The organism is Corynebacterium tuberculostearicum SK141 (assembly GCF_000175635.1).
GTDB lineage: Bacteria > Actinomycetota > Actinomycetes > Mycobacteriales > Mycobacteriaceae > Corynebacterium > Corynebacterium tuberculostearicum_C.
Map to the genome: position 1 here is coordinate 1 of NZ_ACVP01000008.1, position 56,506 is coordinate 56,506.

At 60.6% G+C, this 56,506-nt stretch carries 53 protein-coding genes, 4 tRNA genes and 1 pseudogene (1 of these 58 cut by a window edge); 19 read left to right on the forward strand and 39 right to left on the reverse strand.

What is annotated here, in order from left to right; genetic code table 11:
- Window positions 1–72: 72 nt before the first annotated feature.
- Window positions 73–546, reverse strand: a complete 474-nt coding sequence (locus tag CORTU0001_RS02865) for a ribose-5-phosphate isomerase (RefSeq protein WP_005327249.1) — start codon at window positions 544–546, stop codon at window positions 73–75.
- Between the two features lie 116 nt (window positions 547–662).
- Here CORTU0001_RS02865 and CORTU0001_RS02870 point away from each other — a divergent pair, with 116 nt between their 5' ends.
- Complete coding sequence (locus tag CORTU0001_RS02870) at window positions 663–1,070, forward strand: hypothetical protein (protein ID WP_005327250.1); 408 nt, start codon at window positions 663–665, stop codon at window positions 1,068–1,070.
- 188 nt (window positions 1,071–1,258) lie between these two features.
- Here CORTU0001_RS02870 and CORTU0001_RS11695 read toward each other — a convergent pair whose 3' ends face one another.
- Window positions 1,259–1,420 (reverse strand): hypothetical protein, encoded by a 162-nt coding sequence (locus CORTU0001_RS11695; RefSeq protein WP_005327251.1) that lies wholly within the window; start codon window positions 1,418–1,420, stop codon window positions 1,259–1,261.
- 256 nt (window positions 1,421–1,676) lie between these two features.
- Between CORTU0001_RS11695 and CORTU0001_RS12045 the strand changes: the two genes are divergently transcribed.
- The gene (locus CORTU0001_RS12045) at window positions 1,677–1,868 is read left to right on the forward strand and encodes an excalibur calcium-binding domain-containing protein (RefSeq protein ID WP_005327252.1); all 192 of its coding nucleotides are present in this window, start codon (window positions 1,677–1,679) and stop codon (window positions 1,866–1,868) included.
- Window positions 1,869–2,113: 245 nt separating this feature from the next.
- Here CORTU0001_RS12045 and CORTU0001_RS02875 read toward each other — a convergent pair whose 3' ends face one another.
- Window positions 2,114–2,737 (reverse strand): mycothiol-dependent nitroreductase Rv2466c family protein, encoded by a 624-nt coding sequence (locus CORTU0001_RS02875; RefSeq protein ID WP_005327253.1) that lies wholly within the window; start codon window positions 2,735–2,737, stop codon window positions 2,114–2,116.
- A 97-nt stretch (window positions 2,738–2,834) separates the two neighbouring features.
- Here CORTU0001_RS02875 and pepN point away from each other — a divergent pair, with 97 nt between their 5' ends.
- The gene (gene pepN, locus CORTU0001_RS02880) at window positions 2,835–5,351 is read left to right on the forward strand and encodes an aminopeptidase N (RefSeq protein ID WP_005327254.1); all 2,517 of its coding nucleotides are present in this window, start codon (window positions 2,835–2,837) and stop codon (window positions 5,349–5,351) included.
- Here the strand turns inward: pepN and CORTU0001_RS02885 are convergent.
- From CORTU0001_RS02885 to CORTU0001_RS02915, 7 genes are all read right to left on the reverse strand, one after another.
- Window positions 5,348–6,127 (reverse strand): GntR family transcriptional regulator, encoded by a 780-nt coding sequence (locus CORTU0001_RS02885; RefSeq protein WP_005327256.1) that lies wholly within the window; start codon window positions 6,125–6,127, stop codon window positions 5,348–5,350. The genes pepN and CORTU0001_RS02885 overlap by 4 nt on opposite strands.
- A 75-nt stretch (window positions 6,128–6,202) precedes the next feature.
- Window positions 6,203–6,919 (reverse strand): SDR family oxidoreductase, encoded by a 717-nt coding sequence (locus CORTU0001_RS02890; protein WP_005327260.1) that lies wholly within the window; start codon window positions 6,917–6,919, stop codon window positions 6,203–6,205.
- Between the two features lie 65 nt (window positions 6,920–6,984).
- Window positions 6,985–8,199 (reverse strand): alkylhydroperoxidase domain protein, encoded by a 1,215-nt coding sequence (locus tag CORTU0001_RS02895; protein WP_005327262.1) that lies wholly within the window; start codon window positions 8,197–8,199, stop codon window positions 6,985–6,987.
- Between the two features lie 29 nt (window positions 8,200–8,228).
- A complete protein-coding gene (locus CORTU0001_RS02900; RefSeq protein WP_005327264.1) occupies window positions 8,229–9,851 on the reverse strand; it encodes a dipeptide ABC transporter ATP-binding protein in 1,623 nt (540 codons plus the stop codon).
- On the reverse strand, window positions 9,851–10,663 hold the full coding sequence (locus CORTU0001_RS02905) for an ABC transporter permease (RefSeq protein ID WP_005327265.1): 813 nt from the start codon (window positions 10,661–10,663) through the stop codon (window positions 9,851–9,853). The genes CORTU0001_RS02900 and CORTU0001_RS02905 overlap by 1 nt, the downstream gene beginning before the upstream one ends.
- Entirely contained in the window at window positions 10,660–11,673 is a 1,014-nt protein-coding gene (locus CORTU0001_RS02910; protein ID WP_005327266.1) for an ABC transporter permease, read from the reverse strand. Before CORTU0001_RS02910 ends, CORTU0001_RS02905 begins: the two co-directional genes overlap by 4 nt.
- Before the next feature lie 3 nt (window positions 11,674–11,676).
- On the reverse strand, window positions 11,677–13,332 hold the full coding sequence (locus CORTU0001_RS02915) for a TIGR04028 family ABC transporter substrate-binding protein (protein WP_005327267.1): 1,656 nt from the start codon (window positions 13,330–13,332) through the stop codon (window positions 11,677–11,679).
- A 203-nt stretch (window positions 13,333–13,535) separates the two neighbouring features.
- On the opposite strand from CORTU0001_RS02915, the gene CORTU0001_RS02920 reads away from it, so the two are divergent.
- Window positions 13,536–15,404, forward strand: a complete 1,869-nt coding sequence (locus CORTU0001_RS02920) for an FAD/NAD(P)-binding protein (RefSeq protein ID WP_005327268.1) — start codon at window positions 13,536–13,538, stop codon at window positions 15,402–15,404.
- A gap of 35 nt (window positions 15,405–15,439) precedes the next feature.
- Here CORTU0001_RS02920 and CORTU0001_RS02925 read toward each other — a convergent pair whose 3' ends face one another.
- A complete protein-coding gene (locus tag CORTU0001_RS02925) occupies window positions 15,440–16,597 on the reverse strand; it encodes a cystathionine gamma-synthase (RefSeq protein WP_005327269.1) in 1,158 nt (385 codons plus the stop codon).
- A gap of 144 nt (window positions 16,598–16,741) precedes the next feature.
- Here CORTU0001_RS02925 and CORTU0001_RS02930 point away from each other — a divergent pair, with 144 nt between their 5' ends.
- Together CORTU0001_RS02930 and CORTU0001_RS02935 are read left to right on the forward strand one after the other, a co-directional pair.
- Window positions 16,742–17,752, forward strand: a complete 1,011-nt coding sequence (locus tag CORTU0001_RS02930) for a mechanosensitive ion channel family protein (protein ID WP_034668054.1) — start codon at window positions 16,742–16,744, stop codon at window positions 17,750–17,752.
- The gene (locus tag CORTU0001_RS02935; RefSeq protein WP_005327271.1) at window positions 17,753–18,136 is read left to right on the forward strand and encodes a globin; all 384 of its coding nucleotides are present in this window, start codon (window positions 17,753–17,755) and stop codon (window positions 18,134–18,136) included. It begins immediately after the preceding gene.
- Window positions 18,137–18,246: 110 nt separating this feature from the next.
- Here the strand turns inward: CORTU0001_RS02935 and ald are convergent, their stop codons facing one another.
- From ald to CORTU0001_RS02965, 6 genes are all read right to left on the reverse strand, one after another.
- On the reverse strand, window positions 18,247–19,338 hold the full coding sequence (gene ald, locus CORTU0001_RS02940; protein WP_005324009.1) for an alanine dehydrogenase: 1,092 nt from the start codon (window positions 19,336–19,338) through the stop codon (window positions 18,247–18,249).
- A gap of 275 nt (window positions 19,339–19,613) precedes the next feature.
- Window positions 19,614–20,252, reverse strand: a complete 639-nt coding sequence (locus tag CORTU0001_RS02945; RefSeq protein WP_005327272.1) for a DUF8185 domain-containing protein — start codon at window positions 20,250–20,252, stop codon at window positions 19,614–19,616.
- 42 nt (window positions 20,253–20,294) lie between these two features.
- The gene (locus CORTU0001_RS02950; protein WP_005324005.1) at window positions 20,295–20,711 is read right to left on the reverse strand and encodes an acyl-CoA thioesterase; all 417 of its coding nucleotides are present in this window, start codon (window positions 20,709–20,711) and stop codon (window positions 20,295–20,297) included.
- 25 nt (window positions 20,712–20,736) lie between these two features.
- Window positions 20,737–22,407: an energy-dependent translational throttle protein EttA gene (ettA, locus tag CORTU0001_RS02955; protein WP_005327274.1), complete on the reverse strand. Its 1,671-nt coding sequence runs from the start codon at window positions 22,405–22,407 to the stop codon at window positions 20,737–20,739.
- Window positions 22,408–22,526: 119 nt separating this feature from the next.
- Entirely contained in the window at window positions 22,527–23,171 is a 645-nt protein-coding gene (locus CORTU0001_RS02960) for a single-stranded DNA-binding protein (protein ID WP_005327275.1), read from the reverse strand.
- A 182-nt stretch (window positions 23,172–23,353) separates the two neighbouring features.
- Complete coding sequence (locus CORTU0001_RS02965; RefSeq protein WP_005327276.1) at window positions 23,354–25,405, reverse strand: bifunctional copper resistance protein CopD/cytochrome c oxidase assembly protein; 2,052 nt, start codon at window positions 25,403–25,405, stop codon at window positions 23,354–23,356.
- A 66-nt stretch (window positions 25,406–25,471) separates the two neighbouring features.
- Between CORTU0001_RS02965 and CORTU0001_RS02970 the strand changes: the two genes are divergently transcribed.
- The 3 genes from CORTU0001_RS02970 (at window position 25,472) to cmrA (ending at window position 27,398) form a co-directional block, all read left to right on the forward strand.
- Window positions 25,472–26,389 carry a LysR family transcriptional regulator gene (locus CORTU0001_RS02970; protein ID WP_005327277.1) on the forward strand — a complete coding sequence of 306 codons (918 nt, stop codon included), beginning with the start codon at window positions 25,472–25,474 and terminating at the stop codon, window positions 26,387–26,389.
- A gap of 39 nt (window positions 26,390–26,428) precedes the next feature.
- Window positions 26,429–26,502 (forward strand) — tRNA-Arg (locus CORTU0001_RS02975).
- A gap of 95 nt (window positions 26,503–26,597) precedes the next feature.
- Complete coding sequence (gene cmrA / locus CORTU0001_RS02980) at window positions 26,598–27,398, forward strand: mycolate reductase (RefSeq protein WP_005327278.1); 801 nt, start codon at window positions 26,598–26,600, stop codon at window positions 27,396–27,398.
- Here cmrA and CORTU0001_RS02985 read toward each other — a convergent pair.
- Window positions 27,395–28,942, reverse strand: a complete 1,548-nt coding sequence (locus tag CORTU0001_RS02985; RefSeq protein ID WP_005327279.1) for an alanine/glycine:cation symporter family protein — start codon at window positions 28,940–28,942, stop codon at window positions 27,395–27,397. The genes cmrA and CORTU0001_RS02985 overlap by 4 nt on opposite strands.
- Window positions 28,943–29,153: 211 nt before the next feature.
- Here CORTU0001_RS02985 and orn point away from each other — a divergent pair, with 211 nt between their 5' ends.
- The gene (orn, locus tag CORTU0001_RS02990) at window positions 29,154–29,801 is read left to right on the forward strand and encodes an oligoribonuclease (protein WP_005327280.1); all 648 of its coding nucleotides are present in this window, start codon (window positions 29,154–29,156) and stop codon (window positions 29,799–29,801) included.
- Window positions 29,802–29,850: 49 nt separating this feature from the next.
- Window positions 29,851–29,926, forward strand: a tRNA-His gene (locus tag CORTU0001_RS02995).
- Window positions 29,927–29,954: 28 nt separating this feature from the next.
- Here CORTU0001_RS02995 and CORTU0001_RS03000 read toward each other — a convergent pair.
- Complete coding sequence (locus CORTU0001_RS03000) at window positions 29,955–30,911, reverse strand: MsnO8 family LLM class oxidoreductase (RefSeq protein ID WP_005327281.1); 957 nt, start codon at window positions 30,909–30,911, stop codon at window positions 29,955–29,957.
- Window positions 30,912–30,940: 29 nt separating this feature from the next.
- Window positions 30,941–32,170 (reverse strand): L,D-transpeptidase, encoded by a 1,230-nt coding sequence (locus CORTU0001_RS03005; RefSeq protein ID WP_034668075.1) that lies wholly within the window; start codon window positions 32,168–32,170, stop codon window positions 30,941–30,943.
- Between the two features lie 212 nt (window positions 32,171–32,382).
- On the opposite strand from CORTU0001_RS03005, the gene CORTU0001_RS03010 reads away from it, so the two are divergent.
- Window positions 32,383–32,458, forward strand: a tRNA-Lys gene (locus tag CORTU0001_RS03010).
- Between the two features lie 51 nt (window positions 32,459–32,509).
- On the opposite strand, the gene CORTU0001_RS03015 is transcribed toward CORTU0001_RS03010, so the two are convergent.
- From CORTU0001_RS03015 to CORTU0001_RS03035, 5 genes are all read right to left on the reverse strand, one after another.
- The gene (locus tag CORTU0001_RS03015; RefSeq protein ID WP_005327283.1) at window positions 32,510–33,271 is read right to left on the reverse strand and encodes an ABC transporter ATP-binding protein; all 762 of its coding nucleotides are present in this window, start codon (window positions 33,269–33,271) and stop codon (window positions 32,510–32,512) included.
- Window positions 33,262–34,317, reverse strand: coding sequence for a FecCD family ABC transporter permease (locus CORTU0001_RS03020; RefSeq protein ID WP_005327284.1), 1,056 nt, complete (start codon window positions 34,315–34,317; stop codon window positions 33,262–33,264). Before CORTU0001_RS03020 ends, CORTU0001_RS03015 begins: the two co-directional genes overlap by 10 nt.
- The gene (locus tag CORTU0001_RS03025) at window positions 34,317–35,480 is read right to left on the reverse strand and encodes an ABC transporter substrate-binding protein (RefSeq protein ID WP_005327285.1); all 1,164 of its coding nucleotides are present in this window, start codon (window positions 35,478–35,480) and stop codon (window positions 34,317–34,319) included. Before CORTU0001_RS03025 ends, CORTU0001_RS03020 begins: the two co-directional genes overlap by 1 nt.
- A 90-nt stretch (window positions 35,481–35,570) precedes the next feature.
- Window positions 35,571–36,848, reverse strand: a complete 1,278-nt coding sequence (locus tag CORTU0001_RS03030) for a glutaminase (RefSeq protein WP_005327286.1) — start codon at window positions 36,846–36,848, stop codon at window positions 35,571–35,573.
- A gap of 50 nt (window positions 36,849–36,898) precedes the next feature.
- The gene (locus tag CORTU0001_RS03035; protein ID WP_005323988.1) at window positions 36,899–37,177 is read right to left on the reverse strand and encodes a DUF3618 domain-containing protein; all 279 of its coding nucleotides are present in this window, start codon (window positions 37,175–37,177) and stop codon (window positions 36,899–36,901) included.
- Window positions 37,178–37,273: 96 nt separating this feature from the next.
- Here CORTU0001_RS03035 and bcp point away from each other — a divergent pair, with 96 nt between their 5' ends.
- The 3 genes from bcp (at window position 37,274) to CORTU0001_RS03050 (ending at window position 39,433) form a co-directional block, all read left to right on the forward strand.
- Window positions 37,274–37,741, forward strand: coding sequence for a thioredoxin-dependent thiol peroxidase (bcp, locus tag CORTU0001_RS03040; protein WP_005327287.1), 468 nt, complete (start codon window positions 37,274–37,276; stop codon window positions 37,739–37,741).
- Between the two features lie 3 nt (window positions 37,742–37,744).
- The gene (locus CORTU0001_RS03045) at window positions 37,745–38,371 is read left to right on the forward strand and encodes a TetR/AcrR family transcriptional regulator (RefSeq protein ID WP_005327288.1); all 627 of its coding nucleotides are present in this window, start codon (window positions 37,745–37,747) and stop codon (window positions 38,369–38,371) included.
- Between the two features lie 75 nt (window positions 38,372–38,446).
- On the forward strand, window positions 38,447–39,433 hold the full coding sequence (locus CORTU0001_RS03050; RefSeq protein ID WP_005327289.1) for an HNH endonuclease signature motif containing protein: 987 nt from the start codon (window positions 38,447–38,449) through the stop codon (window positions 39,431–39,433).
- Window positions 39,434–39,454: 21 nt separating this feature from the next.
- Here the strand turns inward: CORTU0001_RS03050 and bioD are convergent, their stop codons facing one another.
- Complete coding sequence (bioD, locus tag CORTU0001_RS03055) at window positions 39,455–40,114, reverse strand: dethiobiotin synthase (protein ID WP_005323982.1); 660 nt, start codon at window positions 40,112–40,114, stop codon at window positions 39,455–39,457.
- A complete protein-coding gene (locus CORTU0001_RS03060; protein ID WP_005323980.1) occupies window positions 40,111–41,382 on the reverse strand; it encodes an adenosylmethionine--8-amino-7-oxononanoate transaminase in 1,272 nt (423 codons plus the stop codon). Before CORTU0001_RS03060 ends, bioD begins: the two co-directional genes overlap by 4 nt.
- 43 nt (window positions 41,383–41,425) lie before the next feature.
- On the opposite strand from CORTU0001_RS03060, the gene CORTU0001_RS03065 reads away from it, so the two are divergent.
- The gene (locus tag CORTU0001_RS03065; protein ID WP_034668059.1) at window positions 41,426–42,856 is read left to right on the forward strand and encodes a peptide MFS transporter; all 1,431 of its coding nucleotides are present in this window, start codon (window positions 41,426–41,428) and stop codon (window positions 42,854–42,856) included.
- Between the two features lie 131 nt (window positions 42,857–42,987).
- Here CORTU0001_RS03065 and CORTU0001_RS03070 read toward each other — a convergent pair whose 3' ends face one another.
- The 4 genes and pseudogenes from CORTU0001_RS03070 to pflB all read right to left on the reverse strand — a co-directional run bounded on the left by CORTU0001_RS03070 (window position 42,988) and on the right by pflB (window position 48,699).
- Window positions 42,988–44,136 (reverse strand): SPFH domain-containing protein, encoded by a 1,149-nt coding sequence (locus tag CORTU0001_RS03070; protein WP_005327291.1) that lies wholly within the window; start codon window positions 44,134–44,136, stop codon window positions 42,988–42,990.
- Window positions 44,137–44,195: 59 nt separating this feature from the next.
- Window positions 44,196–45,434: an alpha/beta fold hydrolase gene (locus CORTU0001_RS03075; RefSeq protein ID WP_005327292.1), complete on the reverse strand. Its 1,239-nt coding sequence runs from the start codon at window positions 45,432–45,434 to the stop codon at window positions 44,196–44,198.
- An 11-nt stretch (window positions 45,435–45,445) separates the two neighbouring features.
- Window positions 45,446–46,315, reverse strand: coding sequence for a pyruvate formate-lyase-activating protein (gene pflA / locus CORTU0001_RS03080; protein WP_005327293.1), 870 nt, complete (start codon window positions 46,313–46,315; stop codon window positions 45,446–45,448).
- Window positions 46,316–46,317: 2 nt separating this feature from the next.
- A pseudogene (pflB, locus tag CORTU0001_RS03090) lies at window positions 46,318–48,699 on the reverse strand (formate C-acetyltransferase).
- Between the two features lie 316 nt (window positions 48,700–49,015).
- Here pflB and CORTU0001_RS03095 point away from each other — a divergent pair.
- Entirely contained in the window at window positions 49,016–50,926 is a 1,911-nt protein-coding gene (locus CORTU0001_RS03095; RefSeq protein WP_005327297.1) for a solute carrier family 23 protein, read from the forward strand.
- Here the strand turns inward: CORTU0001_RS03095 and CORTU0001_RS03100 are convergent, their stop codons facing one another.
- Window positions 50,927–51,517, reverse strand: a complete 591-nt coding sequence (locus CORTU0001_RS03100) for a hypothetical protein (protein WP_234447241.1) — start codon at window positions 51,515–51,517, stop codon at window positions 50,927–50,929.
- A gap of 78 nt (window positions 51,518–51,595) precedes the next feature.
- Window positions 51,596–51,677: transfer RNA gene (locus tag CORTU0001_RS03105), tRNA-Leu, on the reverse strand.
- 90 nt (window positions 51,678–51,767) lie between these two features.
- Between CORTU0001_RS03105 and CORTU0001_RS03110 the strand changes: the two genes are divergently transcribed.
- Together CORTU0001_RS03110 and CORTU0001_RS03115 are read left to right on the forward strand one after the other, a co-directional pair.
- On the forward strand, window positions 51,768–52,190 hold the full coding sequence (locus tag CORTU0001_RS03110; RefSeq protein WP_005327298.1) for a hypothetical protein: 423 nt from the start codon (window positions 51,768–51,770) through the stop codon (window positions 52,188–52,190).
- Window positions 52,191–52,192: 2 nt separating this feature from the next.
- The gene (locus CORTU0001_RS03115; protein WP_005327299.1) at window positions 52,193–52,537 is read left to right on the forward strand and encodes a DUF3817 domain-containing protein; all 345 of its coding nucleotides are present in this window, start codon (window positions 52,193–52,195) and stop codon (window positions 52,535–52,537) included.
- Here the strand turns inward: CORTU0001_RS03115 and rdgB are convergent.
- The 6 genes from rdgB to CORTU0001_RS03145 all read right to left on the reverse strand — a co-directional run.
- A complete protein-coding gene (rdgB, locus tag CORTU0001_RS03120) occupies window positions 52,534–53,142 on the reverse strand; it encodes an RdgB/HAM1 family non-canonical purine NTP pyrophosphatase (RefSeq protein ID WP_005327300.1) in 609 nt (202 codons plus the stop codon). The genes CORTU0001_RS03115 and rdgB overlap by 4 nt on opposite strands.
- Window positions 53,136–53,864: a ribonuclease PH gene (rph, locus tag CORTU0001_RS03125; RefSeq protein ID WP_005327301.1), complete on the reverse strand. Its 729-nt coding sequence runs from the start codon at window positions 53,862–53,864 to the stop codon at window positions 53,136–53,138. Before rph ends, rdgB begins: the two co-directional genes overlap by 7 nt.
- Window positions 53,865–53,879: 15 nt before the next feature.
- A complete protein-coding gene (locus tag CORTU0001_RS03130) occupies window positions 53,880–54,641 on the reverse strand; it encodes an MBL fold metallo-hydrolase (RefSeq protein ID WP_005327302.1) in 762 nt (253 codons plus the stop codon).
- Window positions 54,642–54,712: 71 nt separating this feature from the next.
- Window positions 54,713–55,492, reverse strand: a complete 780-nt coding sequence (gene murI, locus CORTU0001_RS03135; RefSeq protein WP_005327303.1) for a glutamate racemase — start codon at window positions 55,490–55,492, stop codon at window positions 54,713–54,715.
- A complete protein-coding gene (locus CORTU0001_RS03140) occupies window positions 55,492–56,145 on the reverse strand; it encodes a rhomboid family intramembrane serine protease (protein WP_005327304.1) in 654 nt (217 codons plus the stop codon). The genes murI and CORTU0001_RS03140 overlap by 1 nt, the downstream gene beginning before the upstream one ends.
- Window positions 56,146–56,158: 13 nt before the next feature.
- Window positions 56,159–56,506: the end of a P1 family peptidase gene (locus CORTU0001_RS03145; RefSeq protein WP_005327311.1), read on the reverse strand. The gene runs 579 nt beyond the window's last position; 348 of the gene's 927 nt are visible here — the last part of the coding sequence; its start codon lies beyond the right edge, outside the window; it ends in the stop codon at window positions 56,159–56,161.

The following is a 56,506-nucleotide window of genomic DNA, read 5'->3' on the forward strand; positions in this document are numbered from 1 at the left end:
GCCGAACCGGCCGAACCACACGAAGAAACGCCGCGGAACCAGTTTTGGTCCGCGGCGTTTATTCTGCGTGGCTTAGGCCTCCGGCAGCTCCGGGGCAATGCCGGTGCGCTCGTATTCCGCCAAGATGTCGATGCGGCGCTGGTGGCGCTCCGCGCGGGACCATTCTTGGTCTAGGAAGGCGTCGACGATTTCCAGCGCCTGCTCCTCGGTGTGCATGCGGCCACCGATGCCGATGAGCTGGGCATTGTTGTGCTCGCGGGCAAGGCGCGCGGTCTCTGCGGACCACGCCAGTGCGCAGCGAGCACCCTTGACCTTATTGGCGGCAATCTGCTCACCATTGCCAGAACCGCCTAGCACGATGCCCAGGGAACCCGGATCGTTGACGGTGCGTTGTGCCGCTTCGATGCAAAATGCCGGGTAATCATCCTCGGCATCGTAGGTATGGGCGCCACAGTCAATGACTTCGTGGCCCTGCTTGGTGAGGTGTTCAGCGATCAGGTTCTTGGTTTCGAAACCTGCGTGGTCTGCTCCTAGATATACGCGCATGGCCCACATCCTACCGGCCCGGCGCGCCTTGAGGAGGCTTAGCGCCCACCCTGTTTCGTATTACATTGTCCTGATAAGCTCGCGGGCAACCACTATCGCTATAAAGGAGGAAAGCCATGCCTATAACCAAACCAGTCCTCGCGCTCTACGGCGGGAGCCTTCTCGCCTGCATCATTATGCTTGGTGTTCAGGTTTCCGGCAGCGGGGGCTTCCTCCTCCCGCTTATCGCGAGCATTCTCGCCACTTTGGCTCACCTGGGCCTGGGAGTCTGGTGGATTGCGCAGAAGGTGCGCGGGAATCCGCGGGCCAACGGGGGCGCAATTGCGGCCGGCATTATCGCGCTTCTTGCCGGTGCCTCGTGGGCATCCTGGGCACTGGTCGCGTGGGACGACTTTCGGGCTGGCATGGAACTTCCCTCTATCAATATCGCAGGTCTGCCGGCATTCATCTTGACCCCGCTAACCATCGCACTGTGCGTCGGCGCTGCGATTCAGCTGCGCCGGCGCGAAAAGAGCGCCCAGTAGCTCCAAGAAACAGATTTTTGGGTGGAAACTCTTTCTTTGCCTTTAGGCTGCCGGCAAAGATCAGCTCCGGCACCACTTACCGTCGCTTCAAATCTAGAAATCAGACGATTCATATCCAGAACAGGACAGGAAATGGCTAAGAACCGAGTAGCCTCTTAGTAAGAGTCTGAAACTCTCCCCCCAAAGGACTAGAGCATGAAAAAACTACTACCTATTCTCGTCACAACCACGCTTTTGATATCAGCATGTAGCGATTCAGGTGAAAGCTCCGAGACCACTTCGAGCACGACCAGCAGCAGTCCGTCGAGCACCACCACGTCCTCTACGACTAGCTCGACAAGTAGCGCCACTACCTCCTCATCTAGCGAGGTTACGCCTCCATCAGAGGTCGAAGAACCTGGCGAAGAGGATGAGCACGACGATGACGATCTCCACGTACACGATAACCCGAACGCTGCATTAGGCGACTCAGATGAGGAAGAACAAGCTGAGCAAGCTCCTGCAGAGAAGACCGTTTCCTCTTGTGGAGACCCCTCAATTCATGAACGCGGCACAACGTTCTTCTCGGACGGCACCTCCGGTTGGACTCAACAATGCTCAGATGAAATGGCGCCACAGGTTGCACAGCAATTCGTAGCACCGCCGGCCGAGCAACAAAACGACCCAGCACCAGCCGGTGGTGGATCTGGTCGAACCTGCGCCGAAATTGGGCACAAAGTCTATCCTGGCGACCCTGATTACTCGCCAGCACGAGATGAGGACGGGGACGGTGTGGGCTGCGAATCCTATCCGGGATAATGCATTCCCCGATTTATGCGGAGAATTAAAGACTCAGTAGAGGCAATCAAGGAAAACACGCCCTGCCTTCCGGCATCCTTTAGCTTCTCCGCTTACCGCTGCTGAGTTCTCCTTGCAAAACCATTTCGGTCCCGCAAATCCAGCAGCAAGAGTGCGCAATTTAGCCCCATGCCCCTACGTCAGAAGGGTTTGACTCACCAGCGCCTTCTACTGGAGCGTGAGGTGAGTAATGATCCTCGTTTGGCTTAGTTCTCCTCCACCTGGGGCATCTCGGTGCGGGAGCGCTTGAGCTCGAAGAAGTAGGGGTACTGGGCAAGGCGCAGGGAGGCGTCGAAAAGCTCGCCTGCCTCTTCACCGTTAGGAATGCGGGTAATGACTGGGCCGAAGAAGGCGGTCTCGCCCAGCTTGATAACCGGGGTGCCTACCTCATCGCCCACAGCGGAAATGCCGTTGTGGTGGTACTCCCGCAGCTTCTCGTCATAGTCCTCGGTATTGGCTACCTCGGCGAACTCGGCTGGGAGGTCCACCTCCGCTAGGGCCTGAGCGATGATGTCATCATAAGCGCCAAAGCCGGTGCGCCCGCCATTGCCCTTGGCGTGAACCAGGGTGCCCATCGCAGTGTAGAGCTCGTCTACCTTCTCAGGGCGCTCGGCCTTGACCTTGGCAAAGACGCGGGCTGGGCCCCAGTTAGCCTTCATCATGTCCATGTAGGTGGAGTCAAGATCGCGGCCATCATTGAGGACGGACAGGGACATTGGCTCGAACTCGACCTCAATGTCGCGCACCTTTTCTACCTCTTTAATCCAGCGCGAGGTGGCCCACGCGAAGGGGCAGGATACGTCGAACCAGAACTTTACTGCGTCAGCCATGAATACTCCTTTGATTGAAAAAGTTTGCCCCACCAGCCTAGGTGCACGACTACTGTGGATGCAGAACTATTTTCGGCTTAGAAGGAGAATATAGGCCATGACCTCTATAAACCTGACTCGCGAGGAAGCGGTTCAGCGCTCCCGAATGATCGAGGTGGACCACTACGATGTCACTTTAGACCTCAAGTATTCGGATACCCACTTCCTGTCCACCACGAAGGTGAGCTTCACCTCGCAGGAGATCGGCTCCACCTTTATTGATCTGCGCGCCGAGGAAATCCAGGAGGTACGCCTCAACGGCAATCCCCTGCCCACTGAGTCCTATAACCCCACCTATGGCATTCCCCTGTCTGGCCTCCAGGTAGCCGATTACACGCTAGAAGTCACCGCCAAAATCCCGTACTCCCGCACCGGTGAGGGCCTGCACCGCTTTGTGGACCCCGCCGATGACAAGGTCTACCTTTATACCCAGTTTGAAACCGCCGATGCCAAGCGCGTCTTCGCCTGCTTTGACCAGCCGGATATGAAGGCCACCTATGCGCTGCATTTCAAGGCGCCCGAAGAGTGGACCATCATTAGCAATGGCCCGGTGAGCTGGGAGGGCGATGTGGCCAGCACGACCATTGACTACCCGTTGTCCACCTACCTGGTAGCCCTGTGCGCCGGCCCGTACCACGAGGTCACCGATACCTGGCGCGGGGAGCTGACCGCACACCCAGAGGGCAAGCCGGCCCAAAAGCTCGAGGTGCCACTCGGCATCTACTGCCGCGCTTCGCTCGCCCACGCACTGGATGCCGAGCGCCTATTTACTGAGACCAAGCAGGGCTTTGATTTCTACCACCGCAACTTCGGCTTCCCCTACCCCTTTGGCAAGTATGACCAAATTTTCGTGCCGGAGTTCAACGCCGGCGCGATGGAAAATGCCGGCTGCGTCACCATCCGCGATGAGTACGTCTTTACTTCCCAGGCCACGCACTATAAATATGAGCGCCGCGCCGATACCGTCCTGCACGAGTTGGCCCATATGTGGTTCGGTGACTTGGTCACCATGCAGTGGTGGGACGATCTGTGGCTCAATGAGTCCTTCGCCACCTGGTCCGCCGCCATCTCCCAGGCGGAGGAAACCGAATACGATACCGCGTGGGTCACCTTTGCCAATGTGGAAAAATCCTGGGCATATCAGCAGGATCAGCTGCCGACCACCCACCCGATTTCCACCGATGCCAGCGATATCGAAACGGTGGAGCAAAACTTCGATGGCATCACTTACGCCAAGGGCGCTTCGGTGCTCAAGCAGCTGCAGGCTTATGTCGGCCGCGACAACTTCCTGGCCGGTGTGCGCCGCCACTTCGCCGCCCATGCATGGGGAAATGCCACCTTTGATGATCTGTTGCGCCACCTGGAAGAGGCCTCCGGCCGCGACCTTTCCTTCTGGGCGCAACAGTGGCTCAAGACCTCCGGCATCAATACGCTCAGCGTGGCGCTCAATGCGGATGAGTCCGGCACGATTACCCATGCTTACCTCACCCAGGGCGGCGATACCCTGCGCACCCACCGCGTGGCGGTAGGCCTGTATAACCTGCAGGACGGCAAGGTGGTGCGCACCGATCGCATCGAGATGGATATCGATGGCGCTTCCACCGAGATTCCAGAGCTCATCGGCCGCCAGTTGGCAGACATTGACTTCCTGCTACCCAATGACGATGACCTGACCTATTGCCTCATCGAGCTGGACGCGGGTTCCCTGCAATTCCTGCTGGACAATATTGATAAGTTCGCCGATCCCATGGCCCGCACCCTGTGCTGGTCTACTGCTTGGGAGATGACCCGCGCCGGTATTATGCGCGCCCGCGATTTCATCCAGCTGGTTGCCCGCGGCATGCAGGCGGAGACGGAGCTCGCCGTCCTCGAACGCATTGTCCTGCAGGCCTCTAGCGCGCTGAAGAACTATGCCGATCCACAGTGGGCGGCTCAGAGCACCCTGCTTGCCGACGCCCTCCTCGACGGCGCCCACAGCCCCGATGCCCAGCGCTCCATCATCTGCACCCAGGCACTGGCGAAGATTCGCCTGCACGATAGTGCGCGCGACTATCTGCGCGGCGTGCTCGAGTCCTCCGCGGATGCAGGGCTGCGCTGGTCCGCGCTGGCGGCACTTGCCGCCGATGGCGCGGTAGAAGACGTCCCCGCTGCCGCGGATGCGCAACTCGAGCGCGATAACTCCGCCACCGGCTACTACTCTTCCCTGCGTGCCCGCGCAGCCGTGGCAACTGCGGAGAACAAGCGCGCGGTATGGGAAGAAATCGTGGCGGGAAATCTCACCAACCGCGAGCTCACCTCCAAGCTGGAAGGCCTGCTCTACCCGCATAGCGATGAGTTCCTACCCACCGCGGAATTCTTCGATATCGCGGAAAAGGTATGGTCTTCCCAGTCCTCCGAGGTAGCACTGACTACCGTGACGGGCCTCTTCCCTTCCTGGGATATCACGCACAAGGGCCTAGACCGCGCCGATGCTTTCTTGAAGAAGGATCTGCCGGGTGGTCTGCGCCGTACGGTCACCGAGCAGCGTGACCGCGTGGCCCGCGCGCTGCGCAACCGCCAGGTAGACGCTAGCTAAGCCGGCTTTCCCGCGCCGTTGCCCTTGCCCGGTAGGGGTTGCGGCGCGGGATCCTCACCCAGGACCACCTCGACGTTGGCGATATCAGAGCGCAGCGACTCTTCAATATAGGCAAAGACCGCGCCCGATTTAGTCTTTAACAGCCGCACGAACCGAAGCAGCGGATGCGATCGGCTCACGTGCAAAAGTTTCTGCTCTTCGGTGCGGGCGGTAGCGGCGCGCATGCTCTCGCGCTTAAAGACGGGCTTGAGGTTGTAGCCAGCCAGGATTTCCATAATCGGCTCGCGCAGATCGTGCTGATTGAGATCGGGAGCCAAATCTACCGGGATGGTGTAGCGCGAGAGGATGACGGGCTTGCCATCGACGGTATAGACGCTCTTGATATCCCACGCAAAGGTGGAATCGCTAACATCCAGGACCGCTGCCACATGCTTGGGCACGTGGGCCTTGTTAACGGAGACCACGCGCACGGCGGTGTCGTGCCCGCGCTCGCGCAGCTGGGTGACGATATTGTCCTTGTTGGTCAGGCTCAGTGTAGGGGGAACCGTGCGCACGTAGGTGCCACCACTGCGCCCGCGGCGTCGGTCAATGAGGCCTTCTACTTCCAGGATGTCTAAAGCATGGCGCACGGTCATGCGCGCAACATGAAATTCCCGGACCAATTCGCGTTCGGTAGGAAATTTCTGACCGGGTTCTAATTCATTGCGTTCGATCTTGTCGCGTAGGGCATCCGAGATACGGAGATAGGCGGGCCGCTTTCGGCTTTGGGAAGTCACAGCCCCCGAGTGTAATGAACACCCCTGGAAGCCAACCCCATTAACGTGTGATGTCCATTACCGCTACTTCCGTTCCTACTTGCGCAGATGTAACTCGATTCGCGGCCTGACCTGGATTTCCGTCAGCTGGGTGGTGGGGCCTGCCTCTACCACGGTACGAATGGCACGAGCCACCTCGGCCGGGGCAATGACCTGGGAGGGATCATAATCCTGCAGCCCCTTAAGCATCGGGGTATCGGTAGGCCCCGGAGCCACGGTGGATACGCGGATTCCCGGCTCAGAGATGCGCAGTCCATCGGCGAGTGCATACAACGCGTGCTTGGTTGCCGCGTAGATGACGTTATCGCCGTAGCTGTGGCGTCCAGCGCCAGAGTTGATAAAGACCACGGTGCCTTCCGCTTTGCGCAGCTGCGGCAGCAAGGCGCGTGTCAGCTCTGCAGGGGCATGCACGTTGAGGTCCATGTGTGCGCGCCAATTTTCCGGCGTGGCTTCTTCCACGGAGTACTTGGTAGCTCGTGCAGCAGCGTGGACGAGCACGTCCACGCGGTCTAGCTCCGGCAGCTTCATGCCTTCATCGAGGCCGTCGACGAGGTCGATGGCTACCGGCGTAATGGAGTCCGATTCGGGCAGTTCCGCCGCGCTCCGGCCCAGTGCATACACGTGGTAATCACCGGCCAGGTCAGCGATGATTTCGCGGCCCATGCCGCCGGTAGCGCCGGTGATGACGGCGACCTTCTGTGGGGTTTCGCTCTCCGAGTGTGCTGGTGCGGTGGCATTCTTGGTATCAGTCATGCCGCCCCATCATAGGGATCCTTCGCCTTAAGCGCCGCACCGGAGCGGTCGCCGCCGGTAGGCAGTTAGCGGAAGCGTTTAGGAACGTCCGGTTGCCCCAAGGTGAGCATCAAACGATTAGCCCAGTTGAAGAAGGAGGAAGCGTAGATGAGGTCCAGGATGGATTGATCATCGAATCCGGCCGCACGCAGGTCCGCGCAAAGTGCCGCATCGAAGGCGAAGGGGGTTTCTGTCAGCGCCACGGCGGCACGACGGATAAGATCCCATTCCTTTGAGCCAAGGTCGGCATCGATGCCCTCGTCCAAGAGGCGGTTCACGATTTCACGGTCGCCACCCTCCTGGACGCACCGCGCCTGGTGTACGGAGGCACAGTACTCGCAGCCGTTGTAGCGCGAGGCCACAGTAGCGGCGAGCTCGCGGTCCGCACGGGAGAGGCCGCCCTCGGTGTTATAGAAAATGTCCAGGTCAGTCAGCGTGCGCGCCTTCAAGGCCGCAGGGTCGCGGGCGAGCAAGCGGAAGTACTCGGAATCGATGCGCTCTGGCTTAATGAGGGCATCGGTATGCACCGCGGTGAAATCCTCCTTCGCCAGCGCCTCCACCCAGGGCTTCCAGCCCAGGGAGTGGTTGACAAAGTGGTCCGGCAGCACAGTATCGGGCTGCAACGTAGTAGCGGTAGCCTCCCAGCCCGGATCGGCCACGCCGGCGGCGCGCTCGGCTGCGGGGTGGGATGCGGGATCCTCGCCAGAAAGTACGCGCAGGCCGTGGACCACGCGCAGCTGGAAGGCCAAAAATGCCACCAGCTGGGACAGGCTGACGATGTCCGTGGCGGACCATCCTGCGGCATCGAGGTGTCCGATCGCCTGTGGGGAGGCATCCTTGGGGTGGAAAGCCAGAAGGTGCGCCCAATCAAAGGCCGCAGCTAGGCGCGTGCCCAGCGCGGCTTCCGCGGCGGTATCGCCGAAGATAAGGAAATCACCCTGGTGATACGGGCCGGTGGACACACCGCGCTGGCTCGCGGCACGCACGGCGGCAACAAGATCCTCATCGGCCTCATCGCCCAGCAAGTCAAAGTAGAAATCCGCAGCCTCGCTCGCCTGGTAGATTGCAGCGGTAAAAGCCGCTACGGCATAGCGCTCCGTATAGGAGAACTCGCCTGGCTCTGCCGGCTCGAGCAAAGCGCTAAAGCTCAGCTGCGCATTGTCCTGTGCATCGTGGCGCGCACGGCGCAGCTGTTGCACCTCGGCGCTGGCGTGGGAGAGCTCATTAATAATGTCGGTCATATTTTCAGTCCAACCTTTCTGGGACGCGGTTATAGCCCCAAGTTTAGGTCTCCGGCACGATAGCGGGAGCCTGGGATGGCGTCAATTAGCTGGCGCGTGTACTCGGTTTCTGGATGCGCAAAGACCTGCGCGGTAGGTCCGGATTCCACCTGCGTGCCGTGGGAGAGCACGGAAACGGTATCGGAGATTTGGTTAACTACCGCCAGATCGTGGGAGATGAAGATATAGGTAAGCTCCAGCTCGCGCTGCAGCTCGTCGAGCAAGCGCAGGATCTGCGCCTGCACGGTGACGTCGAGCGCGGACACGGCCTCATCGAGCACCACGAGATCGGGCTCGATGATCATGGCGCGGGCGATGGCCACGCGCTGGCGCTGGCCACCGGAGAGTTCACGGGGACGGCGGGACGCCATGGAAGAATCCAAGGCCACGAGGTCGAGGAACTCTCGTGCCTTCGCGCGGGCATCACGCTTGGAAGCGCCGGTGAAATTGCGCACCGGTTCGGCGATGGTATCGCCGATGCTCAAGCGCGGATCCAGCGAGCCAAAGGGATTTTGGTAAACCATCTGGATCGAACGGCGCAGCTCGCGACGGCGCTTGCCACGGGCGGAGCTAATGTCTTCCCCGCCTAGGCGAATGCTGCCGGAGGTAGGCGTGCTCAACAAGGAAATGGCGCGGCCGGTGGTGGTCTTACCGGAGCCGGACTCCCCCACCAATGCATGGGTGGTGCCGCGGGCCACGGAAAAGTTGATGTCCTCCACCGCGGTGAAATCCCCGAAGCGTTGGCTCAGCCCTTCCACCTCGAGCAAGGTTTCGCGGTGCGCAGGCGCGGCGGCCCGCACAGGAGATGCGGCCTGGGAGGAAGTGGGGGCGGTGAGCGAGGGGGCGTCGGCAAGCAGGCGCTTGGAGTAGGCGTGCTGGGGGTCGGTGAGGACGCGGGCAGCAACGCCGGACTCGCGGACGGTGCCCTTTTCCATCACCACGATGTTATTGGCGCGGTCGCCCGCCACGGCCAGATCATGGGTAATGAAAAGGATGCCCATGGTGAGCTCTTCGCGCATCTCATCCAGGAGGTCCAGGATGATTTTCTGCACGGTGACATCGAGCGCGGAGGTAGGCTCATCGGCGATGATGAGCTCCGGCTCCAATGCCACGGCCGCGGCGATAAGCACGCGTTGCTTCATGCCGCCGGATAGCTCATGCGGGTACTGGTCATAGCGGCGCTGCGGATCATCAATGCCCACGCGCTCCAAAAGCTCCAGTGCACGCTTCTTCCGGGAGGCCTTATCGCCCTGCCCGTGGATGGCCATGCCCTCTTCCACCGAGGCACCGATGGTCTTGAGCGGGTTAAGCGAGTTATTGGGATCCTGCGGAATAAGTCCAATACGGCGACCGCGCAGCTCCCGCCACTGCTTTTGGGAATACTGGGTAACGTCGCGGCCGTCGAAAGTAATGGTGCCGGAGACAATCGAAGCATTGTCTGGCAGCAGGCCAATAGCGGCCATGGCGGAGGTGGACTTGCCGGAACCGGACTCGCCAACGATGGCGGTCATCTCGCCAGGGTTTACCTCGAGCTCAATGCCGCTTACCGCTTCTACCTCACCGTGCGCGGTGCGGTAGGTAATGGATAGATCACTAATGCTAAGCAGGGACATTAGGCCGCCTTTCGCAGTTTCTGGCTGAGGTGGTTGGCCGCGAGGACCACGGCGACGATCACAATGCCCGGGGCGATGGTCAACCAGCCGGCCGTGGCGATGTAATCGCGCGATTCAGAGATGAGAAGACCCCATTCCGGGGTTGGGGGCGGTGCGCCATAGCCCAAGAAGCCTAGGGTGGCTAGCTGCAAAATGGCCAGGCCAAATTGCAAGGCTGCTACAGCGAAGACCGCGGTGAGTGAATTGGGAAGAATATGGCGCACGAGTACCTGGAAGGAAGAACCGCCGGAGCCATAGGCGGCCTCGACGAAATCGGAGCCGGCAACGCTAAGCACCTGGGAGCGTGCCAGGCGCGCAAAGGTGGCCACGGAGGTGATGCCTACGGCGATGGCGGCATTGAAAATGCCGTGTCCGAGCACGATGATGACGGACAGGGAGAGCAAGAGTCCGGGGATGGACAGCAGCACGTCTACGATGCACATGATGACGGCATCGACCCAGCCGCGGCGCACGCCGGCGATAATGCCCAAGATGGTGCCGACGATGAGGCCGAAAAGGACTGCCAGCAGCGCGCCGAGTAGGGATTGGCGCGCGCCATAGACCACGCGGGTGTAGAGATCACGGCCGACGGCATCGGTGCCGAACCAGTGCTGGAAACTGGGTTGCAATAGCGCCGTGGTATCCCCGCCCTGGTTAGGGTCCTGGGAAGTAAATAGTTGGGGGAACAGCGCGCAGAGCACCGCCAGGCCCAGCACAATCAGCGAGATGATGGTGCCCGGGGTGAGCTTCAGCTGTGTGGATTTAAGCTTCATGCTTGGACCTTCTTCTCGTTCGTTGCGGTGGTATCGGCGGTGGTGGCAGCGGTGGCGGAGCTAGATGAAGTCGCGTGCTCGCGCTCGCGCAGGCGCACGTCAAGCACTGGGTAGAGCAGGTCCACAATGAGATTGATAAGGACAAAGACAGCGGCGGCGAGTACCACGATGGCCAGCAGCACCGAGGTATCGCGGTTAGCCACCGCATCTACGGTCAGCGCACCGATGCCGTGGCGGGCGAAGACCGCCTCCGTCACCACGGAGCCGCCGACGAGCTCACCAAAGGTAAGGCCGGCCATGGTCAGCGCCGGCAGCAGCGCGTTGCGCAGGACGTTGCGCCACAACAACCAGGCACCGCTAGCACCCTTGGCGCGCACTACCTGCACGAAGGACATATCCATTACCTCATCGATGGAGCGCAGCAGCACCTGCGCCAGCGGTGCGGCCACGAAGATGGCCAGGGTGATTACCGGCAGGATGAGGTTTTGGGCGTCGCTCGCGCCGATGACCGGCACCCAGCCCAAGCCAAAGGAGAAAATCTGGATCAAGATGATGCCGATCCAGAAGGTGGGCAGGGAAACCATCACGGAAGGCAGGCTGCGGAAGAAACTGCGCAACCAGGAAAATGGGCCGAAGGTGGAGACAATAGCCACCAGGAAGGCCAGGACCACGCCTACGAGGAAGGCGAAGACTGCCAGCGCCAGCGTGGAGGGAAGGGCATCTGCCAGCATCTCCGATACGGCGGTACCGGTGGCGACGGAAAAGCCGAAATCACCGGTGAGGAATCCGCCGAGCGCGCTGAAGTAGCGGCTTAAGATCGGCTCATCGGCGCCATAAACCTCGCGGATGGCGGCCAGCTGTTCGGCGTTGAGCCCCAAGTTGGGGTTGTCATAGCGGGTCGCGACGGCGTCACCAGGCAGTGCTGCCAGGAGGATGAAAGAAAGGGTGAAGGTTGCCCAGATAACAAGCACGGCTTGGCCGATGCGCAGGGCAATAGTTTTCAGGCTCATGGTTTAGTCCTCCCCTTCTGTGGGGTTGATGTCTACCGCATAGAACGATGGGCGGCCGATGGCCTCGGTGCTAAAGCCCTCGATATAGGGCTGGAAGCCATAGACCTGCGGCTCTTCAAACATGGGCAGGATATAGGCCTGTTCGGACAGGTAGTCCTGCATGCGGCCGGTCATGGCGAGGCGCTCCTTCTCACTGCTGAGGTTGAAGTAGTCCTCCACCAGTTTCTGCAGTTTCTCATCGCCAAAGCTATCGGTCTCCTCGTCATAGTTGAGGAAAGAATTGCGCCCGGTGCCATCTAGCCACGTGGCCAAGGTGTCCACATTGGCGCGGCCGGTCATGGTGTGGCGTACCTGCACGGTGTCTTGGTCCTTCATGGCCTTTTGCTGCGCAGAGCGGTCACCTGGGTTGAGGTTGGCCTCGATGCCGACGTTCTTGAGCATCTCCTGGGCCTTGGTGAACATCTCTTTAGAGCGCGGCTGTGGGACGGCCTCATTGAAGGTCACGGACAGGCGCTTGCCGTCCTTTTCGCGAATGCCATCCTCACCTGGGCGCCAACCGGCCTCATCGAGCAGGCGCTTAGATTCTTCTGGATCGAAGGCATAGTTCGCGGACTGATCCTTATAGCCAATAGCCGTCTTGGCCAGGATCGACGTGCCCTTGGGGTAGGAATCAGAAAAGAGGGTGTCCAGGATATTATCGCGGTCAATGGCGTGGATGATGGCCTGGCGCACGCGCTTGTTTTCCAAGAGTGGATGGCGGAAGTGGAAGTGGAAGCTATTGTTCACGCCACGAGTGGGGGCGGCGAAAATCTGCAGGTTTTGATCCTTCAGGTGCTTCTCATCGGGGGCTTCGATCTGGCGCGCGACATCGGACTGGCCGGCTACAAGCGAGCCCACGCGCACGGAGTCTTCGGCCGCGAGCACGATATTGATGCCCTCAATATCGGCCGGACCCTGGTGGTCCTTGCGGGCCGGGGGCGCCCAGTCATAGTCCTCGCGCTTCTTGAGCACCAGCTTGGTGCCCAGCTCTTCTTCTTCGATGACGAAGGGGCCAGAACCGGAAATTGCGGTGGCGTTGCCCGGCGCGAAGCCGGTGTCATCCAAATCCAGGGTGGCATTAGAAAGCAGGCCCTGGTTCATCACGGAGGTGGACTGCGGGAAGCCTGGGGAAGGCTCACTGAAGTAGAACTTCACCGTGTAGTCATCGATGACCTCGGATTTTTCATAGTTGGGCAGCTGCTCCGATGGAGTGAGCATGCGGTCCTCATCGCCTAAGGCGTAGAGGTCATAGTTCTTCTTCACGTTCGCGGCATCCAGGCGGGAGCCATCAGAGTAGGTCACGCCCTTGCGAATCTTAAAGGTGAATTCGGTGTTGTCCTTATTTGCCTTGGGCATCTCCTCCGCAATCCACGGGTGCAGCTCGAGGGTATCCGGGTCCTGCCAGAGCAGGCGGTCCGTAATGTTATTGAGCACACCACCATTGGGGTAATAGCCGCCGGAGGGCGGATAGAGGTTATTGAACATATTGGGCTCGACATAGGTGACCATGCCATCTTCCGCGGCGTGGGAAGTAGAGGCGCACGAGGTAAGCGAGAGAGCTAGCGCGCCACTGGCCAGGACCGCGGCCACGGGCCGCAGGAGCCGAGAAAATTGCTTCATAAAAGCTCGAGTTCCTTTAAGTCTTAAGTAGTACTCGCCCCATTAGACCACACCCATACTCCCAAATACAAGACCGAGCGGTCTACTTGTCCACCTGCTAAAACGGCGACTCAAAAAGAATACGGTAGACCATCCAGTCTACTTTAGGCCAACTGCCAGGTCCGATGATACTGAAAGGGCCTGAATGTGGCACGATAGAAGGTATGTCTACTCCAGCAATCGCGATCGTCGGCATGGGCCCGCGCGGCATTTCCATCTTGGAACGCCTCTCCGCCCGCATGGACGATTCCAGCGACCCCATTACTGTCCACCTCATCGATGACGCCCAACATGGCGCCGGCCGTATCTGGGAAACAGACCAAACTAAGACGCTGTGCATGAATACTCGCGCTGGCGCGGTCACCCTCTTTACTGAGCCTGGCTCCACCGTGGATGCCCCTGTGCTCGAGGGCCCCATTCAGTACGAGTGGATCCAGCTGCTGCGCGGCGATGGCGAGAATATTTCCTCCGCCAAGCGCGAGCTTTTTGAGCAGCACCCACCGGCCGCAAATATTGCCCAGGACTACCGCGAGGAACTCGCGGCTACCCGCCCCGAATCCAACCCTTCGCGTGCACTGTATGGCGAGTACCTGCGCTGGGTCTATGACGTGGTCATTGCACGTCTGCCCAAGAGTATTTCCACCGTGAATCACTTCAGCCGGTTGGAGACCATTAAAGAGGACGGTCACCAAGACGTCCTCCACCTATCTGATGGCTCCGAGGTGCGCGCCGATGCCACGGTACTGGCCTATGGCTGGATGATTCCGGAATATAACGAGCAAGAAAAGCAGTTGGCCGCTTCCGGTTTGAACTGGATCGCCCCCAATAACCCGGTAGAGCAGGACTACGCCGCTATCCCCGCCGGCGAGGACGTGCTGGTGCGCGGGCTGGGCATGGGCTTTTATGACATTATGGCGCTGACCACCATCGAGCGCGGGGGCACATTCGTGGAGGATAATTCCGCGCGCTCCGGCCTGCGCTATGAGCCTTGCGGGCAGGAGCCCAACTTCATCATTTCCTCCGGCCGCGGCTACCCCTACCACCCCAAGTCCGAGTACGGCGAGCTGCCGCCTACCATGCCGCGCCGCCGCCTGAAGAAGGTCATTGCGGAGCTCAGTGGCACCCAGGACATCGACTTTGACGCCCAGGTTTGGCCCGCCATCGCGCGCGATAGCTACGAGGCTTATATCACCACCTTGGAGCGCGTGCGCCCGGATTCCCTCCTGCGCCCGCGCGCAGAGATTCTCGAGGCCATCGATGCCACCGCCCCCGATGAGCTGGGCGCGGCCATTGCGCCCATGGTCACCGAGCCATGGGACATGAACGATCTCATGTACCAGATTGCCGGGTTTACCGGGGACATCGCTGAGCTCACCGAGCACATTGCCCAGTCCATGGAAGCCGATATTCGGGAGGCCGCCGCCGGCTATGACTCCCCCATCAAGGCCGCGCTGTGGTCGCTCTCGCAATCGCGCAAGCCGGCCTCCATCCTCGGCGCAGAGGGCCGCTACACCCGCGAGTCCCGCACCGGCCGCTACGGCCAGGTCATGTCCTTTGGCCAGATGATCGGCTCCGGCCCGCCGCTCTTCCGCGTGCGCCAGTTGCTCGCGCTCGTCGACGCCGGCCTGGCCCACTTCTTAGGCGATCACCCCACCGTGTCCATCGAGGCCGATCACTTCACCTTAACCTCCGGCCCGCGCTCGGCTTCGGCGCCCACGCTTGTCGACGCCTTTATGCACCGCCCCGATATCCGCACCGCCGGCGATGCCATGACGCGCTGCTTGGTGGATTCCGCCCGCGTGCGCCCCTTCCCCGATCACGGCCAGCCCACTGGTTCGCCGGAAACGGATGGGGCCACCCGCCGCACCGTTCACCCGGACGGTGAGTTGGATGCGCGCCTGCACATCGTGGGCATCCCCACCTATTCCCAGTGGCCGGACACCACCATTTCCCCCATGCCGGGCACGGACCCGCTCATGCTGCAGGAAACCGACAAAGCCGCCGGTTCCCTCCTTGCCGTGGTGCGCTCCTAGCCACCGCACCTGCGCTATGAACCCAGTGCCGCGGCCTATAGCGCGTCGAGGGCCTGCTCCAAGTCCGCGAGCAGGTCATCGATGTCCTCGATACCGATGGAGATGCGCACCAAATCCTCCGGCGGCACCAGCTCGGACCCTTCCGCGGATACGTGCGTCATATTCTTTGGATGCTCGATGAGCGATTCCACCCCGCCCAGCGATTCTGCCAGGCAGATAAGCCGCGTATTGAGGCAGATCTGCTTGGCATGCTCCGCGCTGTGGAAGCGCACGGACATCATGCCACCGAAGCCACGCATCTGCTGTGCCGCCAGTTCATGCCCTGGGTGCTCCTTGAGCCCCGGGTAGAGCACCTGCTTGACCTCGGGTCGCGCCTGCAAGAATTCCGCTACTCGCTGCGCATTCGCGCAGTGGCGGTCCATGCGCACGGACAGCGTCTTAATACCGCGGGCGGTTAAGTAGGCGTCGAAAGGCGAGCTCACCGCGCCCACATTGCCCTGGAAGTAGAGCAGGCGCTCGTCCACGTGGGCGTCATTAGTAACTACCGCGCCACCGAGCACATCGGAATGCCCGCCTAGGTACTTGGTGGTCGAGTGCAGCACGTGGTCGGCGCCGAGTTCCAGCGGGTTCTGCAGGTAGGGCGTGGCAAAAGTATTGTCCACCAACACCTGCGCGTTGCCCTTAATCTTGGCCACCGCGGCAATATCGGTGATATTTAGCGCCGGATTAGTGGGCGTTTCTAGCCAGATGAGCTTGGTATTTTCTTGAACCGCGGCCGCAACCGCTGCGGTATCGCTGGTGTTCACGATGGACATCTCCACGCCCCACTCGGTGAAATCATTGAGCAGGCGGTAGGAACCACCGTAGGCATCATTGCCCAAAATGACGTGGTCCCCTGGGCGCACCAGGATGCGGATCAGCGTATCGGCGGCGGCCATGCCGGAAGAAAACACGCGCGCATACTCCGCGCCTTCCAGTGCCGCTAGGGTGCGCTCCAGCGAGCGCACGGTTGGATTGGCCACGCGGCCGTATTCGAATCCGCCGCGCAGCTGCGCCAAGCCGTCTTGCGCAAACGTGGTCGAGGCATAGATGGGCACGTTGATAGAGCCCATGTGCGGATCCGGGTGATAGCCGCCATGGATGGAACGGGACGTAAAGCCTTGAGCGAGGTTCTGCGTGCTGCGTTCAGTCATAGCACCACAGTCTAGACCAAGCTGTTCATTTCCAACCGAGAGATGGGTATTTATTTTCACACTCTCAGACACCCACGACTCATCGCACTTTCAGCCTCTGCCCTTACAATGGGCGCAGTTCATATTGTCCTCGACTAAGAAAGAATGATGAATACGCAATTCTTAGCATCCGCCGCTTCCACCACGGACTCGGCCATCGAGTCCGTGTCCAGTTTTTGGAATGACGAGAAGGTGCAAAGCTGGCTTATCGAGCGCCCCATTCGCATCGCCATCATCCTTATCCTGGCCATAATCGTCCACTGGCTGCTCCACCGCATCATCAACAAGGTGGCTGACAACAGCATCAAATCCACTGGCCTGGATAAGCAGCGCTTCCGCGAGAAATTTAAGGGACGGTCCCACCACCCCGAGCTAAGCCAGCAAGAAGAGGCCATGCGCCAAACCCGCGAGACCCGGCGCGCCTCCCGCATCAAGACACTTGCCGGCGTAGCCCGTTCCGCCGCCGCCATCTTCGTCTGGGTGTGGGCCGTTATCGCCATCCTGGATGAGTTAGAAGTTAACGTAGCACCGCTTATCGCTTCCGCCGGTGTCATCGGCGTTGCCCTCGGCTTTGGTGCGCAGGCGCTGGTGAAGGACTTCCTTTCTGGCATCTTCATGCTCATTGAGGACCAGTACGGCATTGGTGACGTGGTTGATTTGGGCAATGGCGTCTTTGGCGATGTCGAGTCCATTTCCCTGCGCATCACCACGGTCCGCGATATCGATGGCGCCCTCTGGTACGTGCGCAACGGTGAGATTCTCCAGGTGGCCAACCACTCCGATGAGTACTCTGTTGCCCGCATCCAGGTTCCGGTAGGCCTTTCTAATGACCCAGAGGTTGCTGGCGAAATCATTGAGGACGCGGTGAAAGAAGCCGCACAGGACGAAAAGGTGCGCAAGCTCATCCTAAGCACGCCCCGGGTGGACGGCATGTCTGGCTTTGAGCCGGATTATGTATCCTTCCGCGTCTCGACCAAGACCCTGCCAGGAAAGCAGTGGGATGTGCAGCGTTTCTTGCAGTCTCGCGTGCTCAATGTCATGCACACTAAAGGTATTACCACCCCCTACCCGCACGGTATCGGCATTGCCGATCCCCGCAAGGAAGAAGAAGAGTAAATGGATTCTGTTTATGAGGCCATCGGTGGCATGGAGACCTTTGAGCGCCTCGTCCACGGCTTTTATTCCCAGGTCAAAGAGGACGATGTCATTGGCCCGATGTACCCCGATGACGACTGGGAAGGCGCCGAACAGCGCCTTACCTGGTTCTTGGCACAATATTGGGGCGGCCCGCAGCTATTTTCTGAAAACCGTGGGCACCCGCGCCTGCGCATGCGCCACGCCCCCTACCCCATCGATATCACCGCGCACGACCGGTGGCTTGAGCTTATGGGCAACTCCCTCGCGGACATCGACGAGGAAACCATCCCACCCGCCTACCGCGAGATGATTTGGGATCACATGCAGCGCGTGGCCGCCATGATGATTAACAAGGCCCCGTAACCACGCCAACCCCTTCAGCGCAGATAACTAGATAACTCAAGCCCGGGCCCCGTTTCTAGCGGGGGCGCCGGGCTTGTGGTGTATCTAGCGCTGACTACGCCGGGTGATGACTAGTCTTCCCAGTCAAAGGCCTTGCGCACAGGCTCGGAAACCAGACGGCCACCGCGAGTCATGACGCCGCCTTCCAGACCTGGGAAGCGCTTGATCGCGGCATCCAGGCTGTCGTTGGCCACCGCGCGGATGTACGGCAGGGTCGCAGAAGACAACGCGCGGGTGGAGGTATTGGCCACCGCACCCGGCATATTCGCCACGCAGTAGAACAGGGTGTCATGCACCTTGAAGGTGGGGTCATCGTGGGAGGTCTTCTTGGAGTTTTCGAAGCAACCGCCCTGGTCGATGGCTACGTCGACGAGCACCGCGCCCTTCTTCATCTTCTTTACGGTCTCCTCACGCACCAACTTCGGCGCGGCGGCACCCGGGATAAGGACGGCGCCGATGACGAGGTCGGCCTCCTGCAGTTCCTTATCGATGGTGGCTGGATCGGAGATCAGGGTGCGCACGCCACCGGCGTACTGGTCATCGAAGCGCTGCAGGACGTGCGGATCGAGGTCCAGCACCGTCACTTCGGCGCGCAGACCGTGGGCCATAGCTACAGCGGACGCGCCAACCTGGCCGCCGCCGATAACTACGACGCGTGCCGGCTGGGTGCCCGGAACACCGGAGACCAGCAGGCCACGGCCGCCCTGAGTGGACAACAGGTGGTGGGTGCCTTCGATGGCAGCAAGGCGGCCAGCTACCTGGGACATCGGGGTGAGAAGCGGCAGGGTGCCGTGGCGGTCGGTGACCGTCTCATAGGCGATGGCGGTGGTATTGGCGTCGACAAGTGCCTCAGTCAGCGGACGATCTGCCGCAAGGTGCAGGTACGTGAAGACGGTGAGGTCTGGGCGCAGGTACTGGTACTCAGCTTCGAGCGGCTCCTTCACCTTCAGCAGCAGCTCTGCTTGTGCCCAGGTATCTTCCGCAGTGCCAACGATGCTGGCACCCGCGGCCTCGTACTCGGAGTCCGGGAAGGAAGCGCCTTCACCGGCACCAGTCTCAATGAGGACCTCATGGCCATCCTGAACGAGGGTCTGCGCGCCGCTCGGGGTAAGAGCCACGCGATTCTCGTTATTCATGATTTCTTTTGGCACAGCAATACGCATTACATAGTCTCCTTGTGGGTGCAGGAAATTACATCGACCATGTAAGAGTAACGCAGGACACGTTTGCGCGCGGCGCTCTGCTAGCTAATTCACACTGCGGGGGTAGCGTTACGCTAACGACCCGATTAAACGCGCTGTTCACAAGGTTTCGGGCGGCACGACCCAAGGATCCCCCTACCCCTAAGGCAGACTACTTTTCGGGCAATGTCGCCCATTATGGGGCGGTGGTACGCCGAGATTGTTGAACACCAGGGTGTGCGCCCTGGCGGCGAAAGCTAGAACAAGGACAAGCGGGTGGAACGGTAAATGCTGCCAAAGGGGGCGTCGAGTCGCACCCACCGACCCAGCTGAGCCACCCGCAGGTGCCGCGGCACGTCCATCGGGGCGGAAAATCCAGGAATAAGCCCCAGGTTGGTGCAGGCAAAGATCATGCGCATGGGGATTTCGACCGTGGCGCCATCGCCTTCCACCGTGACAACGGTTTGATTCAACAAGCTGGACGGCGGGCCCATCGGGCCAGAAAATTGCCGGGTTAGCTGTTGGCCTTTATCGGATAGATCGCGCACCACGGTAACCGGCAAGGTATCGACCACGCTGTAACCCGTGGCCGGCGGCAAGGCTCCCGGCCAGGATGGATCGCGGGCAGGACCCAAATCTAAGGTGCCGCTAGATTCATGCTCTTTGAGTTGCTCGGCGAGCGTGGCAGCAGAAACCACAGCTCCATCGCGAGACGCGACGCCTTGGACGCGGCGAGAGGCAACCACCTCGAAGGGGGTGGTGACAAAGACATCGACGACGTCGTCAGTCAGCTGGCGCAGCCGCACCGACGCGCCCGCGTCCAAGCCAACCGCGCGCGTGACAAGGGCCCGAAGGCCAGGTCCACCGCTTCCAATTTCTAGAGTCTCGGTGACCATGCCTTCGGGCCCTGCCTTTCTCATCTGTGCTCTGCCCCGCTGCTAGTTGGCAGCGGTATTGTGCAGAATATCCTTTTCCTGGTCCGTCAATGGACGCGGGGTCTGCTGCTGACGGTCAATGACTACCTGCACGCAATCCACGGTTGCCGCGACCTCGCCCTGGGCGTTCTTCACTTGCTGAGTGGTGGTAAACGAGGTGGTACCAATCTGGGAAATGGTAGTTTCCACCTCCACCGTAGTGGTGTCCTTAAACTCCATCGGGCGCTGGAAGTCCACATCGAGGTGGCGCACGAACGCCACGAAGTCGAGGCCTTTGGAATAGATATGTTCCTTCGCAAAGGCCAGGCGCGCTTCCTGGGCGAGCTCGATGTAGTTTGCGTTCATCATGTGGCCGTACATATCAAAATCCGACCAGCGGGTTTGAATACGGTACGTGTGCACGCTTGGGGTTGCCATCATTCTCCTCAGTTAAGGCGTTAGCTACTTAGCGGGTCAGCTTGCGGTGGGTCACGCGGGAAGGACGGGCTGCCTCTTCACCGAGGCGGTCGACCTTGTTCTTCTCGTAATCGCCGAAGTTACCCTCGAACCAGAACCACTGGCCTTCTTCCACATTGCCTTCCCAGGCCAAGATGTGGGTACAGGTGCGGTCCAGGAACCAGCGGTCGTGGGAAATGACCACGGCGCAGCCCGGGAACTTCTCCAGCGCGTTTTCCAGTGAGCCGAGGGTTTCCACGTCCAAGTCGTTGGTCGGCTCGTCAAGGAGGATCAGGTTGCCGCCCTCCTTCAGGGTCAGCGCCAAGTTCAGGCGGTTGCGCTCACCACCGGAAAGCACCTTGGATGGCTTCTGCTGATCCGGGCCCTTGAAGCCGAACGCGGACAGGTAAGCACGCGACGGCATCTCGTTTTGACCAACGTGAATGTAATCTAGGCCGCCGGAGACAACCTCCCAAACGGTTGCCTCGGGGTCGATGTTCTCACGGTTCTGGTCCACGTAGGACAGCTTGACGGTATCGCCCACCTCGACGGAACCGGCATCCGGCTGCTCCAGGCCAACGATGGTCTTAAACAGGGTGGTCTTACCCACACCGTTCGGGCCGATAACGCCCACGATGCCGTTGCGCGGCAGGGTGAAGGAGAGGTCCTTAATCAGGACGCGGTCATCGAAGCCCTTCTGCAGGTCCTTGACTTCCACAACCTTATTGCCCAAGCGCGGCGGGGTAGGAATCTGGATCTCTTCGAAGTCGAGCTTCTTGTACTTCTCGGCCTCGGCAGCCATCTCCTCGTAGCGCTCCAGACGAGCCTTGTTCTTGGCCTGGCGGGCCTTCGAGCCGGAGCGTACCCACTCCAGCTCGTCCTTCAGGCGCTTGCGCAGCTTCGCATCCTTCTTGCCAGCAACCTCCAAGCGCTCCTGCTTCTTATCCAGGTAGGTGGAGTAGTTGCCCTCGTACGGGTAGAGCTTGCCGCGGTCAACCTCACAGATCCAGCCCGCGACGTGGTCAAGGAAGTAGCGGTCGTGGGTCACGGCCAAGACAGCACCCGGGTAATCGGCCAGGTGCTTCTCCAGCCACTGCACGGACTCGGCGTCCAGGTGGTTCGTAGGCTCGTCGAGCAGCAGCAGGTCCGGCTCGGTGAGCAGGAGTTTAGCCAGCGCTACACGACGGCGCTCGCCACCAGAAAGGTTGGTCACTGGGGCGTCGGAAGGCGGGCAGCGCAAAGCTTCCATGGCCTGCTCGATCTTGGAATCAACCTCCCAAGCATCGGCGGCGTCCAGCTCTTCTTGCAGCTTGCCCATTTCTTCCATGAGCTCGTCGCTGTAGTTGGTGGCCATTTCCTCGGCGATCTGCTCGAAGCGCTGCTTCTTTTCAAAGATATCGCCCAAGCCCTCTTCGACGTTGCCGCGTACGGTCTTCTCGTCATTGAGCGGCGGCTCCTGCTGCAGGATGCCCACGGTGGCACCCGGATCCAAGAAGGCCTCGCCGTTGGAAGGCTGATCCAGGCCGGCCATAATCTTCAGAATGGAGGACTTACCGGCACCGTTAGGGCCGACCACACCAATCTTGGCACCTGGGTAGAACGCCATTGTTACATCGTCAAGGATGACTTTATCGCCAATTGCCTTGCGCACGTTTTTCATCGTGTAGATGAATTCGCCCACTTTTACCCCTTTGCAAAAATTTGGGAGACGTATTTATCTACACAAACACTACATCAGAACCACCGCCCAAGTGCCTCGGGTCAGGTACACCCGAGGCGATCAAGCCGGTGGGGAAACGCTTATGCGTTTACTGGGGCGGATTCTGCCTCGGCAGCTTCCTCTTCCACCTCGGCGTCGTCGAAGGAATCTTCTTCCCCACCGCGTGCGGCTACGGCGCGCTCGGCTAGATAGCGGTCGGCCGCGGTATCGACAGCGGTATCTCCCTGCCCTGCCTGCTGCGGCGGCAGGCTGTGGTCCACGTCCGGTTCGATGGCGTTGTCCCCCAGTTCTGGGACCGCAATATTTTCCTGGTTGTACTGCGGAGCGAGCCGCTTGGTACCGATAACGTGGCGGTTCAGATCCAGGCCCACGTACTGCGCTTTAATGAATGTGCGGAAGTGATCGGTGCCCTGGTCATCGCGCCATTGTTCTGTAACTAAGGAGCCCACGATGACCAGCGGCATGCCTTTAGCCAGGGATTTGCGCACATTGATGGCGAATTGATTCCACATTTCGACGTCGATGTAGAGGTGGTCCACGTCGCGCCACTGCGGGGCCTTGGGGTTGTTGCCTTCCGGATCATTGGCGCCGGCATCGACCTGACGGTCCGGAATTCGGCGGGAAGAAGCGACGCGCAGCTTAGCCTTATAGGCCCCAGTTGAGGTCTTGGTCAGGATGGGATCGCGAGTAAGGCGACCGGTCAAAGTAATTGGGTATTGGGACATGGTGCTAGAAAATCCTTTGCTGGATAGTTGGATAGGCGAGTTCGGTTTTCCTCGCTCGCTTCCACATCCTGATGCCGGCGCGCAAGCCGCACCATGCCGGCAGCCCCTACCCTGTGAATAACTTGTTGTACCCGTCAACAAAACTCGGGTTTGGGGGCGATTTCGGGCCGGTTATCCACAGGCTAGCGCCCGCGGAAGCTCGATTCATCGCCGTGGCCCATATCCTGGAGCATCGCGTTATAGCGTTCCAATTCGGCATCATCGTCCGCATCCGCCTGCATATCGTGGCGGCGAGCCGTAGCGCGATCATCGCTGAGCCAATCCAGGAAGAGCTTGCCAAAGACGATAACCAGTGGGAACTGACCAAAGCCCCACGCGATGCCGCCGCCCACACGTTGGTCTTGGAGCAGATCCTGATCCCAGGGCAGCTCCAAATACTGGTAGAAGTCTGCACCCAACACGCTTTGCAGCTGCATCAGGTACACACCGGCAAAGAGGTGGAAAGGCATGGAAAGGAACAGCACGGCCAACCGGAACGGGGTGGAGTGGCGCTTGGGAAGTGGATCCGGCCCGATGATTTCCCAGAAATAGAAGCAGCCGGAGATGATGAACGTGAAGTTCATAATGAGGTGACCTGCATGTTCCGAGATAGCGAATTGATACAGACTCGGGAACAAGTACAGCACATAGAGGAAAAATAGGTACTGCACGAGGTTGACAAACGGATTGGTAATAAACGCGACGATCTTGGACTGAGTGGCCGCCAGAGCATAGTCGTGCAGGCTGGGCTTCCCCTTCGGTCCTGCCTCAAAGGCCTCCATGAGCAGGGTCAGTGGCGCTCCCAAGACGAGCAGGAGCGGGACCGCCATCGACAAAATCATGTGCACCAACATGTGCATGGAGTACATCGCCGGCATGTACAGGCCTAGGCCGGTAGACATCACAAGGGTCAGGCCCAGCGCACCGCACATAAACCATGCGGTGCGCCCCTTGCTCCAGGTCAGGCCGCGCTTGTGTACGCGGTAAACGCAGTAGCCATAGGCCGCAGCCAACAGCAGGCCAATGGTGCCAAACATGATGTCAAAGCGGAACATGGTCCACACGTTGAGCACCGTGGGCTTTTCAAACAGCTCATAGCCCATGAGAATCTGCATCGAGTTGAGGTTGGGATCGCGCGGCGCCGGGGGCACAGTGCGGCCCAGCGTGATGGCTACGCCAATGGTGGCGGCCATGACCGCTACTTCCACGATGGCAATACGAATAAAAAGGCGCGGGTTCTTGCCCAGCTGCGGGATGGTGAGCTCGCGATGAGCGAGGCCGAAAATGCCCAGCAAAATCGTAAACACGAACTTGGTAATCAGAATGATTCCGTACGCGGAATCCACCAGATCGGAGATATTCATGCGGATGAGCGTGTTAATCAAGCCCGAGACAGCAAGCACCACAATGGCCATAAAGGCGATGCCGGAGTAGCGCTTCACCGCAAAGGCGAGGTTAGGGCCGAGGCGCCGACCATGGGCGATAAGCGCCATAAGCCCGCCTACCCAAAGCATGACGAAGACCAAGTGCCACAGGAGCGAATTGGTGCCGTAATCATGGTCGCCGCCTGCCGCGGAATGGCCTTCCATGCCAATGGGCACGACCTGCATTATGGACAAGAAAAGCAGAACTGGCTGCATAGACCAGCCACGGCCCACGAGCCCGAGAATGCCCACTACCAGGGCAATGACCACAGAGATTGCCCACACAATGGTGGTGGAAATTTCCGTCAGAGCCATCTTCATAATGGAAGGATTGAATACCTGAGAAAAGGGCGCGCCGGTAAGGTCGGACATAATGAGCGGGATTTCCACGAGCCCCACGGCCGCCATGCCAAAGGAAGCCCACGTACCGGTGCGGGCGGCGATGTGGCCGTCGACGGACAAGGGGGCATCGATAAGCGCGGCATTGTCCCCGCGCGGAGCGATGAGGAACGACGAGGCTAAGAATGAGCCCACGGACAAAGCCATGAGAATCCACGCCACACCTCGAAAGAGCGGCAGGCCAAAGGTGGTTATGCGGCCGGGGTCCGGAATGCCCAGCGCCGCCAGGGAATCAGCCAGGAGGAACAGGGAAATAAAACCGGCAAGCAGGCCGGCAATAAGCATCGCTGCGATATAAATTCCCCAGGAAGAGCGGGGCTTCTTACCCGCCGCATTCACACTATTAACCTGCTCATTTGCCATAGTGCGCATTGTATAGCGCCACCTAGTTTCTCACCTAACACACATTTTGTCTTTACATGTGTCATTATGGAGCTTATGGACACCCGTCAACTTCTTTATTTTCGCGCCGTTGTAGACAATGGCTCCTTCACGCACGCTGCCGAATCCCTCGATATGACCCAGCCATCTCTGAGCCTTTCCATCCGGAAGCTAGAAAAGGAGCTCAACGCCCAGCTGCTCTCGCGCGGTCGCTCCGGTGTCTCCACCACTGAGGCTGGCGATTATGTCTACGAAACGGCCGTTAAGGTTGATGCCCTGCTGAGCGAAACCCAGCGCCATATCAGCGAAATCACCGGCGACAAGGCCAGCACCGTATCCCTCGCCTCCGGCGCCATCTTGAACTGGGAATTTACCCCTGCCGCCCTGGCTGAGCTCAAGCGGATTTACCCCACCGCCAATATCTCGTTGGATGACGCCGAGCCGGCCACCGCTATCAAGCACCTGCTGGATGGCCAGGTGGACCTAGCGCTCTTGCCGACGTCCGATCCGAAGGCCTTCATTCGCCGCTACTCCCCCGAGCTCACCGTCCACCAGGTGGCCACGTTCGATTATTCCGTCGCCCTTCCCCAGCGCCTCGCCGAGTTGGAATCCCCCGTCTCCCTCGCCGAGCTAAAGAAGGAAACTTGGCTTGTCCCACCGCGCAGCCGCGAACTTCCCGAACTGGCCGAGTTCTATCACGACCTCTGGAATAGCCGCCCGGGCCTCAAGCCGGAAAAGACCCAGGAGGTCGCCAGCCTCAATAGCGCAATTCCCATGGTCTCCAGCGGACTGGGTGTTAGCATCGTGCCCAATTGCGCACCTACTGTGCAGCCGCACGGCATTATCACTCGCCCCATTGCTGATGACCTGCCGCGCTACTACGCCATCGTGGCCTACCGCACGGATCGCGAGCTGACCGCAGCCGCCCAAGACTTGGTGGACATCCTGCGCACGCCGCAGCGCACCCTGGCTTAGGTTTCCCCGCCCTCGTGGGCTACTATGAGTGCGTTGTAAGCCCCCATAGCTCAGTGGATTAGAGCAGTGGGTTTCTACCCCATGTGTCGCGGGTTCGAATCCTGCTGGGGGCACCGTGCGAAAGCCTTGAGGCGCCGAGTTTCTCGCCGCTTCAAGGCTTTTTGTTTACGCTAGGACTCACCATGCCCCACCCAGGAAAGGCTTAACCATGTCACTTCCCGCTCCTTCCCGCACGTCCTATGCCCTCGTTACGGGCGCCAGCCAAGGCATTGGCAAGGCCATGGCGCAGGATTTCGCAGCCTTGGGCTATAACGTCATCCTTGTGGCACGACGCCGCGAGGTCTTGGAGTCCATCGCCGCCGAGCTCGAGCAGCGCCATAATATCGAGGCCATTGCCCTGCCGGCGGACCTAGCGGTAGCTGACGACGTCGCCCGCGTGGCCGAGACCATCGCCACCCGCGAGGTGTCTATTTTGGTCAATTCCGCCGGCATCGCCAGCTTCGGCCCCTTCATGGACCAAGACTGGTCGTACGAGACGACGCAGTTCGAGCTCAACGGAACTGCCGTCCACCACCTCACGCGAGCCGCCTTGGAGCAAATGCTGCCTCGCCGCAGCGGCGCTATCTGTAATGTCGGCTCTGCCGCGGGCAATATCCCCATCCCTAATAACGCCACCTACGTTTTCACCAAGGCGGGCGTCAATGCGTTTACGGAGGCCCTGCACTACGAGCTGAAGGGCTCCGGCGTCTCGTGCACCCTGCTCGCCCCCGGCCCCGTGCGCGAGGCCACCATCGCAGAGGAAGACCAGTCGATCGTGGACAAGGTGGTACCGGACTTTTTGTGGACCACCTACGAGTCGTGCTCCCAAGAAACCATCGAGGCCATGCGCCGCAATCAGCGCCGCGTGGTGCCCGGCCCGCTATCTAAGGCGATGAATACCCTCAGCCAGGTGCTGCCCACCCCGGTGATTGCACCGCTGGTAGGCAGCTTCTACGCCAAGATGGGCTAGGCCCCGGCGCCTTCTAAGTCCTTGTCTTTGTCTTTGAGCACGCTGCCCTCGCCGCGTGCTCGTTTGCGCTCCACCCAGAAGTCCGCATTCTTAATGCCCAAAGCTTCTGGGTCGAACTGCGGATCCTTGCCGGCCTTCTTTTGCTTTTCGTAGTCCTTGAGCGCCTTGATGGCGGGAACCTGCAGGAAGAGGATGGCGATGATATTGAGCCATGCCGTCGTGCCGACGCCAATATCGCCCAGCGCCCACGCCGCACCCGGAGTGGTGGTGGCGCCGACAACGACGGAAACAATAATCAGCGCGCGCAGCACCCAGATCAGGCCACGGCGGGCCGTGCGGGAGCGGACCCAACGGTTGAAGTAGGTCAGGTTAACTTCAGACATGTAGTAGTACGCCAGGACTGTCGTAAAGGCGAAGAAGGCAATGGAGACGGCAATGAAGGTTGGGCCCCAACCGGCAAAGACGCTATCGAGGCCGGACTGCACGTAGCCAGGGCCAACCTCGACGCCATCAGGAAGCGAGCCGTTGTAGACCACTTCGCCGTCCTCGGAGCTGCCGCGGAAGACGGTGTACATATCCGTAGAAATAATCATGAACGCGGTAGCCGAGCAGACAAAAAGCGTATCAACGTACACCGCGAAGGACTGCACAAAGCCCTGCTTAGCGGGGTGGGAAACCTCGGCGGCCGCAGCGGACTGCGGGCCGGTACCCTGGCCGGCCTCGTTGGAGTAGATGCCGCGCTTAACACCCCACATGATGGCCGCGCCCAGCATGCCGGAGAATCCGGCTTCCATATTGAATGCGGACCTGAAGATGAGCCCGAAGACCTCCGGAATCTGCGAGAAATTAATGCACATGACCACCACGGAAATCACAATATAAATGAGCGCCATGAATGGCACGACAATGGTGGCGAAGGTCGCAATACGCTTGACGCCACCAATAATGATGATGGCCAGAATGCCCGCCAAGACGACGGCTGCCCAGGTGGAGTTGATGCCCCAGGCGGTATCGGCCGCGGCGGCCACCGCGTTGGCCTGGATTGCCGGCAGGAAGTAGCTGGTAGCCAAGATCATGGCGACGGCAAACACGATGCCGTAGACCACCATGAAAGGCGCCGCCTTAGTGTGCTTGTAGGCCTTTTCGATGTAATAGGCGGGCCCGCCGCGGTACTCACCGGTGTCCTGGTCCTTCTCCTTGTAAATCTGCGCCAACGTACTTTCGATGAACGAGGTGGACGAGCCCAACAGCGCCACTGCCCACATCCAGAACACGGCACCAGGCCCACCGAAGGCGATGGCTGTGGCCACGCCGGCGATATTGCCCACGCCCACGCGGCCGGAGAGCGAAACCATCAAGGATTGGAAGGAAGAAACGCCATCTGCGGACTTTTCTCCGTTAACGATCTGCTTGAGCATGTCCGGGATGCAGCGCACCTGCAGGCCGCGTGTCACCACGGTGAAATAAATACCCGCGCCGAGGCATAAAAACACCAAGACGGGGGACCAAATTACGGTATTGAGGGCATCGAGGAAGTTTGCCATCTGGTCTCTCCTAAGTCTGTCGCACCTCCCGAATGAAGAGCGATTAACCAGAGTATGCCCTAACTCACATCCTAGAGTGAGGCAAATCACCAATTAATTTTATGCAGTATGGCGCCACACTTACTGAAAGCTGGCGTTGTCCAGTAGTAATCGCCCCTCCAGGGCAGCCCGTCTCGTACCCCATACAGGGGTAAAGGCACGCGGGCGTAGAATGGGCCGCATGCCACATTCCGAGATAGCCGCAAAACACGACCGCCTCGTCTGGATCGATTTGGAGATGACGGGCCTCGACCCCGAGCGCCACGTCATTGTTGAGGTCGCCGCCGTCATCACCGATGGCAACCTCAACATCCTGGGCGAAGGCATCGACCTCGTCGTCCACGCCACCGAGGATGAGCTGGCACAGATGGATTCCTTTGTTACACAGATGCACGCTAAGTCCGGGCTGGATAAGGAAATCCGCGAGTCCACCACCTCCATCGGAGAGGCCGAGGACGCCGTACTCGCGCTCATCAATGAGCATTGCGATCCCGAGCACCCCGCTCCCTTGGCCGGCAATTCCATCGCCACGGATCGCACCTTCATCCGCACTTATATGCCGCGGCTCGATAGCGCCCTGCACTACCGCATGATCGACGTCTCCACCATCAAGGAGCTTGCCCGCCGGTGGCACCCGCGCGCTTACTTCAACCAGCCCGATAAGGGCATGGCCCACCGCGCACTGCAGGACATCATCGAATCCATCCGCGAGTTGGACTTCTACCGCCGCAGCGTCTTCCGCACCGACGAAGGCCCCACCTCCCCCGAGGCGGAGGAAATCAAGGCTGAAACCACCGCAGATTACCAGGCGTTTTTGTAATTTAGGCGGCGTGAGTTAACCTATATCTCGTTGCTTTCACGCAGCGATGGTGGCTGTAGTTCAGCTGGTAGAGCACCAGGTTGTGATCCTGGGTGTCGCGGGTTCGAGTCCCGTCAGCCACCCCAAGTGCCCGAGCCTTGCGCTCGGGCTTTTTCAGTTTTCGGCCTGCAGGCTCGCCAGCAGCTCCTCCGAGCGGGCCCGACCGGCCACATCTGGCATGTCTCCGGTCACCACAAACTCGCTCACGCCCAGCCGCTTGCCGACGCCCCTTAGCTCCTCCCCCACTTCCTTCACCGTTCCCCACACGTCATGGGCCAGCGTCTCCCCAATGCGCCGGCGCTGCTGCCCCGTGAGCGCATCCATATCCAGCTCTCCTGCAGGCCGCAGGGCCCCGAACTCGCCGGTAGATTGCGCGAGCACCTTGGCATAGGCCTCCGGTAACAACAGGTCACGGGCGACCGCGGGCGTATCGGCAACGGCGATATTGAGCGAGGAGATGATAGGCGGGGCGTCGGCAAGCGCATGCTCCCGATACACCCGCGCGGCCGCCTCCTGCGTGGCCACCGGGCCGCCCAAAATGACGCCGAGCCCCATCTTGGCCGCAACCATGGCCGATCGAAAGCCCGCCAACACGTAGATCGGCGTGCCCGCATACTCCGGCCGCACCGTCACCGCCTCCTCGCCGCGCAGGTAGCGCAACAGCGTTGCCAGCTCCGCCTCAAAGCGCTGCTTCGCCACCGCCGGGTCGCCCTGGCGCAGCGCCCGCCGCACCGGGCCGGTAAAGCCGACGGAGGAGCCAATCCCAATATCGATGCGCCCGGGATACAACGCCTCGAGGAGGTTTATCTGCTCCGCCACCAGAAACGGCGGGTGATTTAACAGCATGATGCCGGCCGTGCCTACCCGAATGCGCTGCGTGCGCGCCGCCACGTGGGCCGCCAACATCCCCGGCTGCCCCGCCGGAATGCCTGGCACGCCGTGGTGCTCGGCCACCAGAAATCGCCGGAAACCAAGCCGCTCCACGTGCCGCGCGTGCTCAGCTACCTGGTCCAACGGCCCGGCCGCCCCGCGGTCTAAAACAGAAAAGCGCATGGCCACCACTGTAGCCATGCGCTTATCGCCTGCGCCGCTCTTGGGCGCTACTGATTGGCGTCCGCGTTGCCCTTAGACCACTCGCCCCAGGACATATTCCAGTCACCTAGGCCATCCAGCGCATTAAGCGTTTCACCGTAGGTATTGAACACGCGCACCACGTCGCCGCGCTTCATGGTCTCCTGGAACCACTGGGCGGCCTCCGGCGTCACGTTAATGCAGCCGTGCGAGGTATTGGTATTGCCCTGCGCCCCTACGGACCACGGAGCGGAGTGAACATAGATGCCGGAATAGGACATCTGGGTAGCCCAGTCCACCATTGTGCGGTAGCCACCCGCGGAGTGGGAAAGGCCGAAGGTCTCGGAGTCCATCAGCAGCTGCGGGTGCTCATCGCCGATGATGTATCGCCCATTCGGCGTATCGTACTGATAATCGCGACCCAACGAGACCGGGATGGCGCGCAAGAACTTCTTATTCTTGAAGACCTTCATGGTCTTGGTGGCGTTATCGATAATCGCCACGGTGCGGTCACCGATAGTGAAATTGGTCTTGGCGTTCTCGCCGCCGTAGATTCCACCACCCAGGTCCTTGCCGTACTGGTCCACCTTCACCTCAACCTTGGTGCCTGGCTCCCAGTACTCCTTTGGACGCCAGCGCACCTCCTGGTTGTTGACCCAGTAGAAAGCGCCCTTAACCTCAGGGTTGGTGGTGACAGTAATGGTCTTCTCGGCCGCCTTGCGGTCCGTAATCGGCACGCCGAAATTCACACCAATGACCTGGCCTACGCCCACCTCAGAGTCCGGGATCGGGGTAAGCGAGACCTCGGCAACGCCCGCTGCTTGCGGAGTGGAAAAACTGAGTTTCTTCTTGTTGCCATCCACATCGGAGGCCACGATGGAATAGGTGTGGTTATAGCCCAGGTCCTCCGCCGTAGACCACGTCTTGGCGTCCTTGGAGAGCTTTTCTTTGACTTCCACGCCCAGTTCATTGGTCATGGTGACGCTCTTGAGCTTGCCGTTGGTCTTCACGGTGACGGGCTTAGACGGATCCACGTTCTTCGCGCCGTCTTTCACGGAAGCCTTCAGACCATCCTTTTTCTTTTCGGACTCTTTGCCACCATCCTTCGCGCCGTTCGCGCTTGCGGCGGCGGTGGATTCTTGGTCAGCGGCCTGATTCTCGGCAGAGGAATCAGAGGAGCAGGAGGCGGCGGCTAGGGAAATGCACGCAACGCCCGCGGCCGCGATGAGGCGGCGCGCACTAGGGAGGGAATGTTTCACTGAGTTGCCCTTAGACACGTATTTGCTGCTTTCAAAGACCAATTTAGATTAGCGTCTCGCTCCAGCAATTACCAGAAGCCACTTCAGGCATTAACCAATTCGTTATACACTCCTAAAAACATGCGATGACCAGGCGATTTTACACTTTTCAAGAATGGCTGCTAGAGTATCTACTCGTTGCACAGAGAGCCACACGGCAGGAAGTCAACAATGCGCCATTAGCTCAATTGGCAGAGCAACTGACTCTTAATCAGTGGGTTCGGGGTTCGATTCCCTGATGGCGCACCACTTAAAAATTTAAATTAAAAAATTAGGCCGGGCAATAGCCCGGCCTTTTTGTTATCTCACCCGCAGCGGGGCAATGAGTGGAGCGCCGCCATGCTGGACGACGTCCGCCTCTACCCCATACACGCCTTCCACGAGCTCCCCCGTGAGAACGTCTGAAGGCGTGCCCTGAGCGCGAATATGGCCCTTCTTAAGCACCACCAGCTGATCACACATGCGCGCAGCCAGGTTGATGTCGTGAATGGCCACCAGGCCCAGGCTGCCATCGCGCTTCGCCTTGGCACGCACCTCGTCTAATACAAAGATCTGGTGGTGCAGGTCGAGGGCGGAGGTAGGTTCGTCGAGAAGCATCAGGCCCGGGTTGCCCACCAACATCTGCGCCACCGCCACCAACTGGCGCTGGCCGCCGGAAAGCTCGTTGAGGTAGCGCGAGGCAATCGCGTCCAGCCCCAGCGAGTGCAGCACCTCGCCGGTGCGCGTAATCGGGTCCTCGCAGGCCTCACGGCGCGCAGAGATCAGCACGGCTTCAAACGCCCGCAGCGCGGCCGTGCTCGTGAGATCCTGCGGCACGTAGCCGATGAGCTGCCGGCGGCGCTTGCCGCGCGGGGCCATGCCATCGACGCGGAAATCCACGTCTCCGTCGCAGCCGCGGTGCACGCCGGCCAGGGACTTAATGAGCGTGGTCTTGCCGGATGCATTCGGCCCCAACAATCCCACCAGCTGCCCGCCGTGGAGTTTTTCCACATCCACGGACTCCAGCACGCGGTGCTTGCCATAGGCCGCACTCAGCCCGGAAATAGTCAGTTCTACGTCCACAGTGCCCTCCTTCGGGTCATAACGATGGCAATGAAGAATGGCACGCCCAGAAGCGAGGTAACGATACCAATGGGAATAGCCAGGCCCGGCTTAATCATCAGGCTGACCGCATGCGCGGCACACATCACGGCCGCGCCCGCCGCCATGGAGGCCGGCAAGAAGTAGCGCTGGTCCTCGCCCACCAGCATGCGGGCGATGTGCGGGCCCACCAAGCCAATGAAGCCGATGATGCCGGCGAAGGCCACGGTGGTCGCCGCAACGAGCGAAACCACGATGAGCACTACAACGCGCAGGCGGGAGGTATTGATGCCCATGGCGGTAGCGCGGGCGTCGCCAAGCCGCAAGGCAGTAAGGCGCCAGCCCAGCGCCCACAAAATGGGCAGGGCGATAATCAGCACGGCCGCCAGCACGCCATTAGCCGCCCAATTGGCGCGGGTAAGAGAGCCCATGGACCAAAAGACGATCTGCTGCAGCGCCTCGGCCGAGGACTGGTACTGGATAAGCGCCAGCATGGCTTGGAAGAAGAACACCAAGCCGATGCCAAGCAGCACCATGGTTTCTGCCTTCGCGCCACGGATGACGGCCGCGATAACAATAATGGCCGTAGCCACCGCGGCAGCAAGCCACGCCATCAGCGCCAGGTTGAACTGCGGCTGTGCAATCAGCTGCCACTTGAGCACGATGGAGGTGGCGCCACCAAACGCGGCGGCCGCGGAAATTCCGAGGGTAAAAGGCTCGGCCAGCGGATTGTTGAGGATAGTCTGCATTTCCGCGCCGGCCAAAGACAGGGCCATGCCGATGAGCACGGCCATCACGGCCATGGGCAGGCGCAGCTGCCACAGCACCGTGCGCGTCTGGTCATCCAGCCCCGCGGGATTCACGATGCCCTTCATGACCTCGGCCGGGCTGATATCAATCGCGCCCACAAAGTTGCTGATAATAAAGGCCACGGCCGCAATCAGCGTCAGGCCCGCAACGATGCCTATGCGTTGCCAGGTTAACCTCTTATGTTGCCGCGCGAGGGCGGCTACCTCTGCGCCCTGCATTAGTTGGTGCTAAAGAAGGTTCCCTCGCCGGAGACCGGCGAGTACTTTTCTTGCGCATCCATCCACTGCTTGGCGACGTCCATATCGGCATACGCCTCCGGGTTGATCCACTCCGCCACCTGCAGCAACGCTAGGTAATTAAACGGCGAATTATAGAATTGGTGCCACATGCTGTGGAAGTGGTGTTCCTTGACCGCACGCAGCTTATCGAAGCCAGCCTGCTTACCCGGCAGCTTAGCCACACTGCCCTTGGCTTCCTTTTCATCGATGCCGTAGCCCACTGCAGCGTATCCGACAGGGTGGCCTTCATCGTCCTTCATCTCAGACCAATCGCCACCGGTGGCGATGATCATATCCGGGTCAGATTCCAGGACCTTTTCCGGGGTGATTGTGCCAGACTCGCCCGGAATGACTTTATCGCCGACATTCTCGCCACCGGCCGCGTTGACCAGCTGGGAGATATTGGAATCGTTCCACGAACCACAGCAGTCGGAAACGCCGGCCGAACGCCAGACGAAGGTCTTTGGCTTATCCTTAACCTTCTCCGCGCGCTCCTCCACCAAGTCCACGGTCTTTTGCCAATCCGCGTTGAATTCCTCCGCGCGGTCCTCTTGGCCGAAGATTTCACCGAAGATGTCCATGGTCTTAGGCGTATTCTCCAGCGGATCGCGGCGGAAGTCGGTCACCGCGTACTTCAGGCCGGCCTGCTCCATCTTGTCGGTCAGTCCCGCCTCACGGGAGGCATCATACTGATCCAGCGACAGCACGATGAGATCCGGATCCAAGCTCACCAGCTTCTCTACGGTGACATCGCCCTTAGTGAAGCCGCCAATCTCCGGAACCTCATTGACGGAGGGCAGCTCCTTTTCCAGCGCGTTGTAATAGTCCGGCACGTTCTGTTTAAGATCCGTGCCAATGCCGACGACCTTGTCCAGCGGATTATCGGTATTAAGAACGCCGGTAGCAAAAAGCGATCGGCCCTCGCCCAAAATCACGCGATCGGGAGCCTTATCTAGTTCCACGTCACGGCCGGTGATATCGGTAAAAGAGAAGGCGGCATCGTCGCTTGCTCCGCCGGTTACTTCCTCGGCCGCACCGCAGCCGACCAGCGCCATTGCCGACGCCGCCACAACCGCCATCACTTTAAGGGGAGTATGAGCCATTTTCAGTCCTTGATCGTTGGATGCCCTCGCGGCTAACGCGAAGGGCCTTACATAGGACATCCTAACCTGACTAGGTAAGGTAACCCAAACCTAAACGGGTTCGCCGTTGATCGCGTAGTCTTCCGGCTCGCCCTTGGGCACCTTCGTACCGTCCGACATGGTGCGATCTTCTAGCTCTCCATCCGGATCCACGATGGCGATATCGAAGCCAGACTCGCGAATTCGGCGCAGCCCCTCCTTCAGCATGCGCCGACCCATGCGGTTCGTGCCCGTAATATGCGATAGCTCGAGCACCACCGTGCCCTCGCCAAAATCTGACTCCATCAGCTCGTACAAGATGGTCTCGGCCGCGTTGAAATTGATCAGGCCCTGCAGATAGATCACGGTCAGCTCCGCATCCTGCTCCACCTTGCGCACCGGGTTCACGCCATAGCGCTCGTCCGTAGACATCAGGTGCAGGCCCATGTCCTTCGACAGCAGCTTGAACGCATCCACCCCGCGCACTGAGTTGCCTTCCTTGTTCAGCCGCGGCGAGAATGTCGCCACGCCCAACTGGCCCGGCAGCGTGCCCAGCAGGCCACCCGAGACGCCCGACTTCGCCGGGATACCCACCTCGGCCATCCAGCGGCCGGCGCCGTCATACATGCCGGCCGAGCTCATCACCGATAGCGTCAACCGGCACACGTCCGCGTCTAAAATTTTGTCGCCCGTCACTGGCTGCACGCCACCGTTCGCCAACGTTGCCGACATCACGGCCAAGTCCCGTACCGTCACCACAATCGAGCACTGCTCAATATACGTTGACACCGCATCGTGCGCCTCGTCCTGGATGATGTCGTAGTTGCGCAACATGTGCGCCAGCGAGAGGTTGCGTTCGCTGACATCGAGCTCGGAGGCGCGCATGGCGTCGTCGATAAGCAAATCGCGCCCCGCCAGCCGCGAGAAATAGGTGCGCAGACGCTCCACGCGCGCGGCAGGCTCCGAATCCACGCCATTAATCAGCTGCGTGACCGCAATCGCGCCCGCATTAATCATCGGGTTGACCGGCCGGTGATCATCGCGGTTGAGCGAAAGCTCGTTGAAGGCCTCGCCCGAAGGCTCCATGCCCACGATGTCGCGCACCGCGGAAAGACCAAGCTCCTGGAGAGCCAGCGCATAAACAAAAGGCTTGGACAAGGACTGAAGGGTAAATTCCACCTCATCATCGCCCGCAGAATAAACGTGGCCGGTGGTGGTGCACATCGCGGCGCCGAGATACTCGGGTTCCGCCTTAGCCAGCTCCGGAATATAGTCCGCCACGGCGCCGTCGCGATTATCGCGCACCTTGGTGAGGATTTCCTGCAAATAAAAAGGGATTGGTGTCTTCATCCCAACCCAGCCTACGAAAAAAGTCCCCGCGGTGTGCGGGGACTTCACAATTAGTGGCGCTCGGACAGCAGGCGCTGCAGCTCCTTCAGGTCGCTCTTGCGGCGGCGAGAGCGGAAGACCGAGAAAGCAATCAGGCCAACCACAGCGGCACCGACGCCGCCTAGGGCCATCTGCACGTTGCGGTCCTGCAGCTTATCGGTGGCCGCGGTCTTAGCCTCGTTGGCAAAGTTCTGCGGCTTGCTGCGCTGTGCCAACTCGTCCAGGGTGCCGGCCAGCTGGCGGCGGGTGCGCTCGATATCGCGCTGAATGTCTTCAATATTGCGTGCCACGAAGTTCTCCTCTTAACTTAGGTTCGCTCTTAACGGGGTCATTCTACCCCGCCGCCCCAAAAGCGTGCAGCCCGGGCGGTAAGTAAGGTGGAAACCATGACTGAAAACCGTTTGAACGTTGGAGATACCGCCCCTGCTTTTGCGCTTGCCGACGACGCCGGAAACACCGTTTCCCTCGCCGATTACGCAGGCCAGCGCGTACTGGTCTACTTCTACCCCCGCGCCAATACCCCGGGCTGTACCAAGGAAGCCTGCGATTTCCGCGATTCCCTGGAACAGCTCAATGATCTCAATATTGCCGTCGTAGGCATCTCGCCAGATAAGCCGGAGGCACTAGCGAAGTTCCGCGCGGACCACGAGCTGAACTTCCCGCTGCTTTCGGATCCGGATAAGTCTGTCATGACCGCCTACGGCGCGTTTGGGGAAAAGAAGAACTACGGCAAGGTGGTCCAGGGCGTTATCCGCTCCACCTTCCTGGTCGAGCCGGATGGCACCATCGGCCAGACGCACTACAACGTCAAGGCCACCGGCCACGTTGCCCGCGTGATGAAGGGGCTTAGCTAGCGCGTGGGAGAGATTCTGCTACCGCGGCGTCGGCCAGCGCAGGCGCGCAGTCGCGAGCGCTTCGAGCGCATTCTGCAGGCCGCCCGCGCCGTGCTTGTCGACGTCGGCTTTGAGTCCTTCACCGTCGACGAAGTCGCCCACCGCGCCGGGGTGCCCATCGGCACGCTGTATCAGTTCTTTGCCAATAAATACGTGCTTGTCTGCGAGCTCGACCGCCAAGACACGGCCGCCAGCCGGGCCGAAATCGAGCGCTTCTCCCGCCGCGCCCCGGCCGCGCAGTGGCCCGATGTGCTGGATGAAACCATCGATCACCTGGCGCGCATGTGGCGCGACGATCCCTCCCGGCGCGCCGTGTGGCATGCCGTGCAATCCACCCCCGCCACCCGCGCGACGGCCGCAGATACCGAGCGTCAGCTGCTTTTCCCCTTGTCAGAAATCCTCTCCCCGCTCGCGCCGTCCATGAGCGATGACGAACGCATTGACCTGGCCGGCTTCCTTATCCACAACGTCGTCTCGCAGCTCAATTACGCAACTGCGGGCGACCCAGGCGACTTTGACGCCGTGGTTGTAGAGATTAAGCGCATGCTCGTTTCGTATCTATTTGCCATTGCGGCCCACTGGGGCAGTTGACGCTTAAACAAGTTATCCACAGCTGCGGACGTCTTCGCCTCGGCTTACCCGCCGGCTCTGCTTAAAGTTGCAGCCATGAGCGCACTGAAGGCCTATGCCACCCACATAGCCTCGGCGATGGACATCCTCGCCGAGGCCCACGGCATGTCTGAACGCGCCCTTCTCGAGCTGGGCTTGCCGGATGTCGAGGCCCACGACCTTCGCGCGCTGGCCGCGGTCTACTTCGGTCCGACCGGCTTCAGCCGCAAGCAACGCCACGCAGCCGCGGCCGCCCGGCACCACGACCTCGTAACGCTCAAGCTGATTGAAAAGTACGTCTCCCGGGTGCGCACTAAGCGTGAGGCGTGGAACCTACGCGTGGAGCTGTGCCGCCTGCGTGGTCCGGCTTCTGAAATCGCCCGCCGCGCTAAGCAACGCCTGCGCGAACTTCGCCCGCGCCGCATGCCACCCCGCGAAGGCGTCCAACTCCTTCGCCGCCCGAACGGACCGTGGACTATGCGGATTACCGCACCCTCGGCCTTCCTTGCTGAATTCGACGCCGCGCTCGACCCCGACCGCCCACTCGATTCCCTCCGCGACCTCCTTCGCGGCACCGGCGCGCCTTCCGCGCGCACCACCACCAACGTCATCATCCCGCTCAACGCGCTGGACCGCATTGTGGACGGCGACGGTGAAGAAGTCACCCTGCGCCTAACGAATGGCGCGACCATTACCGGCGCCGAGCTGGTCGAGCGCACCTTCACCGAGCACGGCCTCGCGACGCTAATCCACCCCGTCAAGGGCCCCGTCAACCTGTATCGCACATCACGTTACGCCACCGAGAAACAGCGGCAGATGGCCGCGGCCGAAAATCCCACCTGCCCGTGGCCGCCGTGCAACCATCCGGCAGACAAGGCCCAGATCCATCACCTCAAGGCGTGGAAACACGGCGGGTTGACCAATATGGAGAACCTGACGGTGTGCTGCCCCTACCACAACGGGGTCAACCAGGATGATCCAAATGCCCCGCCGCTGCGCGGGCGCCTTGCCCGAGTCAATGGCAAGGTCCGCTGGGTTCGTTAGCGCTGCCTCTGCGAGGTAGCGCTACTCGGCGTGCTCTAAAAAGTCCGCGTAGACTTCGGCGGCTACCCGCGCGAATTCGGCGGGCGTCATGCGGGCCATGCCCTCCGGCAGGCTGCCCCACAGCGGACAGCCGGTCACCTGCGGCATCTCCTCGAGGTTCAGTCGGGTAGCTAAATCCGGATCGGCCGGCAGCGAGCCACCAATCAGCCCGAGCACCTCGATTCCGTGGCGTTGCGCCTCGCGCACAGTCAGCTCGGCCGCGTTGAGGCTTCCTAGGCTGAGGGAGGTGACGATGAGGAGCCTATCGGCGACGTCGGCAAGCGTATAGGCGTCCGCCAGACGCACGAGCAGCCCGCCGGCGCCTTCAACAAGCACCACGCGGCCGGGCGCGTCAAGGGCGGCAATCCACTCCTTGAGTTCCTGCAGGCCGGGTTGGTCCATGCCGGCCCGGCGCGCAGAAAGGTTTGGCGCCAGCGGCTCCGGGAAGCGCACCATCTCGGTGACCTCCACGCCTGCCAGCTTGCCGACGGTCACCGCATCCCCCTTCCCCTCCGGCTCCCCCGTCTGCAGTGGCTTAGCGTAGACAACCTCACGGCCGCGCTGCTTGAAGGCACTGGCGAGCGCGGCCGTGGCCACCGTCTTGCCGACGTCCGTGTTCGTCCCCGTCACGTAAATAATCACTGTCGTCCTCCTGCTACCGCGGCGCGCACGCCGCGGCACATCTGGGTTACTTCGTCGGCGGTGCTGATAAACGGCGGCATGATATAAATCAGTCGGCCGAACGGGCGCAACCACACGCCCTGTTCCACGGCCGCGGCCGTCGCAGCGGCCATATTTACTTCGCGTTCCATTTCCACCACGCCGATGGCACCAAGCACGCGCACATCCGCTACCCCCGGCTCCTCGGCTAGGTCTGCAAGCCCGCGCTGCAGCTGCTTTTCGATGCCCGCTACCTGCTCGCGCCAGTGCCCTTCCACAATGAGCGCAGTCGCCTCGGCCGACACGGCGCAAGCGAGCGGATTAGCCATAAACGTCGGCCCATGCATCAACGCGCGCGGGCGCATTCTCTCGGACACCTTCGCGGTAGCGAGCGTGGCGGCCATGGTCATAAACCCACCGGTCATCGCCTTGCCAACGCACATAATATCCGGCACGACGCCGGCTGCTTGGGTAGCAAAAAGGTCGCCAGTTCGGCCGAATCCGGTGGCGATTTCGTCGGCGATGAGCACGATACCGTGGCGGTCACAGATATCCCGGGCCCCGCGCACCAGCTCGTGGTCATGAAAGCGCATGCCTCCCGCACCTTGGACTACAGGTTCAATGACTAGGGCCGCGACCTCCTCAGTGATGCACGCTTCCAGCTCGTGCAGATAGGTTGCGCGCTCGGCCGGGCTAGCTCCGCGGGTAGGCGGCGCTGGGGCGAAAATCTGGCGCGCTAAGGTGCCAGTCCACATCGAGTGCATGCCGCCTTCAGGATCGCACACGCTCATCGCCGCGAAGGTATCGCCGTGATACCCCGATCGCCACGTCAGCATCTTGGTGCGCTCGGGGTGCCCTAGGCCACGGGCGTACTGTAGCGCCATTTTGATGGCTACTTCTACCGATACAGATCCGGAGTCCGAATAAAAGACCTGTTCGAAATCACCCCGGGTCAGTTCCATGAGGTTGCGGGTAAGCCGCGCGGCAGGTTCGTGGGTGAGCCCGCCGAACATGACGTGGCTCATTCGCTCGATTTGTGCGGCCGCTGCTGCTTTGAGTCGCGGGTGTCCGTGGCCGTGGGCGGCGGCCCACCAGGAAGACATGGCGTCGATAAGCGTGGTGCCATCCGCAAGCGTTAGATGGACGCCGGCGGCCGAGTCCACCACAAGCGTTGGCTCGCCTGGCTCGGCGTAGGGGTGCCAAATGTGTCGCGCATCGAGAGCGGCAATATCCTCCGCTGAAATATCCATGATTTTAGGTCTATCACAGACTTTCGGCCGTTATAGTGCTTTTATGACAATTATTAAACAGCGTTCAATCCGGCGTCTACCGGCGGCTTTACCAGCAGTCGCCGGAATTGAAATGTGGGAGCGCTTTAGCTTCTACGGCATGCAAGCCATCCTCGCCTACTACCTCTATTCCACCTCCGGCGGGCTCGGCATGGACCAAGCACAGGCCACCGCGCTTGTCGGCACATACGGTAGCCTGCTCTATCTGTGCACGTTCGTAGGCGGGTGGGTCAGCGACCGGCTCTTGGGCGCCGAACGCACGCTCCTTGCCGGCGCGGTTCTGCTCATTTGCGGGCACTTTTCGTTGTCCTTGGTGCCTGGCGCGGCAGGTCTCGTAGCCGGGCTTTTGCCGCTTGCACTGGGCTCAGGCCTGCTCAAGACAGCAGCAATCACCATTCTGGGTGCGGCTTTTCCTCCCGCGGCCGGCGCACGAGATGGCGCCTTCCAGATCTTTTATCTAGGGATTAATATCGGCGCCCTACTCGGGCCAATGCTTACTGGCTGGCTGGCACAAGAATACGGTTACCACGCTGGCTTCCTCGCGGCCGCGATCCTCATGTGTTGCGGGTGCGCCCTCTACGGCACGCTGCGCCGGCGGGTAGTTGCGGAATTCGATTCGCGGCCGCCCAACCCCACCACCACACCGGGCAGGGCCGCGGCGATAGCGTTGGCGGCCGTCGTGGGCGGCGTCGTCGTTGCGGTGACTGTCTCGCCAGATAAGCTGGCCATGCTTTTGCTCCTTACCACGATCACGGCCGCCCTCGCTCTCTTCGCCAGCATGCTGCGGTCGCCGCGGGTCAGCGCGCCGGAGCGGCGGAAGGTCGTGGCATATATTCCGCTGTTTTTCTGCTCTACGGCCTATTGGACCCTCCAACCGCAGATTTACGGCGTGCTAGCCGTGTACTCGGATCAGCGTGTAAACCGCATGGTAGGCGGATTTGAGATTCCAGCGGCGTGGACGCAATCGCTCAACCCCCTGTTCATCTTGGTGTTGTCCCTCCCATTGGCTGCTGGCATGGCCCGATGGGCTCGCTCGCGACGTCTATTAATGGCCGTGGGCATCATGGTGGCTGGTTCCGGAATGTTTGTGCTGTTGCCGTTCGTCGGGGGCGGAGAAAACTCAACGCCGTTCGCGGCTTTGGCCTTGACCATCTTCTTGATGTCGCTCGGCGAGCTATTCATCGGACCAGTGGGCATGGCGGCATCGGCCGCGCACGCACCACGGGCCTACGCGACGCGCTTTTCAGCACTGTACTTTCTCACCATGGCCATCGGCACCTCGCTGGCGGGAACACTATCGACGCTCTATGACCCTTCCTCGGCAGATGCGGAGCGGAACTACCTACTTATTGTCGGAATCGTCCCCGTCGCACTGGGACTCATGCTCTTGGTCGGCCGAAAGGACGTCGTGGACGAGGTTTCGGGCGGCGTCTAAGGTATCGGCTCCTGAGGTAGCTTGGGTGTCAGTGGAGAAAATCTGACACTCGTGATCCGGCACAACTTCCGCGCGGCGGGTTATTCCACGCTGCGCGGTATAGGCATCAAAAAGGTTATCGATGCTCAGGGCTACTCCTCGTTTTTTAGTTGCTCGCGCAGCTGCTGGAAGTACTCGCGGGCAGCCTGGGGCTGCGCGGTGGAGTGCTGGCCCTGCTGCGCCTGCGGCTCTGCCTGCTGGTTCTCGGAGCGTTGCTGCTCAGCGCGCTGGGAAGCGGCGATGGCTTCGCGCTTAGCGCGTTCGGCCTGACGCTTAGATTCGCGCTCGATTTCTTCGGCGCGGGAAGGCTTCTTAGGCTGCGGGCGACGGCGCTGCGACGGATCCTCGGCGGAGTCGAGGGCGCGGTTGGCCATGAGCACGTCGCGCATGCCGCTGAAAAGATCGCCCATCCCCTGCGGGTTGGAAGGCATGTAAAGAACGGACGCCTGGCCGTTGTGGGAGACGTCGACCATTGCGTCGAGGTACTGGGAAACCAGCATGAGGGCTTCGGGGGATTCTTCCACGCCGGCGTCGCGAAGCATCTCGTACTGCTGGGCAATGCCCTCGACGATTTCCTTACGCTGGTCGGCGACGCCGCGGCCCTGCAGCTTCTTCGCCTCGGCTGCACCCTCAGCTTCCTTGACCACGCGGATCTTCTCAGCCTCCGCCTGGGCGACGGCCGCCTCGCGCTCGCGCTGCGCCGCGTTAATCGAGTTCATGGACTCGCGCACCCGGGAATCGGGGCGGATATCGGTGACCAAGGTGTTGACGAAGTTCCAGCCGTACTCGGCCATGTTGTCGCGCAAGGAGGCCGCAACATTGCGGGCGATGGTGTCCTTGGAGGAGAAGGAATCATCTAGGTTCATATTCGCTACGGAGGAACGAACATTGTCCTGGACGTAGGCCACAATCTGCTGCTCGTGATTGGAGAGCATGTAGTACGCCTCGCGCTCGCGGCCCTGGACTACCTCGTACTGCACGGCAACAGGGATTTGGACGAACACATTGTCCTTCGTCTTGGTCTCCACCATCACGTCCAGCTGGCGCACCTGCAGCGAAATCTTATCGCGTACACGGTCCACCCACGGCATCTTAAAGTGCAGGCCAGCATGCGCCACCTTTTGGAATTTACCCAATCGCTCCAGAATGGCAGCTTCGCGAGTGCGAACGATGAAATAACCATCGAAGAGCGTTCCCAAGATAATCAGCAGGATAATGACTAATACTATGGTGGCAATCATTGAGTCTCCCTAAATGTCGTAATGATCACTAATATTTTCGCATAGGAAATAGCGAAATGCTAGTGATCGTCGATAAGCGAAAAGAGCCTCCCCAAGATGGTCGCACCATCCTCGCGAATGCCGTTGTGCTGGAACTCATTGTTGATCCACGGCCGCAGGTCTCCCAGGTGCGCGGCCGTAGCCAAGGACTCCTCGAGCGGGACGAAAATATCATCGACGTAGATGGCCGCAGCCGTGGTGGGTACCTCGCCCAGCGCATAGGGCGGGGAGAATTCGTGGCGGGCGAGGCCATGGGCGGCGTCGGCAAACGCGTGCAAGGCCGGGTCCTCGTCGAACTGCCAGGGGAAAATGTGCTCGCCGGTCAGCCAGGTGCCGACCTCAGCAAACTCCGGAAATTCCTCGCGCACGCGGTGCGCCGCCCAGTTCGTAGCGGCCTGGCCACCGGCGCCGCCGTAAATCGACTCATGGATTGCGGCGTACAACGGAGCATCCGCAAAGCTCACGCGCTGGCCGACGTCCGCCAGGAAATCACCCCGCAACCGCTTCTCCCCCGCTACGGTGCGGAAGGGCTCTTCCAGAAGATAGGCCAGCGAATCAAAGCCGGTGCCGCGGCCGAGCTCGATGCCGATAGTGCGAAACCGCAGTGCGGACAAGCGCTCACCGGTAGGAAGCCGCTCATCCGAATTGTCGAGGTGGGAAATGATCTCCTCGATCCGGCCCTGTGCCCACGGGAATTCGCGGTAGAAGCGCTGTTGGCGGACCTTGAGCTTGCTGAAAGTAGCGCGGTAGAGATCGTCCGCGCCCTTCAGCGTAGGGATGCCGCCAGTGAAGAAGGCATGCTCGACGCGCTCGGGTGCCTGGGATAGGTAGGCGGTAATGCAAAAGCCGCCGAAGGATTGGCCGAACAGCGACCATTTCTCGAGTCCGAGGTGCTCGCGCAGGCGCTCGGCATCGCGGACGATATTGTCTTGGCGCAGCAACGCCAAGTGCCCTGCAGTGCGCTCTGCGGCCGGGCTAAGCGCGTCAATGCGGTTTGAGCGGCCGGTGCCGCGCTGATCCATGAGGAAAACGCGGTAGCGCTCTAGCGCCTTGCCAATCAGCCCCGTAGGCGCCAGCGGCCGAGGCGCCGGGAAACCGGGACCGCCCTGCAGGTATAGCAATGCGGGCAGGTCCTCTCCACCGGGCGGGATTATTTCGCGGGCGTAGAGCCCAAAAGTCCCGTGGGGATTGGAATAATCCCACGGGACTTCTAGGTGGTGCTCTTTAATTGTGTGGCCGAAGCGGCGATAGGAGGTCATGTCCTCCCAGGCTAGTGGACTTCCAGACCCTTCGAGCGGAAGACATCGCGGATTTTCTCCACATCCTCCGGCTTTGGTGGCTTCGTGTCAGCTAGCTGGTAGTTCATACCCAAGTTATCCCACTTGTCCTTGCCCATATTGTGGAAAGGCAGGACCTCAACGCGCTCAACGTTGGATTTCCAACGCGCCACGATGTTGGCCACATTTTCCACGTTCTCTGGCGAGTCCGTGAGGTCTGGCACCACCACGAAGCGGATCCACACCGCCTTGCCCATCTTGTTTAGCCTGTCGCCGAAGTCCAGCGTGGGCTGGAGTTCGCGCTGAGTGACCTTGCGATAGGTTTCCTCGTCGCCCGACTTGACGTCGAGAAGCACGAGGTCGATATTGTCCAGGTCCTCGTCACGCAAACGCGCACCGAGATAACCGGCAGTATCGATGGTGGTGTGGATGCCCGCATCGTGAACTTCCTTCAGCACGCGGCGCGTGAAAGAAAGTTGGAAGAGGGGTTCACCACCGGAGATGGTGAGACCGCCACCGGAAGCGTTGAAGATTGGCTTATAACGCTTAATGCGCTTGACCACATCCTCGACCCGCTCTAGCGTGCCGGTCTTCATCTCCCAGGTGTCTGGGTTATGGCAGTACTGGCAGCGCAGTGGGCAGCCGGACATGAACATCGTCATGCGGGTACCCGGGCCATCGACGGCGGTCACGAGCTCCCAAGAGTGCACGAGGGCAATATCGCCGGTACGGCGCGCCTCCATGAGTTCGGGGCGGGTAATGTCATCGAATTGAGCGTCGTCTCCCAGGCCCGCGGCCGCGCCGCGGACTCGCTCTCCCTCTTCAGGAGAGAGGGTAACGACACCAGTAACGCCATCAGCCATGATTAGGAACCCTGGTGGAAGGTGCGGGAGATAACGTCGAGCTGCTGCTCCTTGGTCAGCTTGACAAAGTTGACAGCGTAGCCAGAGACGCGAACGGTGAGGTTCGGGTACTTCTCTGGGTGCTCAACGGCGTCCTCGAGGGTGGACTTGTCCAGCACGTTGATGTTTGCGTGGTACAGACCAGAGTTCATCTGGTGTGCATCGCGGTTTGCCTTCATTGCAGACATGCGGTCTTCGAAAGTTGGGGTTGCCATGATTTTCTCCTTTTCGAGATGGTTGAGGGGGGTTAGTGGTTTTTACTTCTCCATGATGAAGCCGGCATCCAGAACGCCCACCAAGTTATTGATGCGCTCTTCTGGGGTGCGGCCCAATCCGGAAGGAGTAATGGTGTTGGTCAGCGAGATGCCGTCCAAGGCGTCCTTGTAATCCAGCTTGCCGACGGACAGCATGGAAGCAACCATGCCGTGGCTGTCAGCACCGTTTTCAGGGTTAGCGCCTGGGGAGAACGGCGTGCCGGCCTTGTGGCCCGACGGGAAGGCGCCTGTTGCCTTGCCGTAGACCACGTTCGAGGTAATGGTCAGCACGGACTGGGTTGGGATGGCATTGCGGTACATCGGGATGGCCTTAATCTTTTCCATCACGGTGTGGACAATGGTAGCGGCGATATCATCGGCGCGGTCGTCATCGTTGCCGTAGAACGGGAACTCACCTTCGGTGATGTAGTCCGTAATCAGGCCGGTCTCGTCGCGTACCGGGGTGACCTTAGCGTACTTGATAGCAGCCAGGGAGTCGGCGACGATGGACAGGCCGGCGATGCCGCAGCCCATGGAGCGGACGATATTGGAATCGTGCAGCGCCATCTCGACTGCCTCATAGGCGTACTTGTCGTGGGAGTAGTGGATGATGTTGAGGGCCTCAACGTAGGTGCCAACAACCCAGTCCAGCATCTCCTCGTACTTCTGCCAGACCTCGTCGAAGTCCAGCGGGCCGTCGCCCTTGATGGGCTCGTAGCCTTCGACAACCTGCTTGCCGGATACCTCATCGCGGCCACCGTTGATGGCGTAGAGCAGAGCCTTTGCGGCGTTCACACGAGCGCCGAAGAACTGCATCTGCTTGCCAACTTCCATCGGGGAGACACAGCAAGCAATTGCGGCGTCATCGCCCCACTGCTCACGAATCTGGCGGTCAGACTCGTACTGGATGGAGGAGGTCTCAATGGAGATGTGGGCACAGAATTCCTTGTAGCCCTCTGGCAGCTTCGGATCCCAGAAGATGGTGATGTTTGGCTCAGGTGATGGGCCAAGGTTAACCAGGGTCTGCAGCAGACGGAAGGAAGTCTTGGTGACCATGTGGCGGCCGTCGTTGCCAAAGCCAGCGTCGGACCAGGTTGCCCAGTATGGGTCGCCGGAGAAGATCTGGTCGTAGTCGATGGTGCGCAGGAAGCGAACGATACGCAGCTTGAGAACCAGGGAGTCGATGATCTCCTGGGCGTCTTCCTCGGTGATGATGCCAGCGGCGAGGTCGCGCTCGAAGTAGCAATCGAAGAAGGCGGACAGGCGGCCGATGGACATTGCGGCGCCATCCTGGGACTTAATGGAAGCCAGGTAGCCGAAGTAGGTCCACTGTACTGCCTCGTGAGCGGTCTTGGCCGGCTGGGAGATGTCGAAGCCGTAGGACTCAGCCATCTTCTTGAGCTTCTTCAGGGCCTTGATCTGCTCGGAGTGCTCCTCGCGGAAGCGTGCCCAGTGCTCAGAGAAGCCAGCATCGGCGACGGAATCGCGGGAAGCCTGCTTTTCCTCGATCAGGTAATCCACACCATAAAGTGCAACACGGCGGTAGTCGCCGATGATGCGGCCACGGCCGTAAGCATCCGGCAGGCCGGTAATGATGTGTGATGAACGAGCAGCGCGGATGCGCGGGGTGTAGATATCGAAGACCGCATCGTTGTGGGTCTTGCGGTAACGGGTGAAGATCTTCTCCACCTCAGGATCTACTTCCTTGCCCGCTTCGGCGATAGCCTGCTTGACCATGCGCCAGCCACCGAACGGCATCATGGCGCGCTTCAGCGGGGTATCAGTCTGCAGACCGACGATAACGTCGTCGTCCTCTGAGATGTAGCCGGCCGGGAAGGCGTCGATATCGGTCGGGGTGTGGGTGTCAACGTCGTAAACGCGCTGCTCGCGCTCGACGGACAGGTACTTCTTTTCCAGAGTGTCCCAGACGCGCTTGGTCTTCTCGGTCGGGCCTGCCAGGAAGCTGGAGTCACCGTCGTACGGCGTGTAGTTGCGCTGGATGAAGTCGCGGACGTTAATGCCCTCGGTCCATGGACCGGACTCAAATCCCTTCCAAGCTTCAAACTGTTGAGGCTGCGTTGCGGTAGTCATAATTCCCTTCTCTCGGGCGAATTGCTATCAGGGGATAAATGCCGCTTTCTTCGAGCCACAGCACCAAGCCCCTCTGGCCTCAATTGTTGACCAATTCCCTGGTAATAACAAGTCTCGCAAACGTTTGAAAGCTAAGTAATAAACCGGTCGTGTTGTTTCGCAGGTGAGTGATTTTATGCAGTACGCACGTACGTCTTCCATCGGGGGTGAAATAGCCCCGAACGTGTTCCGCATCACCACTAAATTTTGGCCGCTACCTGCGCGAACCTCTACTGTTAATCCCGTTCAGCTTCGCTTCCGCACAAAGGAGGACTTCGTGGCTTCCCAGCCCAAGCATCCAGTAGATATCGTCCCACCCGCGCCCAAACTAGCCGCCTTGGGTTTACAGCATGTGCTGGCGTTTTATGCCGGCGCAGTCATCGTCCCGCTGCTCATTGCCGGCTCGCTCAATCTGGATGCGGAAACCACCATCCACCTCATTAATGCGGACCTGTTGACCTGTGGCATTGCGACGATCATTCAGTCCATGGGCGTCGGCAAGCGCATTGGCGTGCGCCTGCCCATCGTGCAGGGCGTGACTACTACGGCCGTCTCCCCGATTATTGCCATTGGCCTGGGCGCGACCGACGGCGCGGGTGGGGTGGCCTCGCTGCCAACCATTTATGGCGCCATTATTGTCGCCGGCCTTTTTACCTTCTTCGCGGCGCCGGTCTTTGGCAAGGTGCTGCGTTTCTTCCCGCCGGTGGTCACCGGTTCGGTCCTACTGGTCATGGGTACGTCGCTGTTGGGGGTGTCGGCCAATGACTTTGTCAATTACGCCGAGGGCGTGCCGGCCACCCGCGACTTACTCTATGGCTTTGGCACGCTCGCGGTCATCATCTTGGTGCAGCGTTTTTCCTCCGGCTTCCTGGGCACCCTGGCCGTGCTCATCGGCCTAGTCCTGGGCACTGGCGTGGCGCTCGTGCTTGGCGACGCCTCCTTTGACGAGGTCTCCTCCGCCCCCGCCCTCGGCATTACTACCCCGTTCTACTTCGGTATGCCGAAGTTTGACCTGGTGGCTATCTTCTCGCTCATCATCGTCATGATCATCACCATGGTGGAGACCACCGGTGACGTCTTTGCTACCGGCGAGATCGTAAAAAAGCGCATCCGCCGCGATGATGTCGTGCGTGCCATTCGCGCCGATGGCCTGTCCACCCTGGTGGGTGGCGTGATGAACTCCTTCCCCTATACCTGCTTTGCCCAAAACGTTGGCCTGGTACGCCTGACCAGCGTGAAGTCGCGCTGGGTGGCCGTTGCCGCCGCCGGGTTCATGATGGTGCTGGGCATTTTGCCCAAGGCCGGCGCGGTCGTAGCCTCCATCCCCTCCCCCGTTCTCGGCGGCGCCTCCCTGGCGCTTTTTGCCAACGTGGCGTGGGTGGGCCTACAGACCATCGCCAAGGCCGATCTTTCCGATGGCCGCAACTCCGTCATCGTCACCTCCGCGCTGGGGCTGGCCATGCTGGTGACCTTCAAGCCGGATATCGCCACCGCCTTCCCGGAGTGGGCGCAAACCTTCGTCTCTTCTGGCATGTCCATCGGCGCGATTACCGCCATTGTGCTCAACCTTTTGTTCTTCCACACAGGAGGCAAGCAGGGAACGCAAGTGTCTCGGGCCGTCGGCAAGAGCGTGAGCCTGCAGCAGATCAACGGCGCTTCCCGCGAAGAATTCGTCTCCGCGCTGCGCCCGCTGTTTAATAACGAGACCTGGCCGCTGGAGCTGGCGTGGGAGTCGCGGCCCTTCGGCGATGTTAATGAGCTGCGCGCGGCCATTCAGGTGGCCGTGCTGACCGCGGATGATTCCCGCCGCGCCGCGCTCATACACGATTATCCGGCCATGGATGAGCTGCTGCTTGCCGACGCCGACGAGGCCGCCACCATCTCCGCCGACCGCGGCTCCCTGGGCCTAACCGACCTGGATGATGTGCAGACCGAGCGCATCACCGAGCTTTCCGCCGCCTACCGCGAGCGCTTTGGCATGCCCTTTGTGGCCTATTTGGATACCAATGACACCGTCGACCGCGTCATTGATGCCGGCGTGCGCCGCCTAGCCAACTCCCCCGAGCAGGAGAACCGCACCGCACTGGGCGAAATCGTAGAAATTGCCAACGACCGCTTCGATATCCTGCTGGCCGATGCCAACCCGGTCCGCTCCTCGTGGGACCGCAAGTTCACCGAGGTGGACTAGTTAGCGAAAGGAAAAGTCCACTTCGGCCTCTGGGTCCACGCCGGAAATAATGCCGGTGTAGAACTGCTTGGCCTGGGATTGGAGGACATCGCGATTATCCGCGATGTCCTCTTTCTTTTTGTCCTCGTTGAGGATCTTGGTGATGGTTTCCGCCTTATCGATATCCGGGGTAATCCAGCTCAGCGCGCCGTTGTCTTCCACCGCGGTTTCGAAATTCTCATCCGAGTGCCCGATGAAAATGAACTCGGGGATCTCCACGCGGAAGTGGTGCGGGGATTCTTCTTCCACCTGAACCTGAGATCCTTCGATGCCGAGCTTGGCGCGGTAGGAGTACTTGATGTACTGGGTGCGCTCGCTGCCCGGGACCTGCCAATTCCACAGCTTACTGGTGGCGGATTCCTCCGATAGGCCTTCGATGCCCAGCGAGACGAGCACCACCTGCTCTTCGCGTTCCACGGCCTTGATGACCTTGGTATTACTCGATTCGGTCTCCACCTCCACCGGTTCCCGCACCTGCCAAATGAACACCGCGGCGGCAGCCACGGCGGCAATGAGAATGACGGCAATAAGGGTGGAAAGCAGCTTTTTCATGATGACCATCTTAGGGCGACTATGCGGGCAGTGATATGCGAAAGCGCCGCCAGCTCTGCGAGCCGACGGCGCCGGTTGTGCGCCCGGTGAGACTTGAACTCACACGTCATAAGACACTAGAACCTAAATCTAGCGCGTCTGCCAATTCCGCCACGGGCGCGGGGGACTTGCCATAGTGTACACGGCACGCCGTCAATCCAGAAACCAGGGGTGTTCTGTTTTCCGGCCGCTGGTGGGTAGGGTGGATCGCGTGAGCACTCAAGAGGAAAAGAAGAACAAGCGCGTGCAGGTGCGGTGGTGGCACATCCTCCTCATCGCGTTTTTCGTCGTGCTCTTCCTATTCCTGGCCTATTGGCAATGGACGCGCTTCCGCTCCGGCTCGGGCACCTTCCAAAACTTGGGCTATGCCTTCCAGTGGCCACTGTTCGCCGTGTTCGTGGTTTATGCCTATCGCACCACGCTGCGCTATGAAAACGAGCGCCTCGCGGCCGAGGAAGAAGCCCGCGACATGGATAGCACCGTCACTGAGGCCCCGGCTGAGTCTCCCGCACAGCCGCAGGCAGATACCAAAATCGATGAGGATTTCCTGCCCCAGCGGCCGCAGATAGATGTGGAAACGTTCAACGCCATGAATACCCCGCGCCGCTGGCGCGGCGAGAATGAAGAAAGCTGATTATGACCAATAAAGTTCACCCCGCCCGCCAGGCCCGCATCCGCGGACCTTTGAAGTTTTTCTCCATCGCAGCCACCGTGACCGGTATCTTCCTGATCATTCTGGTCATCCGCATGGTCTGCCAGTACATCATTGGCATGGAGATCCCAGAGTGGGCCACCTATATCGCGATCGTGCACGGCATCGCGTACATGACCTACCTGCTGTCCATCCTCATCCTCGGCCCGCGCGCGCTGTGGCCGGTGGGCAAGCTCTTTACCACCGCCCTTGCCGGCGTGGTGCCCTTCCTGTCCTTCTGGATGGAGCACAAGCGCCGCAAGGAGATTAAGGAGGAGTTCCAGCTTTAGGAACTGCGAACCAGCTCCGCGATGGCGGGGACAAGTTGACTTAGAGCGCGGCCGCGATGCGAGACCGCGTTCTTTTCTTCTGGGGACATCTCCGCAGCCGACCGGGACTCGCCTTCCGGCTGAAAGAGCGGGTCATAGCCAAAGCCGTTGTCCCCGCGCGGCTCGCGCAGAAAGCGGCCTTCCCAGCGGCCCTCGGCCACGTGCTCGGTGCCATCAGGAGTCACGAGCGCGCAGACGGAGACGAAGGCGGCGGCGCGGCGCTCATCGGGAACATCGGCCATCTGTGCCAAGACCAGGTCATTATTGGCCTGGTCATTGCCGTGCTGGCCGGACCAGCGGGCGGAAAGCACGCCGGGCATGCCGTTGAGCTCTTCGATGGCCAGGCCGGAATCATCCGCGACGGTAGCAAAGCCGGTGGCAGCCGCGCCGGCGCGGGCCTTGATGAGCGCGTTATCGGCAAAGGTGCGGCCGTCTTCCACCGGCTCCGGGTAAGGCTCCACTGCGGATAGCGGGCGCAGCTCGACGCCCTCGATCCCGGCATCGGCCAGGATGCGCTCGAGCTCCGCGAGTTTTTTCGGATTATTGGACGCGACGAGAATTACCACCCCAGCGCCGCCTTTTGTGCGGCGATGAGCTCGCGGCAGCCCTTCTGGGCTACGTCCAGCATCTCGTTGAGATCCTCGCGGCCAAAGAGTCCGTGCTCGCCGGTGCCCTGGATTTCTACGAAATCGCCGGATTCTTGCATCACCACGTTGAGGTCGACCTCGGCGCGGGAGTCTTCCTCATAAGGCAGGTCGAGGCAGATTTCGCCGTCAATGATGCCTACCGAGACCGCAGCGATGGAATCGAGCAGCGGCTCGCCGGGAACAACGCCCTCGGCCTTGAGGTGTGCGATGGCGTCGGCAAGCGCAACATAGGCGCCTGTGATAGACGCAGTGCGGGTGCCGCCATCGGCCTGGAGGACGTCACAGTCGAGCTGGATGGTGTTCTCGCCCAGCTCCTCCAGGTCCACCGCGGCGCGCAGGGAGCGGCCGACGAGGCGGGAAATCTCGTGGGTGCGGCCTTTGACCTTGCCCTTCATGGATTCGCGCGGCATGCGGTCGTGGGTGGCGGAAGGCAACATGGCGTACTCGGCGGTAAGCCAGCCTTCGCCGGAATCGCGCTTGAAGCGCGGCACGCCATATTCTACGGATGCGGTGCACATGACGCGGGTATTGCCAAACTCCACCAGCACCGAGCCGGCCGGGTTGGTGGTGAAATTGCGGGTAATGCGGACGCTGCGCATCTGGTCCAGCGCGCGCCCATCGGCACGAGTAAATTCAGTCATGCCGTCCAGCGTATCTTAGAACTCCATCCCCGCGGCGCCGAGGACAATCTCGCCATCGAATTCGGAGCGTGCTGCCTCCAACGTAGCTTGCGCATCGCCCCACGGCTGAATGTGGATGAGCACCAGCTTGCTCACACCCGCCTCGCGTGCCGCCCTACCGGCTTCCGCGCCCGACATGTGCATGTCCGGAGCCTTGCCCTCAGAGGTCTCGCCCCAGGCCGCCTCGCAGAGGAAGATATCGGCACCACGGGCGGCTTCGACAAGCGCGGGCGTATACGAAGAGTCACCGGAATAGGTAATGGTGTGCCCGGTCTTCGTGTGCTCCACGCGCAAGGCATAGGCCTCTACCGGGTGGTTTACCGGGAAGGGAGTGATATAGACGTCATCCACGAGCTGGCGCTCGCCCGGCTCCCAGGCACTAAAGGCGAAGGTATCGGACATGTCATCGATGCCATCGACCTCATCAGAGGACAGGCGACCCAGGTGCGTGGGCGTAGCTTTCGGCCCGAAGCACATATTGCGCGAAGCAGCCGGCGCGGTGGGATGGAAGCGGCGCCACACCATCAGGGAAGGAAAATCCAGGCAGTGATCGGCATGCAGATGGCTAAAGGCCACGTGCGCATCACAAGGATCCTGCTGCTGTTCCAGCTGCGCCAAGGTGCCAGGGCCCATGTCGAGGACGATGGACGGCGCATTATCGAAGGACAGCAAGTAGCCGGAGGCGGGATTCTGGGCGGTGGGGACGCTACCGGAGCAGCCTAGGATGGTCAGCTTCATGGGCTCAATAGTTCCATGAAATCACCCCGCATGCGTACTCAACGTGCAAACGGGGGAGAAATTGCACTTCCTTATGCAATCCGGGGGCCGAGAAAACGCGTGGCAAGGCGGGCAAAAGCCTCCGGATCTCCGGTGGATTCAAAAGTGTGGACCGGCTGATTCTCTGCGGGGGCCAACATATCCGTTTCCGTGAGGATCCGCATCACATCCTTGGTGGTCTCCTCCGAAGAGGTCACCAGCGAGACATTATCGCCCATTGCCAGCTGGATGATCCCGGTCAACAGCGGATAATGCGTACAGCCTAGAACCAGCGTGTCTACCCCTTGTTCCTGCAGCGGGGCCAGGTAGCCCTCGGCAACGCCGAGGATCTGGCGACCGGCGGTAATGCCGCGCTCGACAAAAGGAACAAAATCCGGGCAGGCGGTGGCAAAGGCCTGCACCTTGGGGTTGAGCGCGAATAAGTCTTGATAGGCGCCAGACTTGATGGTGCCTTCGGTGCCGATGACGCCGATTTTTCCGTTGCGCGTGGTGGACATGGCGCGGCGCACCGCGGGGCGGATGACTTCCACAATGGGGATATCGTAGCGCTCGCGCGCATCGTGCAAGAAGGCGGCGGTGGCGGTATTGCAGGCAATGACCAGCATCTTGCAGCCGCGCTCCACCAGACGATCGGCCACGTCTTGAGAAAAGGCGCGAACTTCAGAGATGGGCCGCGGGCCATAAGGACTGTGGGCGGTATCGCCGGTGTAGATGACGGATTCGTGCGGCAGCTGTTCCATCACCGCGCGGGCCACGGTGAGCCCGCCCACGCCGGAATCAAAGATGCCGATGGGAGAGGTTGCAGTTGGCATTAACGCTTCACTGCCTTAACCGGGTCGTCCGAGGTAATGGTCATGCCGGCGAGGATTCCGCCGATGGCGCCAAAGAGGTGGCCCTGCCAGCTCACGCCCTCATAGACAGGAAGCACGCCCCACACCAAGCCGGAGTAAGCGAAGCCGAGCACGATGCCCAGAACGGTCTGGATGAGCGAACGGTTAAAAACTCCGCGCACAATCAGATATGCCAGCCAGCCATAAACCAAGCTGGAGGCACCGATATGCGAGGTACCGGGACCGCCGATAAACCAGGTTCCGAGGCCCGCAACCAGCGTGGTAATCAGCGTGACCTCCCACCAGGCCTTGCGGCCGGAAAGACCGATGAGGAAGCAAAAAATGGCGCCGGGCACCGAGTTAGACATCAAGTGCTCAAAGTTCGCGTGGAGCAGCGGGGCGGTGACAATGCCCCAAATGCCATTGAAATCCAGCGGGCGAATGCCGTAATTCGATAGCTGGCCACCAAACAGGAAGGCGTTGATGATGTGGACCGCCCACTCCACCACGAGGAAGCCAAAGGCTATAGAAAAGCCGGTGGTGATGCGACCGCTGCGGGTGTAGTTCTTGGAGTCGCCGCGATTGACCTGGACCGCGGGCGCCGGCCGGTAGTTAGATGTTCCACCTGAAGTCATAATGCGCCTAATCTTAGTCCAGCAGATCGCGGTACGCGCTCAAGCCTAGGCCGGGATCGGCGGCGGTGACCGCGTTGACGATGGCTTCTTCCACGGCGTCGGCCGCCGCGGCGCACAGCTGGGTGATCTCCTGCGTGCTGAGTTCGGCTGGGCGCTTGGCGGTGGACAGGGCAAAGATGGTGTCGCCGTCTAGCGGCGAATGCGCAGGACGTACAGCGCGAGCGATGCCGTCGTGAGCAGTCATTGCCAGACGTTGGGCTTGGGCGGTGGTAATGGGGGCGTCGGTAAGCACGGCGCCGATGGTGGTATTGAGCTTGGACTCCGCTGGGTGCGGCAAGGCGCGGTAGGCGGCAGCATTGAC

Coding starts and splice junctions, on each gene's coding strand:
- CORTU0001_RS12045 (WP_005327252.1), top strand. CDS start 1,677: ATGGCGCCACAGGTTGCACAGCAATTCGTAGCACCGCCGGCCGAGCAA.
- rph (WP_005327301.1), bottom strand. CDS start 53,864: ATGACTGAATTTACTCGTGCCGATGGGCGCGCGCTGGACCAGATGCGC.
- pepN (WP_005327254.1), top strand. CDS start 2,835: ATGACCTCTATAAACCTGACTCGCGAGGAAGCGGTTCAGCGCTCCCGA.
- bcp (WP_005327287.1), top strand. CDS start 37,274: ATGACTGAAAACCGTTTGAACGTTGGAGATACCGCCCCTGCTTTTGCG.
- CORTU0001_RS03025 (WP_005327285.1), bottom strand. CDS start 35,480: ATGGCTCATACTCCCCTTAAAGTGATGGCGGTTGTGGCGGCGTCGGCA.
- ald (WP_005324009.1), bottom strand. CDS start 19,338: ATGCGTATTGCTGTGCCAAAAGAAATCATGAATAACGAGAATCGCGTG.
- CORTU0001_RS02970 (WP_005327277.1), top strand. CDS start 25,472: ATGGACACCCGTCAACTTCTTTATTTTCGCGCCGTTGTAGACAATGGC.
- CORTU0001_RS03130 (WP_005327302.1), bottom strand. CDS start 54,641: ATGAAGCTGACCATCCTAGGCTGCTCCGGTAGCGTCCCCACCGCCCAG.
- CORTU0001_RS03115 (WP_005327299.1), top strand. CDS start 52,193: ATGACCAATAAAGTTCACCCCGCCCGCCAGGCCCGCATCCGCGGACCT.
- CORTU0001_RS02895 (WP_005327262.1), bottom strand. CDS start 8,199: ATGACCGACATTATTAATGAGCTCTCCCACGCCAGCGCCGAGGTGCAA.
- CORTU0001_RS02925 (WP_005327269.1), bottom strand. CDS start 16,597: ATGACTGAACGCAGCACGCAGAACCTCGCTCAAGGCTTTACGTCCCGT.
- cmrA (WP_005327278.1), top strand. CDS start 26,598: ATGTCACTTCCCGCTCCTTCCCGCACGTCCTATGCCCTCGTTACGGGC.
- CORTU0001_RS03020 (WP_005327284.1), bottom strand. CDS start 34,317: ATGCAGGGCGCAGAGGTAGCCGCCCTCGCGCGGCAACATAAGAGGTTA.
- murI (WP_005327303.1), bottom strand. CDS start 55,492: ATGCCAACTGCAACCTCTCCCATCGGCATCTTTGATTCCGGCGTGGGC.
- CORTU0001_RS02865 (WP_005327249.1), bottom strand. CDS start 546: ATGCGCGTATATCTAGGAGCAGACCACGCAGGTTTCGAAACCAAGAAC.
- CORTU0001_RS03140 (WP_005327304.1), bottom strand. CDS start 56,145: ATGACTTCAGGTGGAACATCTAACTACCGGCCGGCGCCCGCGGTCCAG.
- CORTU0001_RS02870 (WP_005327250.1), top strand. CDS start 663: ATGCCTATAACCAAACCAGTCCTCGCGCTCTACGGCGGGAGCCTTCTC.
- CORTU0001_RS02965 (WP_005327276.1), bottom strand. CDS start 25,405: ATGCGCACTATGGCAAATGAGCAGGTTAATAGTGTGAATGCGGCGGGT.
- CORTU0001_RS02985 (WP_005327279.1), bottom strand. CDS start 28,942: ATGGCAAACTTCCTCGATGCCCTCAATACCGTAATTTGGTCCCCCGTC.
- CORTU0001_RS02900 (WP_005327264.1), bottom strand. CDS start 9,851: ATGTCCCTGCTTAGCATTAGTGATCTATCCATTACCTACCGCACCGCG.
- CORTU0001_RS03070 (WP_005327291.1), bottom strand. CDS start 44,136: ATGATTGCCACCATAGTATTAGTCATTATCCTGCTGATTATCTTGGGA.
- orn (WP_005327280.1), top strand. CDS start 29,154: ATGGGCCGCATGCCACATTCCGAGATAGCCGCAAAACACGACCGCCTC.
- CORTU0001_RS03065 (WP_034668059.1), top strand. CDS start 41,426: ATGACAATTATTAAACAGCGTTCAATCCGGCGTCTACCGGCGGCTTTA.
- CORTU0001_RS02915 (WP_005327267.1), bottom strand. CDS start 13,332: ATGAAGCAATTTTCTCGGCTCCTGCGGCCCGTGGCCGCGGTCCTGGCC.
- CORTU0001_RS03100 (WP_234447241.1), bottom strand. CDS start 51,517: ATGAAAAAGCTGCTTTCCACCCTTATTGCCGTCATTCTCATTGCCGCC.
- CORTU0001_RS02905 (WP_005327265.1), bottom strand. CDS start 10,663: ATGAAGCTTAAATCCACACAGCTGAAGCTCACCCCGGGCACCATCATC.
- pflA (WP_005327293.1), bottom strand. CDS start 46,315: ATGGCTGATGGCGTTACTGGTGTCGTTACCCTCTCTCCTGAAGAGGGA.
- CORTU0001_RS03030 (WP_005327286.1), bottom strand. CDS start 36,848: ATGAAGACACCAATCCCTTTTTATTTGCAGGAAATCCTCACCAAGGTG.
- CORTU0001_RS03050 (WP_005327289.1), top strand. CDS start 38,447: ATGAGCGCACTGAAGGCCTATGCCACCCACATAGCCTCGGCGATGGAC.
- CORTU0001_RS02930 (WP_034668054.1), top strand. CDS start 16,742: ATGATGAATACGCAATTCTTAGCATCCGCCGCTTCCACCACGGACTCG.
- CORTU0001_RS02920 (WP_005327268.1), top strand. CDS start 13,536: ATGTCTACTCCAGCAATCGCGATCGTCGGCATGGGCCCGCGCGGCATT.
- CORTU0001_RS02890 (WP_005327260.1), bottom strand. CDS start 6,919: ATGACTGATACCAAGAATGCCACCGCACCAGCACACTCGGAGAGCGAA.
- CORTU0001_RS02910 (WP_005327266.1), bottom strand. CDS start 11,673: ATGAGCCTGAAAACTATTGCCCTGCGCATCGGCCAAGCCGTGCTTGTT.
- CORTU0001_RS02950 (WP_005324005.1), bottom strand. CDS start 20,711: ATGATGGCAACCCCAAGCGTGCACACGTACCGTATTCAAACCCGCTGG.
- CORTU0001_RS02875 (WP_005327253.1), bottom strand. CDS start 2,737: ATGGCTGACGCAGTAAAGTTCTGGTTCGACGTATCCTGCCCCTTCGCG.
- CORTU0001_RS02945 (WP_005327272.1), bottom strand. CDS start 20,252: ATGGTCACCGAGACTCTAGAAATTGGAAGCGGTGGACCTGGCCTTCGG.
- CORTU0001_RS03075 (WP_005327292.1), bottom strand. CDS start 45,434: ATGACCTCCTATCGCCGCTTCGGCCACACAATTAAAGAGCACCACCTA.
- CORTU0001_RS02935 (WP_005327271.1), top strand. CDS start 17,753: ATGGATTCTGTTTATGAGGCCATCGGTGGCATGGAGACCTTTGAGCGC.
- CORTU0001_RS03000 (WP_005327281.1), bottom strand. CDS start 30,911: ATGGCTACAGTGGTGGCCATGCGCTTTTCTGTTTTAGACCGCGGGGCG.
- CORTU0001_RS02960 (WP_005327275.1), bottom strand. CDS start 23,171: ATGTCCCAATACCCAATTACTTTGACCGGTCGCCTTACTCGCGATCCC.
- CORTU0001_RS03060 (WP_005323980.1), bottom strand. CDS start 41,382: ATGGATATTTCAGCGGAGGATATTGCCGCTCTCGATGCGCGACACATT.